This window comes from Gluconobacter albidus, assembly GCF_002723915.1.
Classification (GTDB): Bacteria; Pseudomonadota; Alphaproteobacteria; order Acetobacterales; family Acetobacteraceae; genus Gluconobacter; species Gluconobacter albidus.
Genome location: NZ_BEWL01000008.1, coordinates 1 through 55,862 on the forward strand (window position 1 = coordinate 1; position 55,862 = coordinate 55,862).

The 55,862-nt window shown below is 55.3% G+C and carries 58 protein-coding genes (1 of these 58 running past the window's edge); 44 read left to right on the top strand and 14 right to left on the bottom strand.

The genetic code is table 11. The features are described 5' to 3' along the window. Positions 1-147: 147 nt before the first annotated feature. A complete protein-coding gene (bfr, locus tag GAL01_RS10045; protein ID WP_062028124.1) occupies positions 148-636 on the bottom strand; it encodes a bacterioferritin in 489 nt (162 codons plus the stop codon). 503 nt (positions 637-1,139) lie between these two features. Between bfr and GAL01_RS10050 the strand changes: the two genes are divergently transcribed. Next, positions 1,140-2,225, top strand: a complete 1,086-nt coding sequence (locus GAL01_RS10050; RefSeq protein WP_082790638.1) for a hypothetical protein — start codon at positions 1,140-1,142, stop codon at positions 2,223-2,225. A gap of 307 nt (positions 2,226-2,532) precedes the next feature. After that, positions 2,533-4,104: a TolC family protein gene (locus GAL01_RS10055; RefSeq protein WP_174694481.1), complete on the top strand. Its 1,572-nt coding sequence runs from the start codon at positions 2,533-2,535 to the stop codon at positions 4,102-4,104. A gap of 84 nt (positions 4,105-4,188) precedes the next feature. Here GAL01_RS10055 and GAL01_RS10060 read toward each other — a convergent pair whose 3' ends face one another. The 3 genes from GAL01_RS10060 to GAL01_RS10070 form a co-directional block, all read right to left on the bottom strand. Beyond that, entirely contained in the window at positions 4,189-4,614 is a 426-nt protein-coding gene (locus GAL01_RS10060; RefSeq protein ID WP_174694475.1) for a hypothetical protein, read from the bottom strand. A gap of 174 nt (positions 4,615-4,788) precedes the next feature. Continuing rightward, the gene (locus GAL01_RS10065; protein ID WP_082790640.1) at positions 4,789-6,024 is read right to left on the bottom strand and encodes an MFS transporter; all 1,236 of its coding nucleotides are present in this window, start codon (positions 6,022-6,024) and stop codon (positions 4,789-4,791) included. 13 nt (positions 6,025-6,037) lie between these two features. Then, on the bottom strand, positions 6,038-7,165 hold the full coding sequence (locus tag GAL01_RS10070; protein WP_062028126.1) for an alkene reductase: 1,128 nt from the start codon (positions 7,163-7,165) through the stop codon (positions 6,038-6,040). A gap of 118 nt (positions 7,166-7,283) precedes the next feature. Here GAL01_RS10070 and GAL01_RS10075 point away from each other — a divergent pair, with 118 nt between their 5' ends. From GAL01_RS10075 to GAL01_RS10095, 5 genes are all read left to right on the top strand, one after another. Next, entirely contained in the window at positions 7,284-8,192 is a 909-nt protein-coding gene (locus tag GAL01_RS10075) for a LysR family transcriptional regulator (protein WP_062028128.1), read from the top strand. A 146-nt stretch (positions 8,193-8,338) separates the two neighbouring features. Next, positions 8,339-8,956, top strand: a complete 618-nt coding sequence (locus GAL01_RS10080) for a YceI family protein (RefSeq protein ID WP_082790641.1) — start codon at positions 8,339-8,341, stop codon at positions 8,954-8,956. Positions 8,957-8,961: 5 nt separating this feature from the next. Continuing rightward, on the top strand, positions 8,962-9,573 hold the full coding sequence (locus GAL01_RS10085; RefSeq protein WP_062028130.1) for a cytochrome b: 612 nt from the start codon (positions 8,962-8,964) through the stop codon (positions 9,571-9,573). 4 nt (positions 9,574-9,577) lie between these two features. Next, positions 9,578-10,156 (top strand): YceI family protein, encoded by a 579-nt coding sequence (locus tag GAL01_RS10090; RefSeq protein ID WP_062028176.1) that lies wholly within the window; start codon positions 9,578-9,580, stop codon positions 10,154-10,156. 210 nt (positions 10,157-10,366) lie between these two features. Then, positions 10,367-10,777, top strand: coding sequence for a DoxX family protein (locus GAL01_RS10095; protein WP_086649690.1), 411 nt, complete (start codon positions 10,367-10,369; stop codon positions 10,775-10,777). Positions 10,778-10,807: 30 nt separating this feature from the next. On the opposite strand, the gene GAL01_RS10100 is transcribed toward GAL01_RS10095, so the two are convergent. Next, positions 10,808-11,728: a LysR family transcriptional regulator gene (locus GAL01_RS10100; RefSeq protein ID WP_062028134.1), complete on the bottom strand. Its 921-nt coding sequence runs from the start codon at positions 11,726-11,728 to the stop codon at positions 10,808-10,810. Positions 11,729-11,984: 256 nt separating this feature from the next. Between GAL01_RS10100 and GAL01_RS10105 the strand changes: the two genes are divergently transcribed. The 3 genes from GAL01_RS10105 to aspT all read left to right on the top strand — a co-directional run bounded on the left by GAL01_RS10105 (position 11,985) and on the right by aspT (position 17,608). Next, a complete protein-coding gene (locus GAL01_RS10105) occupies positions 11,985-12,833 on the top strand; it encodes an alpha/beta fold hydrolase (RefSeq protein WP_062028136.1) in 849 nt (282 codons plus the stop codon). Positions 12,834-13,143: 310 nt separating this feature from the next. Continuing rightward, positions 13,144-15,864 carry a decarboxylase gene (locus GAL01_RS10110; RefSeq protein ID WP_082790642.1) on the top strand — a complete coding sequence of 907 codons (2,721 nt, stop codon included), beginning with the start codon at positions 13,144-13,146 and terminating at the stop codon, positions 15,862-15,864. Between the two features lie 55 nt (positions 15,865-15,919). Further along, positions 15,920-17,608, top strand: a complete 1,689-nt coding sequence (gene aspT, locus GAL01_RS10115) for an aspartate-alanine antiporter (RefSeq protein WP_082790643.1) — start codon at positions 15,920-15,922, stop codon at positions 17,606-17,608. A gap of 236 nt (positions 17,609-17,844) precedes the next feature. Here the strand turns inward: aspT and GAL01_RS10120 are convergent, their stop codons facing one another. Then, positions 17,845-18,033, bottom strand: a complete 189-nt coding sequence (locus GAL01_RS10120) for a (2Fe-2S)-binding protein (protein ID WP_062028178.1) — start codon at positions 18,031-18,033, stop codon at positions 17,845-17,847. An 80-nt stretch (positions 18,034-18,113) separates the two neighbouring features. Then, positions 18,114-18,578 (bottom strand): Lrp/AsnC family transcriptional regulator, encoded by a 465-nt coding sequence (locus GAL01_RS10125; protein WP_062028140.1) that lies wholly within the window; start codon positions 18,576-18,578, stop codon positions 18,114-18,116. 93 nt (positions 18,579-18,671) lie between these two features. Between GAL01_RS10125 and alr the strand changes: the two genes are divergently transcribed. From alr to GAL01_RS10150, 5 genes are all read left to right on the top strand, one after another. After that, positions 18,672-19,844 (top strand): alanine racemase, encoded by a 1,173-nt coding sequence (gene alr / locus GAL01_RS10130; protein WP_174694476.1) that lies wholly within the window; start codon positions 18,672-18,674, stop codon positions 19,842-19,844. An 85-nt stretch (positions 19,845-19,929) separates the two neighbouring features. Further along, complete coding sequence (locus tag GAL01_RS10135; RefSeq protein WP_062028143.1) at positions 19,930-20,376, top strand: RrF2 family transcriptional regulator; 447 nt, start codon at positions 19,930-19,932, stop codon at positions 20,374-20,376. A gap of 208 nt (positions 20,377-20,584) precedes the next feature. After that, the gene (locus tag GAL01_RS10140; protein WP_062028149.1) at positions 20,585-20,902 is read left to right on the top strand and encodes a DUF2849 domain-containing protein; all 318 of its coding nucleotides are present in this window, start codon (positions 20,585-20,587) and stop codon (positions 20,900-20,902) included. Next, positions 20,899-22,572: a nitrite/sulfite reductase gene (locus GAL01_RS10145; RefSeq protein WP_062028151.1), complete on the top strand. Its 1,674-nt coding sequence runs from the start codon at positions 20,899-20,901 to the stop codon at positions 22,570-22,572. Before GAL01_RS10140 ends, GAL01_RS10145 begins: the two co-directional genes overlap by 4 nt. Beyond that, positions 22,559-23,005 (top strand): DUF934 domain-containing protein, encoded by a 447-nt coding sequence (locus GAL01_RS10150; RefSeq protein WP_062028153.1) that lies wholly within the window; start codon positions 22,559-22,561, stop codon positions 23,003-23,005. Before GAL01_RS10145 ends, GAL01_RS10150 begins: the two co-directional genes overlap by 14 nt. Here GAL01_RS10150 and GAL01_RS10155 read toward each other — a convergent pair. Beyond that, positions 23,002-23,979 (bottom strand): magnesium transporter CorA family protein, encoded by a 978-nt coding sequence (locus GAL01_RS10155; protein WP_062028155.1) that lies wholly within the window; start codon positions 23,977-23,979, stop codon positions 23,002-23,004. The two genes, GAL01_RS10150 and GAL01_RS10155, sit on opposite strands and share 4 nt — an antisense overlap. A gap of 180 nt (positions 23,980-24,159) precedes the next feature. Here GAL01_RS10155 and trpB point away from each other — a divergent pair, with 180 nt between their 5' ends. Next, positions 24,160-25,398: a tryptophan synthase subunit beta gene (trpB, locus tag GAL01_RS10160; RefSeq protein WP_062028158.1), complete on the top strand. Its 1,239-nt coding sequence runs from the start codon at positions 24,160-24,162 to the stop codon at positions 25,396-25,398. After that, positions 25,395-26,207, top strand: a complete 813-nt coding sequence (gene trpA, locus GAL01_RS10165; protein WP_062028160.1) for a tryptophan synthase subunit alpha — start codon at positions 25,395-25,397, stop codon at positions 26,205-26,207. The genes trpB and trpA overlap by 4 nt, the downstream gene beginning before the upstream one ends. Before the next feature lie 56 nt (positions 26,208-26,263). Here trpA and GAL01_RS10170 read toward each other — a convergent pair whose 3' ends face one another. Continuing rightward, on the bottom strand, positions 26,264-26,827 hold the full coding sequence (locus GAL01_RS10170) for an HdeD family acid-resistance protein (RefSeq protein WP_062028162.1): 564 nt from the start codon (positions 26,825-26,827) through the stop codon (positions 26,264-26,266). Positions 26,828-27,114: 287 nt separating this feature from the next. Between GAL01_RS10170 and accD the strand changes: the two genes are divergently transcribed. Genes accD through GAL01_RS10185 form a run of 3 tightly spaced genes read left to right on the top strand, consistent with a single transcriptional unit; the run spans position 27,115 to position 30,865 of the window. Further along, positions 27,115-27,984, top strand: a complete 870-nt coding sequence (gene accD, locus GAL01_RS10175) for an acetyl-CoA carboxylase, carboxyltransferase subunit beta (protein ID WP_062028164.1) — start codon at positions 27,115-27,117, stop codon at positions 27,982-27,984. Then, the gene (locus GAL01_RS10180; RefSeq protein WP_062028166.1) at positions 27,984-29,306 is read left to right on the top strand and encodes a bifunctional folylpolyglutamate synthase/dihydrofolate synthase; all 1,323 of its coding nucleotides are present in this window, start codon (positions 27,984-27,986) and stop codon (positions 29,304-29,306) included. Before accD ends, GAL01_RS10180 begins: the two co-directional genes overlap by 1 nt. Positions 29,307-29,350: 44 nt before the next feature. After that, complete coding sequence (locus tag GAL01_RS10185) at positions 29,351-30,865, top strand: replicative DNA helicase (RefSeq protein WP_077804001.1); 1,515 nt, start codon at positions 29,351-29,353, stop codon at positions 30,863-30,865. 551 nt (positions 30,866-31,416) lie between these two features. Here the strand turns inward: GAL01_RS10185 and GAL01_RS10190 are convergent. Beyond that, complete coding sequence (locus tag GAL01_RS10190; RefSeq protein WP_231865367.1) at positions 31,417-31,725, bottom strand: helix-turn-helix domain-containing protein; 309 nt, start codon at positions 31,723-31,725, stop codon at positions 31,417-31,419. 196 nt (positions 31,726-31,921) lie between these two features. On the opposite strand from GAL01_RS10190, the gene GAL01_RS10195 reads away from it, so the two are divergent. From GAL01_RS10195 to GAL01_RS10310, 24 genes are all read left to right on the top strand, one after another. Next, the gene (locus GAL01_RS10195; protein ID WP_062030630.1) at positions 31,922-32,227 is read left to right on the top strand and encodes a hypothetical protein; all 306 of its coding nucleotides are present in this window, start codon (positions 31,922-31,924) and stop codon (positions 32,225-32,227) included. Further along, positions 32,227-32,769: a hypothetical protein gene (locus GAL01_RS10200; protein ID WP_062030632.1), complete on the top strand. Its 543-nt coding sequence runs from the start codon at positions 32,227-32,229 to the stop codon at positions 32,767-32,769. The genes GAL01_RS10195 and GAL01_RS10200 overlap by 1 nt, the downstream gene beginning before the upstream one ends. A gap of 217 nt (positions 32,770-32,986) precedes the next feature. After that, positions 32,987-33,334, top strand: coding sequence for a hypothetical protein (locus tag GAL01_RS10205; protein WP_145995619.1), 348 nt, complete (start codon positions 32,987-32,989; stop codon positions 33,332-33,334). Positions 33,335-33,459: 125 nt separating this feature from the next. Further along, positions 33,460-33,828, top strand: a complete 369-nt coding sequence (locus tag GAL01_RS10210) for a hypothetical protein (protein ID WP_231865368.1) — start codon at positions 33,460-33,462, stop codon at positions 33,826-33,828. Continuing rightward, the gene (locus GAL01_RS10215) at positions 33,812-35,125 is read left to right on the top strand and encodes a phage terminase large subunit (RefSeq protein WP_062030636.1); all 1,314 of its coding nucleotides are present in this window, start codon (positions 33,812-33,814) and stop codon (positions 35,123-35,125) included. The genes GAL01_RS10210 and GAL01_RS10215 overlap by 17 nt, the downstream gene beginning before the upstream one ends. A gap of 46 nt (positions 35,126-35,171) precedes the next feature. Continuing rightward, positions 35,172-36,590, top strand: coding sequence for a phage portal protein (locus GAL01_RS10220; RefSeq protein WP_062030638.1), 1,419 nt, complete (start codon positions 35,172-35,174; stop codon positions 36,588-36,590). Further along, the gene (locus tag GAL01_RS10225; protein WP_231865369.1) at positions 36,587-37,102 is read left to right on the top strand and encodes a phage scaffolding protein; all 516 of its coding nucleotides are present in this window, start codon (positions 36,587-36,589) and stop codon (positions 37,100-37,102) included. The genes GAL01_RS10220 and GAL01_RS10225 overlap by 4 nt, the downstream gene beginning before the upstream one ends. A gap of 70 nt (positions 37,103-37,172) precedes the next feature. Then, positions 37,173-38,552 (top strand): hypothetical protein, encoded by a 1,380-nt coding sequence (locus GAL01_RS10230; RefSeq protein WP_062030640.1) that lies wholly within the window; start codon positions 37,173-37,175, stop codon positions 38,550-38,552. Positions 38,553-38,606: 54 nt separating this feature from the next. Next, positions 38,607-39,008, top strand: a complete 402-nt coding sequence (locus GAL01_RS10235; RefSeq protein WP_062030642.1) for a hypothetical protein — start codon at positions 38,607-38,609, stop codon at positions 39,006-39,008. A gap of 10 nt (positions 39,009-39,018) precedes the next feature. Next, positions 39,019-39,618 (top strand): hypothetical protein, encoded by a 600-nt coding sequence (locus GAL01_RS10240; RefSeq protein WP_174694477.1) that lies wholly within the window; start codon positions 39,019-39,021, stop codon positions 39,616-39,618. Positions 39,619-39,629: 11 nt separating this feature from the next. Beyond that, complete coding sequence (locus tag GAL01_RS10245; protein ID WP_062030644.1) at positions 39,630-40,616, top strand: hypothetical protein; 987 nt, start codon at positions 39,630-39,632, stop codon at positions 40,614-40,616. Positions 40,617-40,711: 95 nt separating this feature from the next. Beyond that, positions 40,712-42,199: a phage tail sheath protein gene (locus GAL01_RS10250; protein ID WP_062030770.1), complete on the top strand. Its 1,488-nt coding sequence runs from the start codon at positions 40,712-40,714 to the stop codon at positions 42,197-42,199. Further along, positions 42,200-42,625 carry a hypothetical protein gene (locus tag GAL01_RS10255; protein ID WP_062030646.1) on the top strand — a complete coding sequence of 142 codons (426 nt, stop codon included), beginning with the start codon at positions 42,200-42,202 and terminating at the stop codon, positions 42,623-42,625. Further along, positions 42,622-42,939, top strand: coding sequence for a hypothetical protein (locus GAL01_RS10260; protein ID WP_062030648.1), 318 nt, complete (start codon positions 42,622-42,624; stop codon positions 42,937-42,939). The genes GAL01_RS10255 and GAL01_RS10260 overlap by 4 nt, the downstream gene beginning before the upstream one ends. Before the next feature lie 700 nt (positions 42,940-43,639). After that, positions 43,640-43,948, top strand: a complete 309-nt coding sequence (locus GAL01_RS10265; protein ID WP_145995620.1) for a hypothetical protein — start codon at positions 43,640-43,642, stop codon at positions 43,946-43,948. Positions 43,949-43,966: 18 nt separating this feature from the next. Next, positions 43,967-44,881: a hypothetical protein gene (locus tag GAL01_RS10270; RefSeq protein WP_062030652.1), complete on the top strand. Its 915-nt coding sequence runs from the start codon at positions 43,967-43,969 to the stop codon at positions 44,879-44,881. A 4-nt stretch (positions 44,882-44,885) separates the two neighbouring features. Next, positions 44,886-45,098, top strand: a complete 213-nt coding sequence (locus GAL01_RS10275; RefSeq protein WP_174694478.1) for a hypothetical protein — start codon at positions 44,886-44,888, stop codon at positions 45,096-45,098. Continuing rightward, positions 45,095-46,156, top strand: coding sequence for a hypothetical protein (locus GAL01_RS10280; protein ID WP_062030656.1), 1,062 nt, complete (start codon positions 45,095-45,097; stop codon positions 46,154-46,156). The genes GAL01_RS10275 and GAL01_RS10280 overlap by 4 nt, the downstream gene beginning before the upstream one ends. Further along, positions 46,153-46,776: a baseplate assembly protein gene (locus GAL01_RS10285; RefSeq protein WP_062030658.1), complete on the top strand. Its 624-nt coding sequence runs from the start codon at positions 46,153-46,155 to the stop codon at positions 46,774-46,776. The genes GAL01_RS10280 and GAL01_RS10285 overlap by 4 nt, the downstream gene beginning before the upstream one ends. Next, complete coding sequence (locus GAL01_RS10290) at positions 46,773-47,132, top strand: GPW/gp25 family protein (RefSeq protein ID WP_062030660.1); 360 nt, start codon at positions 46,773-46,775, stop codon at positions 47,130-47,132. The genes GAL01_RS10285 and GAL01_RS10290 overlap by 4 nt, the downstream gene beginning before the upstream one ends. Before the next feature lie 44 nt (positions 47,133-47,176). Continuing rightward, positions 47,177-48,316 carry a baseplate J/gp47 family protein gene (locus GAL01_RS10295; RefSeq protein ID WP_062030662.1) on the top strand — a complete coding sequence of 380 codons (1,140 nt, stop codon included), beginning with the start codon at positions 47,177-47,179 and terminating at the stop codon, positions 48,314-48,316. A gap of 41 nt (positions 48,317-48,357) precedes the next feature. After that, a complete protein-coding gene (locus tag GAL01_RS10300; RefSeq protein WP_062030664.1) occupies positions 48,358-49,596 on the top strand; it encodes a hypothetical protein in 1,239 nt (412 codons plus the stop codon). Positions 49,597-49,600: 4 nt separating this feature from the next. Beyond that, entirely contained in the window at positions 49,601-50,287 is a 687-nt protein-coding gene (locus GAL01_RS10305) for a hypothetical protein (protein WP_062030665.1), read from the top strand. Further along, positions 50,287-51,537: a glycine-rich domain-containing protein gene (locus GAL01_RS10310; RefSeq protein ID WP_062030666.1), complete on the top strand. Its 1,251-nt coding sequence runs from the start codon at positions 50,287-50,289 to the stop codon at positions 51,535-51,537. Before GAL01_RS10305 ends, GAL01_RS10310 begins: the two co-directional genes overlap by 1 nt. Positions 51,538-51,542: 5 nt before the next feature. On the opposite strand, the gene GAL01_RS10315 is transcribed toward GAL01_RS10310, so the two are convergent. The 4 genes from GAL01_RS10315 to GAL01_RS10330 all read right to left on the bottom strand — a co-directional run. Further along, entirely contained in the window at positions 51,543-52,856 is a 1,314-nt protein-coding gene (locus GAL01_RS10315) for a cytochrome c (RefSeq protein ID WP_062030667.1), read from the bottom strand. Continuing rightward, entirely contained in the window at positions 52,853-54,628 is a 1,776-nt protein-coding gene (locus GAL01_RS10320; protein ID WP_062030668.1) for a GMC family oxidoreductase, read from the bottom strand. Before GAL01_RS10320 ends, GAL01_RS10315 begins: the two co-directional genes overlap by 4 nt. Beyond that, complete coding sequence (locus tag GAL01_RS10325) at positions 54,628-55,338, bottom strand: gluconate 2-dehydrogenase subunit 3 family protein (protein WP_062030670.1); 711 nt, start codon at positions 55,336-55,338, stop codon at positions 54,628-54,630. The genes GAL01_RS10320 and GAL01_RS10325 overlap by 1 nt, the downstream gene beginning before the upstream one ends. Before the next feature lie 143 nt (positions 55,339-55,481). Beyond that, positions 55,482-55,862, bottom strand: partial view of a hypothetical protein gene (locus GAL01_RS10330; RefSeq protein WP_062030672.1) — the 3' end only. Its footprint extends 438 nt past the window's final position; 381 of the gene's 819 nt are visible here — the last part of the coding sequence; the start codon falls outside the window, past its right edge — the gene reads right to left on this strand; its stop codon occupies positions 55,482-55,484.

A 55,862-nucleotide genomic window follows, 5' to 3' on the forward strand; every position in this document is an offset into this window, starting at 1 on the left:
ACCGTGGAATAGCAGGTAGGCTCAGAACATATTTATTAGTGGGTAGTTCTTTTCTTCTTTTTAGCCTTGAGGCTGATCATGTCTCTCAACGCCTCGTCGCATAAAGGGCAACCCGGACGATACCGGGTTGCCTGAAAAAATATGTGCTTACTCCTGGTCGGGAGCAGCTGCAGAATTTTTATGAATATAACGTTCAATTCCAATCTGTTTAATTAGATCGAACTGCCGATCAATGAAATCTTCATGCTCTTCTTCGTTAACAAGAATTTTTAAAAGCAAATCGCGTGAAACATAATCGCGTACACTTTCACAGTAAGCGATACCTTCCCTAAGATCCTGAATAGCTTTCTCTTCGAGCTTCAGATCACATTCGAGAACTTCCTGAACTGTTTGACCAATGAGAATTGAATTCAGGCGCTGCACATTTGGCAAACCACCCAAAAATAGGATTCTCTCGATCAGCCAATCTGCATGACGCATTTCCTCAATAGACTCTTCATATTCTTTTTTGCCGAGATGAGTCACTCCCCAGTGTCTCAACATTCGGGCGTGAAGAAAATACTGATTGATTGCTGTCAGTTCATTTGTGAGCTGCGTATTGAGATGCTCGATAACCACCGGATCTTTAATAGCCATTTTCTAGACTCCCTAAAAATAAAATTTTATCGAAAAAAGCTCATAAAAGAAAATTATATCTCTACGAAATCTGAATTCTTGCCGCGGCATTTTGTAGTGGATTTCTTCAAAACGCCTGCCCAGCGAGCATTCAAATTCATCAAACCGTGATAAAGGCGCGTTGTTTCGACCAGTACTCTGTTTTTCTCATAGGCTAATCAGTTCCACATTAGTGGCTATAATTTCAATCAATAGTCATACATCCTGCGGCCGTACACACGGATTGAAATTTGGAGCTGAAAATTTTTGGACTTCTTTCCCTCGTCATGTGAAAGATAGCGCTCGTAATTTATTTTTGCAGACTCCTGCGAAAAATCCAACCGACTAAGAAAAATTTTTGTTTTTTTACCTAAAATACACTTATTGCAATAAATAAACAATATCCTTGACAGGAAAATATTGTTTATTATTATAATTTATTCAATAAAATAAAATCCATTATACAAAAACATAGAGACTGTCGAATGCACAAAATTAAAAAAGCAATTTATATATCTTTCACTTTAATTTTAGGGGGATGTTATAATATTGGCTCTCAAAGGCTTGGTAAGGACCAGGATGAATATTCCATATCTATTATAGAATCCAACAAAAGACAAACACTGCAAAATCTTATCAGGCTGCGATATGCTGATACTCCCGGTCTTCTAGACACGACACAATTAATCTCAGGTTATCAGTTTCAGCAAAGTGCTTTCCTGGGGGTTGCTTCAGATACATTCCCCATTCGTCCAAATGGAGGAATAGCTGCGCAATTGCAGCAGAATCCAACATTTACGTTTCAGCCCGTTACTGGAGATGCTTACGCGCATAGCTTCTTGAGTCCTCTTTCTCCAGCCAGCTTATTACCTCTTGCTATGGGAGGGTTGCCAATTGATGTTCTGTTGCAGCTTTCAGCTCAATCAATCAATTCAATGAGCAATAATAGACCATTTTCAAAAAATGCCGGAGATATGGATAGTAATAGTAATTATAAAATAGAAGAATTTTTTGAATTAATACATAATCTAAGATTACTTCAGGCTGCGGGGTTGTTGGAAATCCAGCTTCAAAAATATCCAAAAATCAAAGATAAATCTTATGAAACAAGCCATGTTTTTCTAAATATATACCCGACACAAAATCCTAATTTAGAAAAAATAACGCAAAATACCAAAAAATTATTGAATTTTTCTCCTAAATACAAACATATGGAGGTTGTATATGGTTCTGGAACTCCAAAGCCAGGAGAGATCAATATTTTATCCCGAAGCATGCTGTCAATATTGGGGCAGATTGCATACCAAATAAATATTCCTGAAGATAAATTATCTTCAGGAGGGACGGAAAAATCAATAGATGATAAAGAAAATTCTATTGTAAATATTAAATATGGAAAAATAAAACCACAAAATCAATTTGTTTCTGTGTATTATGATAGATACTATTACTGGATTGATAGGCAAGATTTTAAAAGCAAGCTTGCTTTCACAATCACTCAAATGCTTTTGGAGCTATCGAAGACTACTCAATCTTCGGGAGCGATTGTAACGATACCTGTAAATAAATAAAAAACCTAATTAATATCTGGCTGCTTTCCGCTTGTTCTCTACTTTGTGGGGTGGTACCGCTCGCGATCGGTTCCCGTTTGACGGGCGGACTACCCATATTGTCGAGCTTTTCCCCAAATGGCTTTCAATTCCTGTAAGTAGATGGAAAATGTGTATGTGCAGGCCTTGGATTGGCAATAGAGCGACAAGCGAATATGATTTATCCAGCTTGCACAGTTATTTGAGAAAATGGGTAAATCTATAATATAAAAAATTTTTTAAAATTGATATTATAAGGATAAAACATAATTCAGGAGAAATTAAATTGATAAATTATAAGAAAAAATTATTTTTCATTACTGTATTTTCAATTATTTTATCGGGGTGTGCATCTTCCGAATTGGATACTGCTCCCTCTGGTCCTGATCATCCTTGGCAGCCTAATGTTACTTCTGCAGGTGTGATTGTTCCAGGAAAAGCAAGAAAAGTATCAAAGTTATCATTTCCAGGAAAATATACTCTTCCTTCAAATCCAGATGCTATCGTTCAGGGGAGTATGCAACTGATCGATGATCGAAAAAAATCAATTTATACCTTGGCAGAATTGATTGATATTTCACAATCTTCTAATCCGCAGACAAGAAAGGCCTGGGATGCTGCGCGGGATGCTGCGCTGGCTGTTGGAATTATTAAAAGTACGTATCTACCCACATTGACAGCAACCGTTGTAGGGGGATGGTCTCGGGCAAGAAGTCAGACTACCGATGCGTCTCTTGATACAGATGAATATGGGTCTATCGGTATTAACGGTACTCCGAGGCGGCGCAGTTCAGGTACTGCGGAAGTGCAGACTGTAGGGTTGCGCTGGTTGCTGTTTGATTTTGGACGTAGAGAAGCATTGATTGGCGCTGCACGTCAGGCGCAATTGGCCACAAACGTTCTTTTTACAGGCGTTCATCAGAAAATAATTTATAGTGTCACAACTGCTTTTTATGCACATGCGGCGGCATTTACTCGCGCCCAACTTTTACAAACATCTCTCGAAAATGCAGAGCATGTTCAAGCAGCAGCAGAAGCAAGGCTGAAGCAGGGGCAGGGAACAATTATGGATGTCACACAGGCACGGCAGGTTACCGCACAGGTTAATCTGCGTCTTGTGCAGGCCCAGGGTGAGGAGCAGAACACCTATCTCGCGTTACTCAACACTATGGGCGTCTCAACGAATTCGCATCTCAATCTTGAAGATGTATCCGGCCGCTCCCTGTCGCTGGAAGACGTGCGTTTGAGCGACGAGGTGGTGAAGGAGGCAGTCGGGCGTCGCCCGGATGTTTTGGCTGCCTATGCGGCAGCGCGTTCTGCTCACAGCCGTATTTCTGCAGCACGGGCAGCATTTCTTCCAAGTGTTTTTATGACGGGTAACGTGGCGTATTCAACAGGGCAAACAAGCCTGACCTCCATACCGAGTGCTAGCGACAGTGTTTCTCCAACGCTCAATCTTTCGGGAAATCGTTTCAGCACCTTGATTCTCGGGGGAATCAGCGTTCCTATTTTTGATGGTGGTTTGCGCTCTGCCATTGTCAAACGTGCGCAGGATCAGGAAGACAGCGCAGAAGCCACGCTTCGGCAGACAGTAAATGGCGCGGTTCAGCAGATCGTTCTGGCAGAGAATGCCCTTCATACAAGCCTTCAGGCCTACGAGGCGGCGTCCAAACTTCGTGTGGCGTCACAAACGAATTTTGATGCAGCTTTGGTGTCCTATCGCGCGGGAACTGGATCAGTGACGCAGGCTGAACTGGCGCAGAATGGGCTTCTGGATGCCAATATCAGTCGATCGGATGCTTATTATGCCGCGCTGATTGCGGCTGCGGGGCTGGCTTTTGGAACGGGTTCGTTGGGCTAGGGTTTGTCAGGCTGGGTCGTTTTCTGAGCGATAAGCTCTCATGTTCATGAGGGCTTATCGCATAAATATTATGCTGACTGGGTTTTACCAGCCCCAACCCGGGCCGAAACCATAGTCCGGGCCGAAGCCGTCTCCCCAGGGGCCCCAGTCTCCCCAATTCCATTGAGCATCCTGATAGTCTTCTGCGGTCGTCTGCTGTTCGTTGGCGATGCTCTGCTGCTGCTGGTACGCAAGGTAGCGACCGTAAGCGGCCTGATTCCCCACATAGAGGCACCCGCAGACTGTTGGATCGGCGTAGACATAGGTGACTGTGTTGCCGTGTATCCGGCGCACGAAGTGATGCGCTGGGAGTTTCTTCAGCATGGCAATCTGCTGTGGCGTTGAGGCGGGTTTCAACAGAAATCCTGCCGCAGCGAGGTGATCGTCTTTTTGGGTAGCAATCTGCTGAGGGGATTCGCAGGCAGAAAGTGCAGCCATACAAACAAGTGAGGCTAAAAAGGTTTTCTTCATTATTAAGTCTCCGTAAATAAATTCATGTATCTGTTGCCGTGCCGATCTTTATATTGCGGCATAGATATTTATGTAAAAGCCGTTCAAAAGTTCCCGGTAGGTAGGGTTTTTTGCAAAACGCCTGGAAACCGACCGGCTAGAGCTCGTTGTCGGAATGGAAATAATATTCGAATGTTATATCTGTTCAGGCTGCTTTTTTGACAGCGTTTGACCGTGCAGCTGAAGCAGGGTGGCTGACAGGGCCAGTGCCATGCCGAGCATGACGGTACCAGTCCAGCCATATGGTTGCCATGTCCAGATCGCCGCAGCCGAGCCGCCTGCCCCTCCCAGAAACATCGTGCCCATAAAGATCGTGTTCAGTCGTGCGCGGGCCTGTGGGCGCAGCGCGTAAACAACATGCTGGTTGGAAATGAGAGCACTCTGGATCGCAAAATCCAGCACGATGACGCCTGCGATCAGGCCGGCCAGTGAGGTCCACAAACCGAAGATAATCCACGCCACAAGTGTCAATGCTGCCCCCAGAATGATGATCCGGTGGGGACCGTGCCGATCTGCGATCTGCCCAGAAAGGGGCGCGGCGAGAATTCCAACTGCTCCGACAATACCGAAGAGGCCCGCGGCATCAGCCCCAAGGCCGAAGCGGGGCTGTTGCAGGCGGAGGGCAAGCGTCGTCCAGAAAACGCTGAAAGCAGCAAACAGAAAGCCCTGCGTGAGAGCGGCGAGGCGCAGGGCGGAGAATTCCTTCCACAATCCGCCGAGGGACACCAGCAGTTGTCCGTAATTGAGGCTGGTATCGGCGGGGCGGTGCGTGGGTAGCCGCCAGGCCATCAGGGCTCCGGCACCCAGAGCAATAGGCACGGCCAGCCAGAACATGTCGCGCCAGTCGGAATATGTCGCAACTACGCCTGCCAGGGTCCGGCTTAGCAGGATACCGCCCAGAAGCCCTGCCATGACAATGCCAATTGTATGGCCACGGCGTTCAGGAGAAGACAGGTGTGCGGCAAACGGGACAATCTGCTGTGCCACGGTTGCCATGGCTCCCACGGCAAGGGAGGCGACAAGCAGGATGGCGGCACTGGGCGCCAAAGCTGCTCCTGCGAGGGCGAGAGACAGCAGCATGAACTGGCAGGCGATCAGCCGCCTGCGTTCCAGAAGGTCGCCTACTGGAACAAGAAGGAAGAGCCCTGCGGCATAACCAAGCTGGGTAACGGTTGGGATAAGGCCTGTGAAGGGGCCGGGTAGGTCGCGCTGCATGACGCCCAGCATGGGCTGGTTGTAATAGATGTTGGCGACCGCAACACCGGCCGCAACAGCCATTCCCAGCGTCAGAAATCCGGAAAGAGGCGCTGCCGGTTCGCGACCTGCTCCGGAAGCGCGTATTGCGGAATTCTGAAGGGATGCGTCGTCCATCACGGGAAATACCTTATCTGATTGTCGGCCGAGATGAGAGGTTTGACGGTTCGTTCTCTTCATCGCTGAATGTCGGATAGTCCGTATAGCCATGAAAATCACCGCCATAGAATGTTGAACGGTCATATCGGTTTAATGGCCAGTGATTCCGTAGCCGCAGGACCAGATCCGGGTTGGCGATGAAGGCGCGTCCAAATGCAATTAGGTCTGCATCGCCAGATTCCAGAAGCTTTTCGGCGCTTTCGCTCGTAAAGCCGCCTGCCGCGATGATGGTTCGGGAAAAGAGCGGACGCAGGACAGACACATCGACCGGGTCGGGTTCCGCATCGGTGCCGATCCTTGGCTGCACGATATGCAGATAGGCGACTCCCATGGTTTGCAGCATCGAGGCGACATAGCTGAATGTGGCGTGTCTGTTGCTGTCGGACATCGCCCCGTAAGACCCGCTGGGGGTGAGGCGTACGCCGACGCGATCGGCCCCCCATACGTCAATGGCGGCCTGAGTGATTTCCTGAAGAAAACGGGCGCGATTTTCGATCGGTCCACCATAGGCGTCGGTCCGGGTATTCGTGCCATCCTGCAGGAACTGATCGGGCAGATAGCCGTTGGCGCCGTGGATTTCCACGCCATCAAATCCTGCCTGCAGGGCTCGTGTTGCGGCTTGACGGTAGGCTTCGATCAGGGAGGAGATTTCATTGAGTTCCAGAGCGCGGGGGGTGTCGTACGGGACCGGGCCGTCGAGCGTCCATGCCGTGCCATCCGCCCTGATGGCGGAGGGGGCCAGAGGTGCCGCGCCACCGGGTTGGAGACTGCGGGCGGACTGACGGCCGACATGCCATAGTTGCAGGAACATGCGTCCCCCTTTGGCGTGGACCGCATCCGTGATGCGTTTCCAGCCGGGGATCTGTGCGTCATCGTAAATTCCGGCGGCACGTTCAAAACCATATCCCGTCAGGGCAACGGGAGAGGCCTCGGAAATGAGCAGACCGCCCGGCGTGGCGCGCTGGGTATAGTATTCGAGCATCAGGTCGTTGGGCAGATTGCCGATGCTTGAGCGCATTCTGGTCAGGGGCGCCATGATGATGCGGTGTTCAAGCCGCATGGGGCCTACGAATTTCGGGGAAAAGAGAAGATCGGCCATGGGAAACAGTCCTGTGTGAAACGCGCCATCGGCGCCGTGTTCCAGAGGATGGATATTTCCGTATTGGATTGGCAGTGGTTATTCCAGTATAAATAGAATTCCATAATGGAATACTAAAATGGATCGTCTGCAGGCCATGACCGTTTTTGTACGGGTCGTTGAGAGTGGCTCTTTCTCCGCTGCGGCGCGGCTGATGCATCTCGGGCAGCCGGCGGTCTCGAAGGCCGTCGCCCAGCTTGAACGGCAGCTGGGTGTGCAGCTTCTTCTGCGCTCCGCACATGGTCTGACACCGACCGATGCAGGACAGCGTTATTTCGAGCGTGTTGTCCGGATCGTGTCCGATGCAGAGGACGCGGATGCTGCTGCACGTGACAGTACGCTCAGTTTGCAGGGAAGGCTCCGGGTGGCGGTTCCGACAACCTTCGGACGCATTCAGATCGTGCCCCGTCTTGGAGAGCTTCTGAAGGAGCATCCCCAACTGAAAATGGATATCGAACTCGATGACCGGCGGGTGGATCTCGTGATGGAAGGGATAGATGTTGCCATTCGCGTGGGGCCTCTGAATGACAGCACGATGATTGCAAAGCGCCTTGCGAGAGGGCGCCGTTCCGTTCTCGCAACGCCGCAGTATCTGGAACAGTCCCTGGCTCTCGAGACGCCGGAAGACCTGGGTCTGCATCAGGCTGTCACTTATGCGCGGGATGATGGGGTCAGATACACGTTCCGCCAGCAGGAAAGGGAGATGACCGCAACCCTGAGACCGCGCCTGAACCTGAGCGCGGCTGAAGGAATCCGGGCCGCCGTACTTGCAGATCTGGGCCTGACCATTGCGGCGGACTGGATGTTCCGGCCGGAACTGGAGTGCGGAACGGTGGTGCGCTGCCTGACAGACTGGTCCCTGCCGCCTGTTGATCTGTGGGTGGTTTATCCTTCGGGCAGGCTGACGAGCGCCAAGGCTCGGGCTTTCTCGGATTTTGTAGCGGGAGTGATTGGAGACCTGGAAATGGTGCCGCGTTCCATGCACTAAAATCAGGAAACAATGAGTTTCCGTTGTTTTTATTTATTGCTTAATTCGTCTCGCGTAATTCTCGGGTCAACAAGGATGCACGACAGGCTCTTCCGGGGGCCTGGTTCTCTGTCCCTGCTTCTTCATTCTGACCAGAGATTCCCGACATGAAATCCTCTTTTTTCCTGCTTTCCCTAGCCGCTCTGACTTTTGCATCCGGCATTCCCCATCCGGCATCGGCTCAGGTCGTAACGGACCCGGGGCAGGTTCAGTCCGGCACCTATGACGTCGAATCCAGCCATACACAGGTTGGTTTTTCCGTCCTGCATTTTGGTTTCACGAACTACCAGGGCGTTTTTTCGGATGTTTCCGGGACGCTGGATCTTAATGATAAAAATCCTGCGGCGTCCCATCTTTCCGTGACTATCCCGGTTGGATCGGTTCAGACGACCAGCGCCAAGCTGACCGAAGAACTCAAGGGCGACCAATGGTTCAATGCCGCGCAGTATTCGAATGCGACGTTTGAATCCACCTCCGTCCGACGTACGGGCAAGGCCGATGCCATTGTGACGGGCAATCTGACGCTACATGGTGTCACAAAACCCGAGACGCTGAAGGTTCATTTCATCGGTGCAGGCGTGAACGCGCTCGACAAGAAATATACGACCGGTTTTGAAGCCACGGGCACCATCAAGCGCAGCGATTTCGGTGTGAAGATGTATGTCCCGTATGTCAGCGATGCCGTGCAGCTGCGGATCGCCGGCGCTTTTGAAAAGCAGGGCTGAGTTCTATGGCCGTGCCCGCAAACCAGAGCCGCGGGATCAAGCGATATACCGGTGTGGCGATCATCCTTCACTGGCTGATCGCTGCGGGGATCCTGACCCTGATCATTATGGGACTGGTCATGGATCATCTGTCTCTCGACCCGATGCGGGTTTTCCAGTTGTACCAGCTTCACAAGTCGATTGGCATTACTGGCATGATGCTGATTGCCCTGCGCATCGTCTGGCGCCTGACGCACAGGGCGCCGGGACTTCCCGCTGACATGAAGGGTTTCGAGCGTGTGGCGGCCCATCTGACGCATGCCGCCCTGTATGGCCTGCAGACGCTCATGCCGCTGAGTGGGTGGGCGATGGTGTCGGTGTCCGTTCTGGGGATTCCCACCGTTCTGTATGGCACCATTCCCTGGCCCGATCTGCCCGTGCTTTCAACGTTGCAGGACAAGCCGCCCGTCGAAGCCACACTGAAAGTCGTTCATCATTGGGGTGGCTGGTTTCTGCTGGCGCTGATTGGTCTGCACGTTGCCGCGGCCCTTCGTCATCATTTCTTTCTGAACGATCACGTTCTGCGACAGATGCTTCCTGCCATAGGCAGAAAATCTGGTTCCAGACATGGAGACTGACATCATGGCTTTTTTTAAAAAAGCAGCCTTTTCAGCGCTTGCCATGAGCTTTTTGGCCGCGACACCTGTTTTCGCCGCAGACTGGACGATTGATCCTGCTCACAGCATCATTGGTTTTTCAGGAACGCAGACTGGCAATACCTTTACAGGACATTTCGGAAAATTCGACGGAACCGTTTCTCTCGATCCTGCTCATCCCGAAGACGGGCATGCGACAATCACGATCAATATTGCAAGTGCTACGACAGCGGACAGGCAGCGTGATAGTGCCATGCCCAGGAGTGACTGGTTCAATGTCGCCAGTTTCCCAACCGCGACGTTTGAAGCCCGCAGCTTCCGGGCCAAAGGGGGCAATGCGTACGAAGCTGTTGGGACGCTCACGATCCGTGGTGTCAGCAGGCCCGAAACTCTGCCTTTCACACTCGATATCAACGGTCCGACAGCGCACGCCAAAGGCCATCTTGACCTGATCCGCTCCGCTTTTGGTATTGGTCAGGGACCGTGGGCTACCGGACAGTGGGTCGCCCTTCAGGTCGGGGTGACCATTGATATCACAGCAAGCCAGACGTCAGGGAATCCATGACGTCGTTATCCGCTCTGTCAGCATCATGCGATTGTTTCCGGAGCGGGTCTTCAGAGGCTCAATAAATAAAAAATAGGAAACAGATAGTTTCTTTCATTTCCATTTATTGATGTCCGAGGCGAGGATAAAACTGACATCAGCGGTTTAGGAGAACAATGCATCAAATCTCCGACCGAATGTCAGATACTTTCAAACATGAAAGACAAACCGATGAACACGTCCTTTCCGCGCGATCAGGTTCTTTTTGCCTCACGTCTTCTTCTGGCCCTTCTGTTCGTGCTGATGGGATGGAGCAAACTGACGGGCTTTGAGGGCACCGTAGGGTATATGGCTAGCACGGGCGCCCCGGTTCCGACTGTGTCCGCCATTATTGCCATCGTCACCGAACTGGGGATTGGTCTGGCGCTCGTCGTTGGTTTCCTGACAAGACCGCTCTCTCTTCTACTGGCGATTTATACCATCGTTACGGCTTTCATCGGGCATCATTACTGGACGTTCGACGGGGTAGCCCGTTACGATATGTGGATCCATTTCTACAAGAATTTCAGTATCGCAGGTGGTCTTCTCGCTCTTGCGGCTTCAGGATCCGGTCGTTTCTCTGTGGACGCCCTGCGTCGATGAGAGCGTAATTTTGACCGGGTTTGCTGGAACCTATGCGGTTGTTCTGGCCCAGGGCGGATGCTCGAATGCCGAGACCAGATGTTCCATCAAGGCATTGACCCGGAAGGGGCGGAGCGTGCTGCTGGATGTCACGAGATAAAGCGCAATGCTCGCGGCATCCCAGTCTGGCAGGATCTGTTCAAACCGCCCTTCCTGCAGGCCATCCCAGACCATGAATTCCGGAAATAGCCCGAAACCCAGATGCGCTTTCAGTGCTGGCAAAAAAGCCTCAGCATTATCGGCTCTAAAGCGTGAAGCCTGGGAGAGAACATAGTCCTCACCGGTTTTTCGGGATGTGAGGCGCAGCGTACCTGGAGCGGAGGTATTCGTATAAACGAAGCTTTTCTGCCCTTCGAGTTCACGGGGATGTGTCGGACGTCCGATACGATCCAGATAATGCGGAGTTGCGACCAGAAGCAGGCGTACTCCACAGAGATGCCGAGCTCGCAGGGATGAATCCGCCAGAGATGCGATCCTTAAGGCCAGATCATAGCCTTCAGCCACGAGATCGACGAGGGAATCGCTGAAATCCACGGTGATGTCGATATCCGGATATCGCTCAAGAAAGGCCGGAAGTGCGGGCGAGAGATGTCTGATTCCGAAAGTCATGGGAGCGGCGACCCGGATCAGGCCTGAGGGGCGATGGGTACCTCCGCGCGCCTCGCTTTCAGCAGCTTCCGCTTCAGCGAGTATCCGGTTGGCGTGTCCAAGCAGCATACGGCCCGTTTCCGTCACGGACATCTGACGGGAATTACGGCTGAACAGCGCAACGCCCAGAGACTGCTCCAGACGGCTGATGGCTTTCGAGATCGTTGGTTTGGAAAGCTGAAGCTCTTCCGCAGCGCGCACGAAGGAACCACGTTCGGCAACTTTGGCGAAAATGGCCCAGGCCTCGAAATCCGGCAGTCTCATAACAGCAATCCTCAGAACTGAACGTCAGGCAGTATTTCCATATTTTTGATCGAACGTCATGCCGGGACAGGGATTGCTACATAGGGATAGACGTTTCGTAATCAGGACAAATGACAAATAGAAAAAACGGAAACGATTTATTTCTATTATTTCTGTATAAGTCTCTCATTCCGTAGCCTAAGTTTCATGTCGGACACAAAACATGGTGTCGTTACCGACTTCCTGAAAATACAGGTCATTAATAAGGAATTCTCTGATGTCATTCATCAGCACATCCGATGGCGTACAGATTTTTTACAAAGACTGGGGGGCGAAAGAGGCTCAGCCGATTGTTTTCCATCATGGCTGGCCCCTCAGTTCTGATGACTGGGACGCCCAGATGCTCTTTTTCCTACACAAAGGATTTCGCGTGATCGCTCATGACCGTCGCGGACATGGACGTTCGGCTCAGGTCAGTGATGGTCACGACATGGATCATTATGCCGCTGATGTAGCGGCACTTGTCGAGCAGCTTGATCTGAAAAACGCCATTCATATCGGGCACTCCACAGGAGGCGGTGAGGTGGCACGCTATGTCGCAAGATATGGGCAGCCCCGAGATCGCGTTGCCAAAGCCGTTCTCATTAGCGCTGTACCGCCCCTCATGCTCAAAACGGAACGGAGTGTTGAAGGAACGCTTATAGAAGCTCTGAATGGCCTGCGTGACGCACTTGCTGCCAATCGTGCGCAGTTCTTTCTTGATGTCCCAACCGGCCCGTTTTACGGGTTTAATCGGCCAGAGGCGCAGATTTCAGAAGGCACGATCCGGAATTGGTGGCGTCAGGGAAGCATGGGAAGTGCGAAAGCTCATTATGACGGGATAAAGGCATTTTCAGAAACGGATCAGACTGAGGATCTGAAGGCCATAACCGTACCGACGCTTGTTCTTCAGGGTGACGACGATCAGGTTGTCCCTTACCAAAATGCGGCCATTCTCCAGAATCAGCTTCTTCAGAACAGTACATTGAAAATCTATTCAGGCTACTCGCATGGCATGCATACGACACATGCGGCCAACATCAATGCGGATATTCTGACGTTTGTTGGCGGGCAGTCCGTATTTTGAGGCTTCGGATTATGACGGTGATTGGTACTGGAGTGGTGTAGAGCAAACGGGGATCGGGTTCTGCATTTCCGTACAAAAAATACACAGGAAATTTTTTACAGACGACAACTGGAAAGACGCACGTCGAGACGGCATTTGATCGTTTTTAGCCTGCTCAGGCCTGAGCATGTATCGCGAAGTGGTCGGATAAATATCCGGACGTTGTTTCGGGTTGTTGTCTCGTCAAAATTATCAGTTTTTTGTGCATTCTGAGTCTAAATGAAACTTTCAGAGGTTGTTCAACGTTAAATGGGAAAAAGGAAATATTTTAATGATTGTTAATATCTCTGAAAATCATAATTCTCATTCAATGATTAGTGGTGTTTTGGCTACCCCTGAATTACGCGCAGACCGATGGATATCTGTACTTTATCTTGCGAGGAAATGGGAAAAAACAAAAGAAGAATCAATAAAAGAGCAGATATTATCTGTTTTGAAAAATCTGGAAGAAATAGAATTATATTTTTCGTACCCAGGATCTGTTTGTTTTAATCGTTTGAATGATTATTTAAAAGAAGATGACTCAAAAGGCTTTTTGCGTCTTTCACAACGAATTTCAACAACTATCATTTCAAAAAAATTTCATCGTGATGTTTCGGTCTGGGACGTCGAAAACTATGAGGATGATCCTTTTAATAGACTGCCTCAGGCGATATCGCACGTAAAAGCAAAACCATATTTTGAAGTCTTGAGTGTAGTGCCTCATGCTCGTTCGCGTTGGCAGCATATAAAAGAAGAAACACGCGGTGTACGCCGACCTGAAGATGAGTTTATTTATGAAACGGTTGTTATTGGTAATGCTGCCGATGCTCTTAAGGGAATTTTATTAAATTCAGATATTGGGTCAGTGGTTTTATATGAAGGGTTTGAAAAAGGATCTAACGGAAAAGATTCTTTTTTGGAGGTATTCAAAGAAGTAATTGATTTTTCATCTTTAGATGAGGGCGATTTTTTATCACTGCGCCTGGCTCAGGCGATAAAGAAAATTCGACCAGAATTGGATATTTTTCTTTTAAGCGATCAAAGTATTGAATATTTTTCGGGGAAACCAGAAAGCCGTATTTTTAATCGTATTTTCTATCAGATGGAAGAACCTTTAGAGATCCATCTTTCAATTTTAGAAGCGATACACGTTCGTTATAGAACGCCTTTTTTTGATAATTTGAAACGCTATGCAGAACGGCCAATAGCAACATTCCATGCATTGCCGATCGCGCGAGGGAAGTCTGTTTTCACGTCCAATTGGATCAGTGATATGGGCGAGTTTTATGGCCCCAACCTGTTTCTTGCAGAGAGTTCTGCCACGACCGGCGGTCTGGATAGTCTGTTAGAGCCTACGGGTAACATCAAAGATGCACAGGAGATGGCTGCGAAAGCTTTTGGGGCTGATCGCGCGTTTTTTGTCACTAATGGGACATCCACAAGCAATAAAATGGTTTTACAAGCCCTTTTGGTGCCTGGAGACATCGTTATACTGGACCGGAACTGTCATAAGTCCCATCATTATGGTTGTGTTTTATCAGGGGCTCAGCCCTATTACGTTGAAGCTTTCCCTCTTGTTGAATACTCCATGTATGGGGGGGTTCCTCTCAAAACAATCAAACAAAGCCTGTTAAAATTGAAATCCCAAGGGGAACTCGATCGCGTCAAAATGGTCGACCTGACCAACTGTACATTTGATGGTCATGTGTATGATACGCGTCGGGTCATGGAAGAATGTCTGGCAATTAAGCCAGATCTGATTTTTCTGTGGGATGAAGCGTGGTTTGGTTTTGCTCATTGGTCACCGCTACTGCGTCAACGAACGGCCATGGGAGCCGCTTCAGCTATTAGTGAGGCTCTAACGCGGCCTGAGACGTTGGCGGCTTGGGAAGAACAACAGAAGACACTTGGTGAAAATCCCAGTGATGACATGTTGCTGGAAACTCGTCTCGTTCCTGACCCTCGGCGAGTAAATGTTCGCGTTTATCAGACTAATTCCATCCATAAATCCATGTCAGCCTTGCGTCAGGGGTCGATTGTACTGGTTAAGGATGTTAAATTCGAGCATGTTGAATCGCAGTTTCATGAAGCTATTTTCACGCATGCATCAACAAGTCCCAATTTGCAGATTATAGCGTCTCTGGATGTCGCACGGCGGCAGATGCAGCTAGAAGGGTACGGTCTTGTCGCCAATGCGATGAGGATTTCTTTAGAAATTCGCAAGCAGATTAATAACCACCCAGTAATTTCAAAATATTTTAAAGTTCTTAGTAATTCTGAAATGATTCCCGAGGTATTTAGAAAATCCGGTCTTTCTGAGTATAATGATAAAAATATAAGCTGGTCAAAAGCTGTTGAGGCGATCAAAAATGATGAATTTATTATTGATCCAAGTCGAATGACGTTATCTTGTGGCCATGCAGGCTTCGACGGCACCACATTTAAAAATATACTTGCCGATAAATTCAATATTCAGCTCAATAAAACATCAAGAAACAGTGTTCTTCTGCAGTCAAATATAAATAATAATAGAAGCGATATTGCTTTGCTTATTGGGGTATTGAATGATATTTCCATAGATATTGAAAATAAATTTCAAAAAAATGGGAATGAGTATAAAAATAATTTCCAGTCTTCTGTTGATGAGTTGATATACAACTTACCAGATCTGCCAAATTTCAGTAGATTTGATGATCGTTATCGTGATGATCCGGAATCTCATACACTGCATGGGGATATTCGTAGTGCATTTTATGACGCCTATGATGAGTCTGGATGTGAGTATATTCTCCTAAATAGTTCTGAAATCGAGAAAAGATTAGAATCAGGCCCGACATTGGTCTCGGCTAATTTTGTTATTCCATATCCTCCAGGGTTTCCAATCATGGTTCCTGGTCAAGTCATAACCGAAGAAATTATTACGTTTATGAGGAAATTGGACGTAAAAGAAATTCACGGATTTAATAAAGACTTAGGTTTGAAGCTTTTAAAGAAAAAAATTGCTGAATGAAATTCATAGTCTGAAAGGCGGCTCTCGCATTTCGTGAAATAAGGAATATTTTAGAATGATTTTTCATTGGATTGCGGAGACGCTACGCTCATCTCCAGAGCTGGCAATTTTTCTGGCGCTGGCTATTGGTTTCTGGATTGGCTCCCGAAAATTTGGGAGTTTCAGTCTTGGAGCGGTAACAGGGACATTACTGGTTGGTGTATTGATTGGACAGTTGGGAATTGTCATTTCTCCTCAGGTAAAATCAGTCTTCTTTATTATGTTTCTGTTCGGTGTCGGGTTTGGGGTTGGGCCGCAGTTTGTCCGCGGAATTGCAAATAACGGCCTATCTCAAGCGCTCTTCGCGGTTGTTATTTCATCTTTGTGTCTGGCCTGCGTTTATATTGCTGCAATTTTTTCTGGATACGGACCAGGTATGGCAGAAGGTCTGCTGGCAGGGTCTCAAACGATTTCGGCCTCAATAGGTCTTGCAACGGATGCGATTAATCGTAGCGGCCTGTCGCCTGATCACATTCAAGAGCAGTTAAATGCCATACCTGTTGCATATGCTGTAACGTATTTATTCGGAACTGTAGGTACGGGTTGGATACTTGCGTTTTTGGGGCCAAAGCTTCTCAGAGTTAATCTGGAAGAAGAGTGCCAGCGATATGAACGGGAAATGAATATTAATCCTGTTAACGGTAATTCCGAGACAGGCTGGCACCAATATATCATGCGTGCATACCGGTTAAAAACTTTAGGAAAATTTGCGGGGAAAAGCGTTTCTTCTGCCGAAAAATTAGCGCAGGATAGAATTTTTGTAGAAAATATTCGACGCAATGGAAAAATAATCCCTTTTGACGGAGATACAATCTTATCTGTAGGGGATTGTGTTGCGGTATCTGGACCGCATGATGCGTTGGTCTATTGGTCCAACAATGCTGAAGAAGTTTCAGATCATGATTTGATAAATATTCCAATTGAAACGGTTAATGTTGTCATTACAAACAAAAATATGAATGGCCAACGTCTGGGACTTTTAGCTGAGGCAGAGTATGCACGTGGAATTTATATTAATAATATTCACAGAGGCTCTATGAATGTTGAAATTCCATTGTTGTCAGAAACTGATATTTTTCGAGGTGATATTATAAGTATTACTGGAAGCCGTAGAAATATAGATAAATTGATTGATGAAATTGGATACGCAGACCGGCCAACAGATGTGACCAGTATGGTTTTGGTTGGGGGCGGAATTTTTGTTGGTGGCTTGGTAGGTTCAATTGTTCTACCTATAGCAGGTATTCCTATTACGCTTTCAGCTTCTGGTGGAGCTTTGATTGCGGGCCTTGTTTTAGGATGGCTTCGCGGCGTTACACCTAAGATTGGAAACGTACCGAACGCTACGGTGTGGTTTATGAACACGGTAGGGCTCAATATATTTATTGCTGTAGTTGGAATTTCTGCAGGTCCAACCTTCATTAAAGGACTTCAGGTCGCCGGGGTGAGTGTATTTCTGTGGGGACTTTTTGCCAGTGCAGTACCCATGATTCTTGCGCCTTTGATCGGGAAATACATTTTCCGATTTGATCCAGCTATAAATCTCGGATGCTGCGGAGGGGCAAGAACGAGCACGGCTTCTGTCGCTATGGTGGCAGATGTTGCAAAAAGCAATGTTCCTATGTTGGGCTATACTGTCCCCTATGCTGTCAGCAATACCCTGTTAACTATGTGGGGTTTGGTTATCGTTATTTTATTGTCGTGATAGATGGTGTTTTTGTGAAATTTGTCATGAATCAATTGGACTTATCTTATACCGATGCAAGGGTTCCTCGCCGGAATGGTCTCGGCGGCCCGATTTAGAGAAAAATTAGCCTATTCAGCAGAGAGCAGGGGAGGGCGCCCTCCTTTTGCTCTCTAGCTCCAGTTTGATGCTGAAACAGCCTGACGTTTGGGTGAATGTCTGCCGCAGTGTGGTGTGGTTGCGGCGCTGCTTTCCACCTAATGCGTTTGTTCAGACTGAGCTTTTTGAATGGCGGATCGTAGCAGGCAGATGATTCCGGGGACGCAGTTGCCGCATTTTGCCGTGCATTTTCGGGCGGAATAGATTTCTGCTGGACGGGAAGCTCCGTTGTGGATTGCGATTTCGATGTCGTGATGGGACAGCGCATTGCATGAGCAGACGATCATGAAAAAGCAGGCTTTCATTCGCGGGATCCGATCTAGAAAGCTTACCTTAAATGCAAATGGTTCGCAAACTCATTTTTCTTTTAAGGTGTGTCCTGACTGATCCAGCGTTGAACGACAGGACGGATGGCAAAATTGCTCTGGATGCGGACGACCCCTGGAAGCCGTGAGAGTTCTTCCTTGTGGATGCGTTCGTAGTCGGCAAGGTCACGGGCGGCGACGTGGAGAAGATAATCGGCTTCACCTGTCATGAGGTAACACTCCCGGACATCCGGGCACTCCCGGATGCGGGCTTCGAAACGGCGGAGCGTTTCGTCCGTGAGGCGCTCGAGCGTGATCTGTACGATGACGGTGGTCAGTTTCTGGGCGGAGCGTTCGTCAATGACTGCGCGGTAGCCGCGGATGATGCCGCGTTCTTCCAACAGGCGCACGCGCCGCAGGCACGCGGATGGAGAAAGTCCGACACGCTGTGCCAGGTCGGCGTTGCTAAGGCGTCCATCATGCTGAAGGATTCGCAGGATGGATTCGGTGATGCGGTCGAAGATCATGGTGGAACTATCGGTCTATTTTCGCAGTTTCGATCATATATTTTTCGCTTATCGGCAGATTATGCGATTATCCGGCAGGATATTCTAGAGTGTATGGCTGTAGTCTCATCTTTCATGATGAACGTATGTTCCGATCCTCTGTGGCCTTCCTCTCGTGCTGGAGCCCGCCTGACGGTGGATCTGGACGCGATTGCTTTCAATTATCGTTATCTTCAGACACTCGTTGCGGGCGCTTCGTGTGCGGCTGTCGTCAAGGCGGATGCTTATGGGCTGGGTATCGAGCGCGTTGCACCGGTTCTTGAACGCTCCGGTGCCAAAGAATTTTTCGTTGCGCATGTTGATGAGGGGATCAGGCTGCGTTCCGTGGTTTCGGCAAAGGTCCGGATTACGGTGTTGCATGGCCCGAGGCCGGATGCGGCGGCAGAATGCGTACAGTATGGTCTGAGGCCGGTTCTGAACAGTCTCGATCAGATTGCGGTATGGCGCTCGCAATCGGTCAGGGCAGGGAAACCGTTGGAAGCGGTGCTTCAGGTCGATAGCGGGATGTCACGGTTCGGACTTTCCGACGGCGACCTTGATGTACTGCATGAGGACGAGATGCTCATGGATGGGCTGAAGGTCAGTCTGGCCATGAGTCATCTGGCCTGTGCGGATGCGCCGGAGCACCCTGCCAATGGCGCCCAGAGGCAGCAGATGCTGAAGATGTCGGCGCGGTTACCGTCTGCGCCGTTGAGTCTTTCTGCGTCGTCGGGGATTTTTCTGGGGCCGGACTATCATCTGGATGTCGTTCGTCCGGGTGCGGCACTTTATGGAATCGCGCCCAATCAGACTGGCCCTAACCCCTTGTCTGCGGTTGTCAGGCTTCAGGCTCATGTCCTGCAGATCCGTGAGATTTTGCCGGGTGAGGGTGTGGGCTATGGCATGACATATCGTCCCGATCGACCGCGGAAGATTGCCACCGTGGCTGTCGGATATGCGGATGGTTTCTCCCGACATGGGAGCGGGCAGGGCTGTGCGTGGTTTGAGGATATCTCTCTGCCCATTCTGGGGCGTGTTTCGATGGATTCCCTGATCGTGGACATTTCGGATGTGCCGGAGGGAAGGCTGAAGGCCGATATGATGGTGGATCTGATCGGCCCGCGGCGCAGTGTGGATGATGTGGCGGAGGCTGCAGGGACAATCGGGTACGAGGTCCTGACGTCTCTGGGGCACCGTTTTTGCCGGGAATATGTTGGAAATGCAGAAACGTCCCAAAAGGGCGATTGACATTCCAGCATGGAAAACAAGATAGACGAACTGAAATCGGACTATGTCATGATGACATCGTCTGTCGTAGCAAATCGGAATTCTCATGTATCTCCGTCGTGACAGAGCTTTGACCGCTGTATCCATCATGCTTGATGTCGCTTTCCATGCGGGGCGATCCGGGGTGGTGAGCGGCGCGGATATTGCCCGTCGTGGCGACATGCTGCGGCGGGGGATTGAGCCTGTGTTACAGGGGCTGTCGCGGGCCGGGCTGCTTGCCAGCGTGCGCGGGCCGAAGGGGGGCTATCGTCTTGGACGGCCACCACGGACCATCACACTGAACGAAATTGTCCGGACTGTGACTGAAGATCCGGATATGCCCGAGGAGGGTGTCAACCTTCTGCGGGCCAAGGTTCTTGAGCCGTTCTGGCAGCAGATGGATCAGGAGGTGTCGGAAAAGATGGCGTCCGTCACTCTGGAGCATCTGCTTCAGAATGCGGAGGAAGCCGGAATGCAGCGTCCCAACCGGGCGCCCATTTCTTTTTCCATATAACATTATAAAAAAGTATTTTGAAAAAACCACAAAATAGGTTTTAGAGGACTGGATATCTTACCATAAGAGATCAATCATTGATCTGGTGTGGTGAGTTCCATGTCCTTGCTGTTTCCTCTGCTTGCCGTTTGGAAGTGAGGATGAGGACGCATTCATGACGGGGCCAGCCGCAGGGCAAGGTCCGCATTCGTCAGGAAGGTGAGCGCTGATGAAACGTCCTGTAAGACTCGAACCCGGTCAGAAGCTGGTTTTGACGGCCAACCGGCTTCTGGACGGTCGTACCGTGTGGTGGCGGGAGGACGGGGCCTGGGATCTTCGGATCGGGTATGCGGTTTTGCTGGATGCGGACGGGGCTGAGGCAGAGCTGTCCCGGGCGGTGGAAGAGGCCCAGCGTGAAGGGGTTGTCGGGGTCTATGATACGGCAGTTTTACCTGTTGTTCCTCCGGAGCCCGTGACTGTTCGTGAAAAAATCCGGGCGCATGGCCCGACCGTTCATCCGGAATTTGCAGTGGAGACCGCACAGTGAGCGTTCCTGTCGGCCATTATCAGTATGACCGGATTGACCGGGATTTTCTTCAGGCGCGGATTGCCGAGTTTGAAGGGCAAGTGAAGCGCCGTCTGGACGGAACGCTGAGCGAGGACGAGTTCAAGCCTTTGCGGCTGATGAACGGGCTGTATCTGCAGCTTCATGCCTATATGCTGCGGGTTGCCATTCCTTATGGAATTCTGGACAGTCGGCAGGTGCGCAAGCTGGGCAAGATCGCCCGGCGTTATGACCGCGACTATGGGCATTTCACGACGCGGCAGAACATCCAGTTCAACTGGATCCGGCTGGAAGATACGCCGGATATTCTGCGCGAGCTGGCTGAAGTGGACATGCATGCCATCCAGACCAGCGGGAACTGCATCCGCAATGTGACGGCGGATGAGTATGCGGGCGCGGCGGCGGATGAGCTGGTTGACCCGCGGGTTCATGCGGAAATCCTGCGGCAGTGGTCCACGCTGCATCCCGAGTTCACGTTCCTGCCGCGCAAGTTCAAGATTGCGATTTCGGGCAGTCCGAATGACCGGGTGGCCGCGCGCTTTCATGATATCGGGATTCTGGCGCGTCCGGGTGAGGATGGTGCCCCGCTGTTCCGGATTTTCGTGGGCGGAGGACTGGGGCGAACGCCGGTTATTGGCGAAGAGTTGTTTGACAGCGTGCGCGAGGAGCACCTGCTGGCGACGCTTGAGGCCATTCTGCGCGTCTATAATGCGCATGGGCGCCGCGATAATATCTACAAGGCGCGGATCAAGATTCTGGTTCAGGCGATCGGGGTTGAGGCCTATCGCGAGGCTGTCGAGGCGGAGCTCGCCCAGATGGATCTGGAGCGGTATCGGCTGACACCCGAGGCGGTTGCGGCGATCCGGTCGCGGTTTGCCGTCCCGTTGCTGGAGGCTCCGGCAGATGCGGATGCTGTTCTGACGGAGCAGCGGCGCGCGGATCCGCTCTTTGATCGCTGGGTGCGGAGCAATACGCATGTTCACCGCGATCCGGGGCATATCATTGCGACTATTTCTCTGAAGCCGGCGGGCGGGATTCCGGGGGATGCGACTTCTGCGCAGATCGGGCGTCTGGCGGATCTGGCGGATGCGTATTCGTTTGGGGAAATCCGGATCACGCATTTGCAGAATGTGGTTCTGGGGCATGTCCGCAAGGACCGGCTGCGGGAGCTGTGGCTTGGACTGTCGGAAGTCGGGCTTGCGGAAGCGAATATCGGGCTGATCGGCGATATCGTGGCGTGCCCGGGGTTGGATTACTGTGCGCTGGCGAATGCGCGGTCCATTCCGATTGCCCAGAAGCTGGGGGCGCGTTTTGCGGATACGGCGCTTCAGGCGGAAATTGGGGCGTTGCGGATCAATATTTCGGGCTGCATCAATGCCTGTGGACACCATCACGCCGGGCATATCGGACTTTTGGGCGTGGACAAGCGTGGAGAAGAATTCTTCCAGCTGACGGTTGGTGGCCAGGCTGAGAATGGTGCGGCGATCGGGACGATTCTGGGGGCTGCACTTCCGGAAGACGAGACTGTGGATGCGATCGCACGGCTGGTGGACTGTTATCTCGGGCGTCGGGAGAGTGGAGAGACGTTTCTGGAGACTCTGACGCGTCTGGGGCATGAGCCTTTCAGGGAGGCGGCATATGAAGCTGTTTGAACTCGGTGAGCGGACCGCGCAGGTCCATGACGTACTGGTGACGGTTGGGGAACTGGCGGATCGGGATGATGCGCGGGCTGTTCTGCTGGAGAGTGCGGACGATCCGGCGCTTCTGCGGCCTTATCTGAACCGGCTGGATCTTGTGGTGCTGCGGTTCCCGATTTTCAGGGATGGGCGTGGGTTCACGCAGGCCCGGGAGTTGCGGGAATATCTGCGGTTCTCCGGCGAGATCCGCGCGGAAGGGCATATTCTTCCGGATCAGGCGGCATTTCTGCGCCGGTGTGGGGTCGACAGTGTCGTTCTGCCGAAGAACGGCAATGGGGATCCGGGGCTTTGGGAGAAGCAGCTTCGGCAGTTTCCGGTTGCATATCAGCGGTCAGTTCTGCCGGAGCGCTCCGCAGGGCCGGGGCTGCGGGTTGAGGAAGCCTCTTAACGGGCGCCGAACCAGCCGCGTCTCCAGAACCAGAGCAGAGGCAGGATAACCGACAGCCCCATCAGAATCAGGCTGTAGGGGTAGCCGTATTTCCATGACAGTTCGGGCATGTCGTGGAAATTCATGCCGTAGATACCTGCGATCAGGGTTGGCAGGATGCCGATGGCGCTGACGACGGTCAGGACCTTCATACCGTCATTTTGTTCGATGCTGATGAAGCCGAGTGTGGCGTCCAGAAGGAACTGGACCTTGTTGACGGTCTGGGCATCGAAATCGTTGAGGGACGCAATGTCCCGCCCTGCGACCTTGATGCGGGTTTTCAGGGCCTGCGGCTCACTCTCGGTTCTGTCACCGAGATAGATGAGGACGCGGTCGAGGCCGAGCAGGCTGTCGCGGATCATGGAGGCGAGGTCGCCGCTGTGACCGAGGCGGCGGAGGGTCTCGCGCAGCATTTCGGCGGCCCTGGCCGGATCGCGGGGGCTGCCGGTACTGAAAACGCGTTTGGAGATGGCGTCGAGGTCCCGGCCGAGACCTTCCAAGATGTCGGCGAGGCGATTGATGACTTCCTCGATGATTTCAACGAGGATTTCGTTGGCGGAAGGATTGCCCTTGGCGGGATCACGTTCGGCCTGACGGCGACCAACGATGTCGAAGCCATAATAGTCGGTATAGCGGACCGTGATGAGGTGTCTGTCTGTCAGGACGAAGCCGATGGGCAGGGAAAAGGCCGTATTTTCCTCTCGCCGGACGAGAGGGGTCGAAAGATAGAGGGTGCCATCCTGTTCGTGGTGGCGGGAGGAGCTTTCGATTTCCTCAAGCTCGTTCCGGCGGGGAATATGGGTGTTGAGGGCTTTTTCTGCGCGGGCGACCTCGTCGAGAGTCGGGTTGATGAGGTCGAGCCAGACCGCGTTGGAGATATCGACGTCCGGTCCGGTTTCCCGGGCCGGAGCGCCTGCGGGGCGCACGAGGAACATCAGGCGGATCCTTGGGGGCAATGGAAAGGCTGTGAGGCTTCCTCATGTCTTGCCTGAGGCGGGATCGCAAGGTCCTGGTCGGGAATTGTTGCGGAACATGCCTGAAAGCGGCGAGACGGATGGACGGCAGGGGCTGCTCTTGGTATCGCATTGGAGCCCTGAAGTGGAACCGAGTGCGGTATGACGAACACATCTTCCCCCCTATCTTCCTCTCTGGCCAATTCGCTTCGTTCCGGCCCTGACGAACGGGGACGGTTCGGAATTTTTGGTGGTCGCTTCGTTGCGGAAACGCTGATGCCGCTGCTGTTCGAACTGGACGAGGCCTATCGCGCGGCGCAGGCCGACCCGGCGTTCCGTGAGGAGCTGGACTATTACCTGAAAGATTATGTCGGTCGTCCGAGCCCGTTGTGGTTTGCCCGGCACCTGACGGAAGAGCTTGGCGGGGCCAAGGTCTATTTCAAGCGTGAAGAGCTGAACCATACGGGCTCACACAAGCTCAACAACGTCATGGGGCAGATCCTCGTAGCCCGGCGGATGGGCAAGACCCGGATTGTTGCGGAGACGGGTGCGGGGCAGCATGGTGTGGCGACGGCGACGGTCTGTGCGCTGTTCGGTCTGAAATGCACCATTTACATGGGCGCGACGGACGTTGAGCGGCAGAAGCCTAATGTGTTCCGGATGCATCTGCTGGGTGCGGAAGTGAAGCCGGTGACCGCCGGTGCGGGCACGCTCAAGGACGCCATGAACGAAGCCATGCGCGACTGGGTGGCCAATGTCGCGGATACGTATTTCCTCGTGGGCACGGTGGCCGGGCCGCATCCGTATCCGGAGATGGTTCGTGATTTCCAGTCCGTGATCGGGGTTGAGACCAAGGAGCAGATCACTCAGGCCGAGGGGCGTCTTCCCGATGTGATTGTCGCGGCCATTGGTGGCGGTTCGAACGCGATGGGGATTTTCCATCCGTTTCTGGATGATGCGGATGTAAAGCTGATCGGTGTTGAGGCGGCGGGGCACGGGCTGGATTCCGGGAAGACGGCTGCGTCCATTTCCCGTGGGCGGCCGGGCGTGCTGCATGGCAACCGGACCTATCTGCTCCAGGACAAGCACGGGCAGATCGAGGAAGCGCACTCGATCAGCGCGGGGCTTGATTATCCGGGGATCGGGCCGGAGCATTCCTGGCTGAACGATATTGGTCGCGCCGAGTATGTCGGTGTGACGGATGACGAGGCTCTTGAGGCGTTTCAGGTCTGTACGCGGACGGAAGGCATTATCCCGGCACTCGAATGTGCGCATGGACTGGCGCATGTCATGAAGATCGCGCCGGCGATGGCGAAGGATCAGATCATCGTCCTGAATGTCTCGGGTCGTGGAGACAAGGATATCTTTACTGTGGCGCATCATCTGGGAGTGAAGCTGTGAGCCGGATCCAGACACGTTTTGCAGCTCTGAAAAAGGAAGGGCGCGGGGCGCTGATTCCGTATCTTCAGGCCTGTGACCCGGATTATGACACCTCGCTGGAGCTGCTACGGGCGATGCCGGCGGCGGGGGCTGATCTGATCGAGATCGGTGTGCCGTTCTCCGATCCGTCCGCAGACGGACCGACGATTCAGGCGGCGGCGCTTCGTGGGCTGAAGGCTGGGGCGACGCTGGGGCTGGTGCTTCAGATGGTCCGGGCGTTCCGTGAGACGGACAGTGAGACGCCGATTGTCTTGATGGGGTATCTGAACCCGATCGACAGTTACGGTCCGGCGGAGTTCTGTTTCGATGCGGCGCAGGCGGGTGTGGACGGGATTATTGTTGTCGATATGCCGACCGAGGAGGCAGACCTGCTGGATGCGCATGCGCGGGAAGCCGGGCTGGACATCATTTCTCTGGTGGCGCCGACGACGTCAAATTCCCGTCTGTTTCATGTGCTGCGGGATGCGACCGGGTTTGTCTATTATGTGAGCATTACCGGGGTTACCGGTACGAACAGCGCGAGTGCCGCGGATCTGGAGAAAGCGCTGCCGCGCATTCGGGAAGCGACCAGTCTGCCTGTGGCCGTGGGTTTCGGGATTTCCACGCCGGAACAGGCGCGGACGGCGTCGCAGATCGGGGATGCGGCTGTTGTGGCCTCTGCGCTGATCAAGACCATGGCGGGTACGCTTGAAGACGGGCAAGCGACGGAGCGGACCGTTCCGGCTGTTCTGGAGCAGCTTGAGGGGCTGGCTGCGGCTGTCAGAGCTTGATCTTCGGGTCTGAAAGATGTGGTTCCGGCAGGCAGGGCCTGCCGGCAAAGGTCTGATCAGGTGTTGTTACGCAGGGACAGTCCGAACAGGGCGGTTGAGAAGCCTGCCATCAGCAGTTCCACAGCGATGAACATGCCGATCAGCCAGAGGCCGGACCAGGGCAGCGTCATGTAGAGCAGGATGCCGACGAGCAGTGTAATGAGGCCGCTGAAGGCGAGCATGATCCAGCTTCTGTTGTTGCGATGGCCTCCTGCCCAGAAGGTCCGGGCGAGGCCTGCAAAGATCAGGCAGCCTGCGAGAATGGCTGTGATGAAGATCGAGCCGGTTGCGGGTTCCTCGATCAGGAGGATACCGCCGAGGATGTAAAGGCCGCCGATCAGCCCGGACAGCCACTGGTTCGGGACGGGAAGGCCGCGATGCGCGAAGCTCTGCATGATCTGTGCGACGCCGCCGACGATCATCAGGGCACCAAGGATCACCATGCTGGCGAGGGTTGTGGCGATGGTATCGAGGGCGGCCAGAATGCCTAGGACGATCAGGAAAGCGCCGAAGCCAATGAACCAGCCGGGCTTGAGGCCCTGGGGATTGGTAAACCGAAGGGTTTTGAAACTGTCGGACATGGGTTTCTCCGTTTGGAAGCGTGGTCTGTTAACAGGGTCTGTAGTGGCTGGTCGGTGTTGGAGGGCCTGCCGGTTTTGGGACACAACGCGTCATATCGTGGTTCGTATCAGGGAGGATGACATGTTTTGTATGGTCGGCGGGAGAGATAAGGTGCGGCAGCTGATGGATGGGCTGGCATAATCGATGGCCTGGCGTTAAAACGCGCCCAGAGAATGTGGCCCTTCGCCGGGCTTTACCCCCTACTCCGTCCTTTGTTCTGAAGGCGGGCAGAAAGTAATGAGACGACATGAGCTGGATGACCGACTACGTCCGACCCAAGCTGCGTGGCCTGCTTCAGCGGGATGTGCCGGACAATCTGTGGACCAACTGTGAATCCTGCGGGCAGATGATGCTCACCAAGGAGCTGGAGCGTTCCGAGAAGGTCTGTCCGCATTGCGGCCATCATATGCGTGCGACGGCGAAGGAGCGTCTGGGCTGGACGTTTGACGGCGGAGAATACACCACCATCGAGTTGCCGAAGATGCCGGTCGATCCGCTGGGGTTCAAGGATTCCAAGCGTTATACGGACCGTCTGAAGGATGCGCGGAACAAATCCCATCTCGATGAAGCGCTTGTGGTTGCGCATGGTCTGATCAAGGGGCAGAAGGCCGTGGTTGCGGTCATGGCGCCGGAGTTCCTGCTTGGGACCATGGGGGCTGCGCTGGGTGAGGCATTTGTGGCGGCCTGTCGTCTGGCTGTTCTGCAGAAAGCGCCTCTGGTGGTCTACACGGCTTCGGGTGGGGCGCGGATGCAGGAAGGCGTTGTCAGTCTGATGCAGATGCCCCGGACGACGATCGGTGTGCAGATGCTTCAGGAAGCGGGTCTGCCCTATGTTGTCGTCTTTACGAATCCGACGACGGGCGGTGTCTCGGCATCCTTTGCGATGCTGGGGGATGTGCATATTGCCGAGCCTAACGCGCTGATCGCGTTTGCGGGGCCGCGCGTCATTCAGGATACCGTCCGTGAGAAACTGCCGGAAGGCTTTCAGAGGTCGGAGTATCTGCGCGAGCATGGGATGGTCGATATCGTAGCCAAGCGGTCCGAGCTTCCGGAACTGCTGGGGCGGATTCTGGGCATTATGACGCGCCAGAAAACCGTTTCTGACTCGGCGATCTGATGACTGCGGAGCGTGGGGCGCCTGTTCGGCTGTCCGGCGAATATCAGGGGCGGTCGGGTGCCGTGCTTGCGCGCTTGCAGGAGCTTTATCCGGCGCTGATTGACCTCTCGCTGGGACGGCTTGAGGTGCTTCTGGCGAAGCTGGGCCATCCCGAGCGTCATCTGCCGCCTGTCATTCATGTGGCGGGTACGAATGGCAAGGGCAGTACATGCGCCAATCTGCGGGCGATTGCCGAAGCAGCCGGGTTGCGGGTGCATGTCATGAGCAGTCCACATCTGGTGAGCCTGACCGAGCGGTTCCGGCTGGCCGGACGGTTGGTGGATGAGGATGTGCTGGTTGCCGCGCTCGAGGAAGTCGAGCAGGTCAATGCAGGCGCTTCGATTACGGTTTTCGAGGTTCTGACGGCCGCGGGGTTTCTGCTGTTTTCGCAGGTGCCTGCGGATCTGGTGGTTCTGGAAGTCGGGCTTGGGGGGCGGTTGGATGCGACCAATGTCGTGCCGAAGCCTGCTGTCTGTGTGATTACGCCGGTCAGTCTGGATCATGAAGCGTTTCTGGGTGGCACTGTCGCGGCGATTGCCGGGGAAAAGGCTGGAATCATCAAGGCCGGAGTTCCGGTTGTTTCGGCCGCTCAGGCGCCGGATGCTCTGGACGTCATTCGGCACCGTGCTGAGGAACTGGATGCGCCGCTTCGGGTGGTGGGACAGGATATTTTCGTCACTGAGCGAATGGATGGTCTGGATTACCGGGATGCGGACGGGACGCTTTCGCTGCCTTTGCCGGCATTGAAAGGCCAGCATCAGGACGGGAATGCGGCGCTGGCCGTAGCGGCTTTGCGTGTGTCTGGACTGAAGCTGCCGCCTTCCGCCTATCAGGGTATTGCCCGGACATTCTGGCCTGCACGCTTGCAGCGGCTGGACGGCTTGCTGGCCCAAATGCTGCCTGAGGGGTGGGAGCTGTACCTGGATGGCGGGCATAACCCCGATGCCGGGCAGGTGCTGGGGACGGTTCTCGACGGCTGGAAAGATCGGCCTGTCCACGTGATCGCGGGGGTGAAACAGACCAAGGATGCGTCGGGTTTTCTGAGGCCGATTGTTGAAAGGGCGACGTCGGTTCAGGCTGTTTCAGAGCCGGGGCAGCATCTGGCGATGTCAGTTGAGGAAATCGTTGCAGCTTCTGGCGGACGTGCGATTGCCGGGCCGACGGTCAGAAAGGCGCTGGAGCGTCTGGTTGCCGAAGGGGGTGCTCCGGCCCGGGTGCTGATCTGTGGTAGCCTTTATCTGGCGGGTGTGGTTCTGGCAGAGGATGGCTGGATCGCCAGTTAATCCGTTTCTGGTGACAGCGCGGGATGTTAGAAGGGCGCGTGAACATGATCGAATTGCATTCCTCTCCGTCCGCTTCTGATGTTTCCTCGAACGATGGAGATCTGGGTCTCCTGCTGAGGCGCAGTCCTCCGTCCAGCGTGGCTGCCGAACAGGCGTTGCTGGGCGCCATCCTGACGAACAACAAGGCGTATGAGCGGGTTTCGGACTTTCTGGAGCCAGCTCATTTTTCTGATCCGCTGAATGGTCGGATCTATGAAGCGATTGCTCGTCGGATCGAGCGGGGGCAGTTGGCTGATCCCGTGACCATGCGGGCGGAATTCGAACATACGGGCGTTCTGGATGCGGCGGGTGGGCCTGCGTATCTCGCCAAGCTGCTGACGGCGATGGTCGGAATCGTTAATGCGGGTGATTATGGGCGGGTGATCCATGATGCCTGGGTGCGGCGGCAGCTGATCGATATCGGTGAGACGGTCGTGAACAATGCTTTTGGAGCGCGGCCGGATCTGGACGGATCGGATCAGATCGCGGCATCCGAAGAAGCGCTGTTCAAACTGGCGACAGAGCGGGGCCAGGAAGGCGGTTTTGTTTCGTTCACCAATGCGCTGACGGAAGCAGTCAAAGTTGCGACCAAGGCCTATCAGCGGACAGGCGATGTGGTGGGGCTCACGTCGGGTTTGCGGGACTTCGACAAGCGGACAGGCGGTTTGCATCCTTCCGATCTGATTATTCTTGCAGGGCGTCCTGCGATGGGCAAGACGGCGCTTGCGACCAAGATTGCGTTCTCGGCGGCTCGGTCGATTCTGCGGGATGCTGAGGATAGTGGGGAAAAGCCCAAGGGGTCGGTCGCTATTTTCTCGTTGGAAATGTCGTCCGAGCAGTTGGCGACCCGTATTCTGTCGGGCGAGGCTGAGGTCTCGGGTGAGAAAATCCGACGTGGCGATATCGGGCAGAAGGAATTCGACCGGTTTGTCCGTGTGGCGCGGGAGCTTCAGAGGCTGCCGCTTTATATTGACGATACGCCGGCGATTTCCCTGTCCGCCATGCGAACGCGTTGCCGACGTCTGGCTAGGACGCAGGGACTGAGCCTTGTTGTTGTGGATTATCTTCAGTTGATGCGGCCTGCGATCGGAACCAAGCCTGACAGCCGTGTTCTGGAAATTTCGATGATTACGCAGGGGCTCAAGGCGATTGCGAAAGAGCTTTCTGTTCCGGTGATTGCGCTGTCCCAGCTGTCTCGTCAGGTCGAATCGCGTGAAGACAAACGACCGATGCTGTCGGATCTGCGCGAATCGGGCTCCATCGAGCAGGATGCGGATGCGGTCATGTTCGTTTATCGCGACGAGTATTATCTGCAGCAGCGTCAGCCCAAAGACAGTGCCTATGACAGCAACGACAAGTTTCAGGTCGCCACAGAAGAATGGCAGCGCAAGATGGCGTTGGTGCATAACAAGGCTGAGCTGATTCTTGAGAAGCAGCGGCACGGGCCTACTGGAATGATCCAGTTATATTTCGAAGGCGAATATACCCGATTTGGGGATCTGGACGTTATTCACGAGTAGCGCTCCGCAGAGGGTGAGTACTGTGAAAAACATCGCGATTTAGGAAAGGTGTCCCGTTAATGGGGCGCGCTTTAGAGGCGGTAAAATCGTTACGGCCTTTTCGAGAATTCCGCGATTAAAGAGCGGACACAGAACGTCGCAATCGGTTAATTAATACAAAACCGGTACGATTTTCACGAAAATCCCGCGCTTGAAAAAAGCTGAAATATGAAACTCTTCCCATCAGTTTTGCGAGAAAATCGCGAAAGGGAGAAGGTGTTTTCTGTCCTGGATCATGGCTGCAATGCGAGAAAGTGGTAGCAGCTAAAACCTGTCATAATGGCTCAAAGCCACATTTGTTTCTTGACCCAGTGGCAAAGTGCCATTAATTTATCGTTAATCGGCAGTCGCCATGGGGGTGGCTGACGAGGAAGGAAGGGAGCCGGTCATGAGTTTGGAATATCTGATGACCGGAAATGTTTCTGATTTGTTCATTCCATCGATGAAGCGAATTGATCGTGTTGTATCGAATGGGGGCACTTAGATGCGTACGGAAACCAGTGAAACGGCCACTAATGGATCTCCTCATCTGGTCTCTTGGGCGGATCAGGTGTGTCGGAAGACGTGTTTCTGTCCGTGTTCGGAGCCATGTCTTGCCGCTGGAGCACCAGTCCTGGGTGCAGGGCAGCCAGCCGCAGGGCCAGTTCTTCGTCGGTACGACCGTTCAGGACGCCTTTCAGAAGAAAATCGGTCGATACGCGCAGCCGGTTCGAGAGCGCCGCGATGAGAAAGACGCTGGGCGCACGGTCGCCGCGTTCGATCTTGTTCAGCGTGGAAGCATCCACGCCCAGCAGGCGGGCGCATTCGCTCTGGTTGGGCATGACGAGCTCACGGGCCCAGGAAATGCGAGTTCCGATGGCTCGTTGGAGTGTGGTCAGAGAGTCAGGGCGCTTGTGTTTGGCCATGAGGCCTTTTTAGCAATGGCTTTATGCCAAATCCAGAAGAAGTTTTTTTTATCACATGCTGTGGCATTTTGCCAAAATTAATCAAAGTTTCGTACTGAGGAAGGCTATTGAAATGAGGCAGGTCAAATCAGGTTCCGTACCGCGTCGTGTATCCGCAAGCTCCCTTGCTGCCATGCTTGCATCTGATGGTTGGCTACCCGAGCGTGGAAGTGCGCGCAAGGGGCGTCGTCGTTCCGCTCAGAAAACATCCGGGGCATCGCCGCTGCGGACGCGAGCGATCACGGACAGGGAGACGATCGACGCTCTTCCTGCGGGGCATCCTGTAACCTGGAATGCGTTGTGGGGAACCGATCTGGTGCCAGTTTTTCCGGGATTGCAGCCGATGGGTGGGCGTGACACCGGCATGGAGATCAACTGATGTTCGGCATGGTGCAGGAAGTGCCTTTGGCAGGTGGTCATGGGGGATCTGAAGTCATGGTGAAGCCGACTGCGGAACGGTATCAGCATTCCGAGATCCGTGAGGAAGACAAGATATTCCGGGTCGTGAATGCGGTGCAGTCTATGTATGATGCGGGCGATATCGGAGATGAGGAACTGGCGGCTGCGGATCGCTGGTATCGCGAATATGTTTTTGCCTCTCTTGGGGTGATGGAAAATCCATCGTCTGACGGTCGTGTCCGGGAGCGGGGTGACATCCACACATGGATGATCGGGCGCGGGCAGTGTTCTGCGCGGATGACCCAGATCCGCGAGATGCTTGGTCTTTGTGCGCATGTTCGTCTTGAGATGCTTCTGGCGCGCGAGATGTCGTTTTCGGCCATGGCGCGTCACCTTTATCCTGCTTTGTCAGAGGGGCGTGCGCGGATGAAGGTTTCGGCCCAGTGCGCGCTGCTTCTGGAGCAGCTTGCACATGTTTATGATGTGATTTCCAAAAAGAAGAACAGGAAAAAATCCTGTTAACGATAAATTATCGCTTGCTATCTGAGCGCAGTTTTGATATAAAGAATGCATACTGAAGAATTATACATAAATATTCAAAGCCGATCTTCTTAAAAGGAGATCGGCTTTTATTTTGGAAGTTTCCTGATCGATGGAAAAATGTGACATTTCTTCTGGTAGTGTTGTGTTGTCTGGTCGCCAGACATTTATTGTCCTTCGAAAAAAATCAGACTTAATCGTGGGGTGTCCTCTTGTTTATGAGGGGGAGCCGCTTCATCGGGCTGATGTCGCTCTGGAGTGGCATGAGCTGGTGGATGCCGGTCTTTCACGTCTGGATGTGAGGTGCAGATCCATTCCCTGTCAGCGCCCGGTTCTTTCCGTCCGGATGATTGGGCAGGTTGCGCCGGAGACCCTTGCGCGTGTGGCAGTGCGGGCCGAGCGGGAGCAGGCGCAGCGCAATGTGGAGACCCAGGCACGGAAAGGAACGTGTCAGAGCGGACGTTCGCGGCCCAAGCCGGTCCGGACTTTCTGGCTGGAGGGGGGCATGATGATGAGCCGCAGGGAGGCTGCGCTGAGAGCGGGCTGATGGTCGGCTCTCGGGTCGATCTGGGGAAAAGGTTGAAGCAGATGGGTGAAGAAATATCCGGTAAGTGTTCCTTGCGGCGGGAACAGTCAGAAGAACGGAAAAAGAGATTTCTCGAGCATCTGTCTGTGAGTGGAAATATTTCGGAAGCCGGACGTGTTGCGGAGGTCCGGCGGAGTACGCTGTATCTCTGGAAAGAGGCGGATAAGGATTTTTCATCCCGCTGGGAGGATGCTCTTGAGGAGGCTGCGGACGCTCTGGAAGCGGAAGCGCGGCGCAGGGCGGTAGAGGGATATGATGAACCCATTACGTATGCGGGACGTGTTGTCTGTGATCCGGATACGGGAAATCCCATTGTCCGCAAACGCTACAGCGACGGCTTGATGGCGTTTCTGCTTCGGGCGCATCGTCCGTCTCGTTTCAGGACTGGCATGGAGGCTGATGGGCGTTCGGGGACGATCTCGATCAATATCAGCAGTGATGACAGCGCCCTTTAGGCTCAATGACTCGCAGCGTGAGGCGGTGCGGCTGCTTGGTGGGCCAGCAAGGCATATTCTTCTGAGAGGTGGGTCGCGGTCGGGAAAGACCTTTGTTCTGGTTCGGGCCGTTGTGATACGGGCGCTGAAGGCCTCGCAAAGTCGACATGGCATTTTTCGTCATCGTTTGACGGCGCTGAAGGCGTCGGTTTTGCGGGATACGTTTCCGAAGGTCATGCGGATGTGTTTTCCGCAGGTCGGGTGGAAGCTGGACCGGCAGAATTGTGTTGTGACGTTCCCGAATGGATCGACGATCTTTTTCGGGGGGCTGGATGACGAGCAGCGGACCGAGAAGATTCTGGGTCTGGAATTTGCGACGGTTTATCTGAATGAGGCCAGTCAGATCAGTTATGGCGCGCGGAATATGCTTCTGACGCGTCTGGCACAGAAGACGGATCTTGCGGTCAAGGAATATATCGATGCCAACCCACCGAGCATGGGGCACTGGCTTTATGCGCTTTTCGAAAGCGGGATCGAGCCCAAGTCGGGGGAGCCGCTGGAGGATTGGTCGCTGTATGCGACGATGATCCTGAATCCGCAGGCGAACCGGGACAATCTGAGTGAGGATTATCTCGTCAGTCTTGAAGCGCTTCCCGAGCGGGAAAAGCGGCGGTTTCTGTATGGTGAATATCAATCCGTTGTCGAGGGTGCGCTGTGGCGGCTGGAGATGTTCCGCCGTGAGACAGCGATTACGGCGCAGAGCCGGGCGGATGTCGCGGCCCAGATGCGGCGTATTCTGGTGTCTGTTGATCCTTCGGGGGCTGCGGGACCGGAAGATTACAGGTCCGACGAGATCGGGATTGTGGTCTGCGGCGTTGATGCGGCTGGTGTGGGGCATGTTTTGGAAGATCTGTCTGCCAGGGATAGCCCGGCGGGCTGGGCTGCCAGGGCCCTGCGGGCATTTGATGAATGGGGTGCTGAACGCATTGTTGCGGAGCGGAACTTCGGCGGGGCTCTGGTAGAGGGCACGATCCGGAGTGTGCGGGCGCATGCCTCGGTCAAGCTGGTGACGGCGGCGCGGGGGAAGGCGGCACGCGCAGAGCCGGTTGCAGCGCTCTATGAGGTTGGCAGGGTTGTTCACCATGGCCGGTTTACGGCTCTGGAGGATCAGCTCTGTCACTTCTCGGTCAGCGGATATCGCGGGCCACGATCTCCGGATCGGGCGGATGCGATGGTCTGGGGGCTGAGTGAACTGATGCTTGCCGGAAGCGGCGGCATGACGGGCTGGAGTCCGTCTGGATTTTCGCTGGCGCGCTGAGCCGACCTTTTCAGGTCGGTAAGCGGCCTGAAACAATGGAGAACACATGGACTGGTTGTCCCTGCAACAGCGTTATGCTGTTCCTGCGGGTGCGTCCGCGCGGACGGCGCGGCTGCTGGCGCTCAAGCGTGTTCTGGACGGCACGCAGTATGATGCGCTGCCGCATCCGTTCTCGATGGAGAAGTCGGGAGCGGGCGAATATATTCCGTTATCCAGTCGTCGTCCTTCGGTCCGGACCAATCTGTGCCGGACGGTTGTGGATGAGTCGGTTTCGCTGCTGTTTGGCGATACGCACTGGCCCGGGCTGGTGACGGATGATGCGCGTGTAACGCATGCCATGAGCACATTCGCGTCGCAGACCAGACTGGCGTCGCTTCTGATGGAGGCGGCGCGGCTGGGTTCTGTCGGATCGGTTGCGATCCTGTTCGAAGTGTCGGCTGGGGTTCCGAAGCTGTCTGTTCTGGAGACGGCGTATCTGACGCCGTTCTGGGATGATGCGACGGGGGAACTGTTGCGGGTCGAGGAAAGGTTTCTGGTTCGGGGACGGGATCTGGCGGCGCAGGGCTATCCGATTGCGGGTGAGCTTCTGGGCGCTCAGTTCTGGTGGCAGCGGGTCTGGACGCCGGTCGACTGTGCGGTGTCCGTGCCCTGGCTGGTGGGAATGGATGGCGGCGTTCGGGATGAGAGCCGCTCCGTTCGGCATGGGCTGGGGTTTGTGCCGATTGTGTGGACGCGCAATCTGGGTGGTCCCTGTGGGCGCGATCCTGAAGGCGAGTGCACGTTCGAGCGGGCCATCGATACGGTGATCGAAGCGGATTATCTGCTGTCTCAGGCGGGGCGGGGGTTGAAATATGGCTCCGATCCGACGCTGGTCCTGAAAACGGGTGGTTTTTCCGACGGGGTGGCGCATCAGGGCGGTGCAGCTTCGGCGCTGACGCTTCCGCCGGAGGGGGATGCGAAACTTCTGGAGATCAATGGAAATGCTGCGGGTGCGGTGCTCGATCATTATCGGGAACTGCGGCTGGTGGTGTTGGAACAGCTTCACGGAAACCGTGCGCACGGTGATCGGGTTGGCGGGGCGCAGTCCGGCAAGGCCATGGAGATGATGTGTCAGCCGCTGATCTGGCTGGTGGATCGTCTGCGGCATTCCTATGGGGAAGGTGCGCTGCTGTCGATTTACAGGATGGCCTGTCGCTTTTCCTGTGTGCTGGAAAACGGGCTGCGGCTTGGGGGCGAACTGGTCAAGGATCTGCCGTATTGCCGCATGAGTTTGCGGTGGCCGGCGTGGTTTCCGTCCACGGACCCGGAGTTGCTGTCTCTGGTGCAGGGACTGGTGGTGGCGGTCTCCAATGGAATTCTGAGCCGCGAGACTGCGGTTCGGATGTTTGCAATGGCATCGGGAAATTCTGATCCGAATACGGAATGGAAAATGCTGGAGCAGTGGTGTGCTTCTGAACAAGCATGAGTGTTGACGGGGGAATGATGTCCGGAACTGATGACACCATTGAGGATGTGGATGCTCTGCGTCAGGCGCTGAATGAAGCGCGGAGCGAAGTTGAGGCGGTCCGTCAGGAAATGACGGATGTTGTGACGCGGCAGGAGACGCTTCAGCGTAATCATGAAGAAGCGCTGGCCCGGATGCGGGAGGACAGTAACCGGGAGGTTATTGTGGCGGCGCTCAGGGCAGAAGCGATCCGCAATGGTGCACATAATCCTGATGATGTTGTACGGCTGATTGATCTCAACGGGATCGAGCGGGGCGAAGACGGCTCGGTGGTCGGTGTGTCCGAAGCTTTGCAGCAGGCCCGTCAGGAACGGGCCTATCTGTTTGGTGAGGTATTGAGGCCTGGATATTCGAGCGGGACGACGGTCGGGCAGGCTGCGCCTCGTCCGGGTGGGATGGAACCGTTCAATGCGCGGGCCGTCAGCGAGGCGGATTACGAAACGCGCAAATGGCAGTTTCTGGCTCAGAAGTGAGCTTCGGGACGATATTTGACCGGGTCTGATGGCAGGCCGGGTTCAGACAACACATTTACGGAAAAAATACATGAGCATTGATAATTTTCCTGTTCAGCTTCAGGCCGCCATCCAGCAGGGTTTTCTGGCCCGCGAGTTTGAGAATGGCCTGAAATCCCGTCTGGGTTTCCGCCAGGTTGCCGATCGCGAAGTGTTCCCGAACGCCATTGGTGAGACGCTGACGAAAACCCGCAAGAGCCTCAAGGCGCCTGTGACGACGCCGCTTAATCCGACGGGAAATACCAATTTTGATAATGGTCTGAGCCCTTCTGGCTGGGCCGTTGAGCAGTATACGCTGTCGATCAACCAGTATGGCGATACGATTGACCTGAACATGGTAACCAGTGGTGTGGGGATTGCGTCGCAGTTTCTGGCCAATGCCAACACCAACGGTGTGCAGGCGATGCAGTCTCTCGACCGGCTGGCGCGCAATACGCTGTTTGGTGGCGCGCAGAATGGTGTGGGCGGCTATCTGGGCGGCAATACACGTGTGACGGCGACGCTCGGGAGCGCTGGAAATACCATTTCGGTTGATGACATCCGTGGTTTCCAGTCCGTGATCGTCAATGGTCAGGTCACGGCGCTCAGTGCGACCTACGGCATGACAGTGACGGTCGGCAGCGATGTCTATACGCTAGTCAATGTTGTGGCCGATGGAACGAACGTATCTACGGCGCCGGGCGGTATTTCGGGGCAGATGACGTTCTCGGCTTCAGTGTCGGTTGCGGATGGTACGGAAGGTCAGGCCGTTGTGGCGTCCACTGCGCCGATGGTGATCCGTCCGAATGGTCGTCTGACGACTGCGGCGTTGCAGACGGCGAGTGCGAACGGTCTGGCAGATACGCTGGGCATTCAGCAGGTTCTGGCCGGTGTGGCGACACTGCGGCGTAACAACGTGCCGATGATCAATGGTGCGTATCACTGTTATCTGGATGATCTGCAGCTTCTGTCACTCTTCCGTGATCCGGACTTCAAGCATCTGTATCGTGGTGCCTACGGTTCGGAAGAGTATCGTTCCGGACAAGTGATTGAGCTTCTGGGTGTGCGGTTCATTCCGACGACGGAAGCGCCGCAGCAGGCGTCGCTTGGAGCGGGTTCCATTCATCGTGCGCTTCTTCTCGGTCAGGGCGCACTGATCGAGGGCGACTGTGCGCTGACGGGTCATTCCGACATTCCGGATGCCGAGCGGGCGCTGATCGAGATGGTGGACAGCGTGGCGATGGTGACGCGTGAGCCGCTGGATCGACTGCGTCAGATCATTGCGCAGTCCTGGTACTGGATTGGCGGTTTTGCTCTGCCGACCGACGTGACGGCGGACATGACTGTCATTCCGACGGCGACGAACAGCTATCTCAAGCGGGGTGTTGTGATCGAGAGCCTTGGTACGGATGCGCTTGGTCTGACGTTCTGATCTTTTTTCGGCCCCTGTCTTTGAGGCGGGGGCCTTTCTTGCGGGGGGAATGACATGTCCGGAACGGTTGGTTTATCGACGGATATTCTCTCGGAAGGAGAGAAAATGGATGTCCGTCGGTTCTGTGGATATCCCGCGATCGGATCGCGGGAGGGAAACCAGGAATCCTGGCGTTTCTTTCAGGTGGAAGGCGCGCTGGAATGGCGGATGAATTATCTGTCTGCAGCGGAATTACAGCAGATCCGGCTTTATCTGTCGCAGCTTTATCCGCTGGAGACGGCGATTACGGCGTCGTCGGACAATCTGGATACGGCGCGGGCAGCAAGCTGGTATCATAATGGTCGCGAAGTGCAGGATCGGATGATGCTGTTTACGCTGTGGCGTCGTCGTCTGTGTGCGTTTCTGGGTGTGACGGGTGGACTGGAACTGCAGGACGGCCGAGCGATCGTGGTTTGAGGAGAGCGGTGTGCAGCAGGCAATGATCGCAGCCCGGCTCTCCAGGGGATATGCCAAGGCGGCCCAAGTTCTCGGGGCTTCGGGCGAGCAGTATCGTCCTTCGGGCGGTCTGACGCCGATGGATGTGCTTTATGCGCAGCCCATGCTGGCTTTCGATGTGGATGCCGGATTTTCGTTCGAGCGTCCGATCGGATGGGGGATTCCGACGGAATATGTTCTGACGGATCGCCGGGATGATACGCAGGTGGGCGATATTCTTGCTGCGAGTGGCCGGACGTATTTCGTGGCGTCTGTGGAGCCTCTGCGGCCGCCGCTGTGTGTGGTGTGCAGCCGCACGGTCTCGGTCAGTGGTGTTACGGGATTGGTGCAGACGCTCGTCTCGGAGTGTCCGGCGGCCATCATCATGCGCGCGAAGGGAGAATCTTCGGGAAGTGGTGTTCCGGGGGCGACACGGCCGGGTCAGTCCGTGATGTATCTTCCGCTTCTGCCGGGAGTTGTGCTGACGCCGTATATGACGGTCACGACCGATCTGGGGACGACTTATACGGTCAATGCGGTGGAAATATCCGGGTTCGGTATCCGGTGCACCATGTCGTTTCAGCAGGTCTGAGGGGGAGAAGAATGACGGATGCCTCCAAAGTCGGGCTGGCGCTCGCCTATAACTGTGCGCAGGTTCTTTATCCGCAGGTGCCGTCAGGTGTTTCGGTAACGGGGCGGCAGGTGGTGTTGCGGCGGGGATGGCTTTTGCCGAGCGATCTTTTCGCAGCCCAGAATATTCGCAACGACACCGATTTCGTAACCGTTACGATGGCGCCCCGGAAAATGCCGGAATGGGCGGAGCCACTAGGGCGGCCCTGGCGTGTCCAGCAGAAGGTTGAGCCTACGGTCGGGGTTGTCGTGACGGGAGCGACGGTTGAGATCGTCTTTTCCGGGACTGCGACGCCTGTGGGAGTTGTGGCGGTCTGGCTGGATGATATGCCGCGGGGAGGAGAGCCGTCTGCGGCCTATGCGGTGACGGCACAGGATACGCCTGAAACGGTTGCTGCGGCTTTGGCGGCGGCGTTGACTGGCGGTGTGGCGAATGGTGCGGTTGTCAGTGTGCCGGGGCGGGTTCTGAATGGTTATGCCGGTGGGTACGGTCAGTCGGTGCGGGTGACGCGGCGGCAGGCGCAGCTCTATCGGGTTTCGATCTGGACGGCGGATACGACGGCGCGGGAAACGCTGGCATCTGTTCTGGATACCGCGCTGGCGGAGCAGAGTTGGATCACTACTCTGGACGGGTGTGAGGCTCAGCTCCGGTTCCAGAGCGTGGAAGATGTCGACACGATGCAGAATGAAGCACTGTATCGGCGGGATTATTTCTATGAGCTGGTATTCGACACCCTGCAGGTGCAGTGGGCGTCCGAAATGCTGTGCGGGATTGGCACCTTGTCCGCGGGGGAGGGGCTGTCGGCACCGTTCGGAGTTCTGGCGCCCGGGGCGGCGAACCAGACGGTGACGGCAGCGCTGGATGCCATGCAGGCTGTGGTTGCGGCGCAGGCTGCAGCTTCGGCCTATCCGGGTTTGGGCGTCGACCATTTTGGGACGGTGGTTGCGCTCGGCAGCTGACGCAGAAGCTGAGTCACAAGGCTGAAATTTCATCAGGAAAGCGGGTGACCTTCATGGAGGTGCCCGCTTTCTGCATTTTGGAGAGCGATCCAGGGATGTCTCTGGTCTATCAGGCGGGAACGCTGAATACCACGGCACTGACCGTGCCAAATCTTTATGTGCAGATTGCCCAGCCGCAGACGCTGGCCCTGGCCGGCGCGTCATCTTCGGTGCTGGGGATTGTGGGAACCGCTGGCTGGGGACCGGTGGGGATGCCTCTGCCGATCGGGGGCATGAGTGATTATGTCGCGGCGTTCGGCGCCAAGCAGAACAAGACGACGGATGCGGGTCTGGCGGTCAATATCGCCGTGATGCAGGGAGCGTCGACATTCGTGGTTGTCCGTGTGACGGATGGGACGGATGTGGCGGCTTCCGGTGCGCTTGACGGGGTGACGGTTCAGGCTGTCTGCACCGGAAGTGCGGGAAATGGCATTGTTGCTGCAGTGACGGCTACGGGGTCCGGCTATGCGTTTGCGGTGATTCATGCCGAGCTGGGTTCAAGGACCTATGCCGGTGCGGACTGGTCCGGGATTGCCGCTGCTGTGGCGCAGGATCTGAGTGCGCTCGTGAAGGTTGTGCTGCCAGACACGGTGCCGGCCGTTGCGGCTGCGAGCGTGACGCTCTCAGGCGGCACGGACGGCGGCGTTCCCACGACAGCACAGTTCCTGGGGCAGGACAGCACGGTCCGGACAGGCATGTATGCGCTGCGGGGGCAGGAATGTGCCGTCGGGCTGCTGCATGGTGTGTCGGACAGTACATCCTATACAGCGCAGGCGGCGTTCGGAACGTCCGAGGGGGTCTATATGATCGCCGTGGGTCCCGCCGCGGATACGGTGACGAACGCGATTGCCGTCAAGGCATCGAGTGGTCTGGATGCGGCGTCGGTCAAGCTCATGTTCGGGGACTGGCTGTGGTGGAATGATGACAGCAATGGCGTGATTCTCGTGAGCCCGCAGGCGTTTGCCGGGGGCAGGCTGGCCGCGCTTTCACCTGAACAGTCCAGTCTGAACAAGGCGCTGTCGGGGGTTGTGGGAAGCCAGAAGGCCGGTCTGACGGGAAGCAGTGCGACGTATTCCATGGCGGAACTGTCGGTGCTGTTTACGGCTGGAATTGACGTGATCTGCAATCCGGCGCCGGGCGGAAGTTACTGGGCGGTGCGGTGTGGGCATAATTCGTCCAGCAAGAGCACCATGAATGGCGACAACTACACACGTTTGACAAACTATATTGCGTCTTCGCTTGCGGGGGGTATGGGTGGTTATGTCGGCGAAGTCATTAATGACACGCTGTTCAGCGATATCCGCTCGACACTTCTGGGTTTTCTGTCGTCACTGCTGTCTCAGGGTATTCTGGGCGTTCAGAATGGTGAGCTGCCCTACAGTGTGGTCTGTGATTCGAGCAACAATCCGCAGTCCCGCACGGCGCTTGGATATGTGCAGGCGGATGTGGCTGTTCGATATCAGGGCATCAACGAGAAATTCATCGTCAATCTGCAGGGCGGCGCGTCTGTCACTGTATCGTCTGCGTCGGGGAGTGTCGGCTAAATGGCAAATCCATACAGCATTGGCCGGGATTGCCGGATTACGGTTCTGTGGAATGGTCAGCGGGTTGATCTGAGGGATGTGACGTCTTTCAGTGCGGCTCAGGAAACGCATGCTCTGCGTGCCAATCCGCTGAATGGTGTTCCGCTGGAATTCAATGTTCCGAATGGCTGGCGGGGAGCGTTTCAGATCGCCCGTGCCAATGCGGCGCTGGATAATCTGGTGGCAGCTGTGGAAGCTGCCTACTGGAATGCGGGAACGGTCGGAAGCGGGACGATTTACCAGTACGTTACGGATCCGGATGGTTCGACGGGCACATGGGAGTTCAGCAATGTTTCCATGCAGCTGAAAAGTGATCCCTGGCAGGCGGATCACATGATCCATCAGACGGTTCAGTTCTTTGCTTCTACAAGGACGAAGATTTCGTGAGTGATTTTCCGCAGGAAATTGTTCTGTCAGATAAGCGCCGTCTGACGTTGCGAGAGATTGATCCGGCGGACATGCTGGATCTGATCGAAGCGGCGGGAAGTGCCATCAATGGGGCTTCGGCATCTGCTTGGCTGGGCTACGCGGAAATGATCTGTTCCGTGACGGCCATTGATGGTGTGCCGGTCCAGATGCCACAGAGCAAGGACGAAATCCGCGACCTTGCGCGGCGCGTGGGAAAGTCTGGGATTGCTGCGCTGACGCCGCTGTTTGAACGTGATGCGGATGACGATATCCGGGACGTCGCAAAAAACTGAGTCGGCACTCCGGGTTTCAGGAGATGCTTTATCTTCTGGATCACGGGGTGCCGTGGGATGTTTTGCGAGGGTGGTCAGGGGCGCGGCGTCTGGCTGCGTGTGTCATTACCGGTGAACGGGAAGGGCATTGTTTTGATTGGGAAATTATGCGGTATCAGGGAGAAATATGATGCGGGAGGACATCTGGCGGAATATTCTCTTAGTCAGGACATTTTTCGATCAGTCTGCCAGAGGGTTGCTGCGGAGGGGAGAGTGGGTTTCAGTTGTACCCCGTCTGCGGAAACAGGGTGGTGTTAAAACGCTTCGCGCCAGAAGCCATCTGGGCTCTGTCATCAGGATCACGCGTTCCGAAACGCAGGCAGTGTCCAATAACCGGGAAGCGCCAGGCACGTGGAAACCTACAGGATTGCGGTATGGAGCGCTTTCCTTAAGGCGGAAAGAAATTCAGCTTTCGATGCCCCGCTCTTCTTCTGTCAGACCTGTTGTTGCTTCAGTGGGGAACAAGGGAAGGGCTAAGCGGGTATCAGCTCTTTCGGTTTCCGCGCGGCAGGTGTTTCAGTCTCGTGTCAAACAGGGTCAATATGTTTCGATTAAAAAACTTTTTGGCCTTGATGCCGGGGGAGGATCCTCGTCGGCAAGACCGACGGGAGTGTTCGAGAAAATCTCCCGTCCGAAGCCTGTCAGGCGGACGGGGACTGATATGCAGTCTGTTATTCGTGGGGCAACGAGAGGAGCTGGAAACTCGCTGTTTGTGCCGCCCAAGGCTCTGTTTGCGAAAGACCGAGTGTACGAAACGACCGGGCAGGAGCAGCATCCACAGCATGTTTTTTCAGGATCCCGAACATATCACGACACTGAGGTTGTGAATGATCGTCTGGAACATGAAGTGAGGGGCGGGAATTTTCTGCTGGGTCATCGTGAGGCCCGTCTGGCGGCGCGTCGTTCCGGCGGGGGGGTGGATGAGATCATGCAGCCTCAGTATCCCGGTCGAAGTATCGGGTTTTTCTGACAGAGGAGATATTCCCTGATGGGTGTTGGCCTTTCTGACATAGAAAATGCCATTGGCGCTGTAGGGCGTTTGGGCGCGTCGTCGCCTGTCATACTGGGAAACTTGGTTCTGACGGGAATTGAGGTTCCGGATACGCTTCAGGTTGGTGGCCGTCAGATGCTGGTTGTGCACCGTCTGCCTGGTGGTGGACGGGTTGTGGATGCGCTGGGTAATGATCCGGGACGGCTGGAACTCAGAGGACGTTTTCTGGGCCCTGATGCGCAGATGCGGGCGCAGGCAGTCGAGCGCATGCGTATGGCAGGCGCGCAGGTTGCTTTCTCGGCGGCGGGCCTCTCCGTACAGGTATGGATTGCGCAGTTTACCTATGCCTATCAGGCGAAGGGGGCTGTCTGTTCCTATAAGCTGGTCCTTGAGAGGCCTCAGGAAACGGCGTCCGTTCAGAGTCTGTCGACCTTGTCCGGTTTGCTGGGAGATGACGTCGGAAGTGCTCTCGACAGTTTTTCCGGGACCGTTTCGGGTATCTCCGAAGGCGTCTTTACGGCGGCGGGGCAGGTGTCTTCGGTCGTCGGGCAGGTGATGCCGCTGGCCAGTCTGGTTGGTGCGGGCGGTTTTGCTTCGAAAGTCACTGATGCGCTGGGGACGGTCAATGGCGTGGCGCAGAGCGGAATGAATCTCGCGACCGTTCCCTCCGCGCTGGCGTCTGTTGCGGGAGGGTTGCAAAATGCGGGAAGCGGTTTGCAGTCCATTATTGCCGGGGCGGGACAGAATGTTGAGGCCATCCAGCCGGTCAACAGTGTTTCGCTGAATACTCTGGGTCAGAATGCAGCGCTTCTGAGTGCTGCGGCGGATGCGGGGGGGCTGGTGAACCGGTCTGCGGCGAATATTGCGGTGGCACAAGGGCTGGAGACGGCTTTGCCGTCGGTTTTCGCATGAGGGAATGATGCAGGATATTATTGTCAGTGCTGCGGATATTTCCCTGTTTCATGTGGCGGCGCGTGAACTTGGGGATGCGTCGCAGTGGTGGAGAATTGCGCAGGTCAACGGGATGACTGACCCGGATCTGGGAAGAATTTCTGAAACGGTTGTTCTGAAGGTTCCGTCGGTTGAGCCTGATCTGGTGTCTGGTCTGCCTGATGGAGCACTGGAATGAGTGTCAGAAACCTGGAGGTTCAGGTTCTTTTTGACGGTCAGGTCGACCCTGTTCTGGCGCTTGTGCAGTTTGAAATCGATGCCAGCCGGTATGAGGCATGCGATGTCGCCACTCTCCGTCTGGCTGTCAGAAAACAAGGAGCGGAAACGCCCTGGTTTGAGGGGGAGCAGCCCACGCGGAAATGGGTCACGCTTCAGATGCGGGATACCCAGAATATTGCGGCCGCTTGGACGACCCTGTTTCAGGGGCGCCTTGATCATATCGACTATGTGGCGGAGCACGCCATTCTGGAGATGGAATGTCGTGATGCGCTGGCGGCGTTGATGGATCTGCGTGTTCAGAATGCGTGGCTCAACCATACCCAGCAGGAACTGCTGGAAATCATGGCGCAGGCGGCGGGGCTTGAGGCGCAGATTACCTTGCCTTCGGATCAGGCCACATTGATGGCGGGTCAGTTCTGGCAGATTGAACACAAACGGGGCGCTCTTATGGGGCAGCACCGTTTTCAGACTGCGGCGGATCTCGCGTTTACGATTGCAAGGGACGCTTTTTGCGATCTTTATGCCGATGGAACCTCTCTTGTCTGTCAGCCGCTGGGAGCTGCTTCGGATGCGGGTGCGCAGGTGACGGATATGCGTCATGCGGTTCTTGAAACCGGTATTGCGCGCGATTTGCAGTTGCTGGCTGGCGTGGTCGTTCATATGGCGTCTTGGGATTCCCGGCAAAGAAGTACGACACATGTTTATTACGATGGTGTTTCTTTTTCTCAGGACGCGCCATCGGGCAATTTCAGTATCCACACATTTCGTGTTCCTGGACGTCGGCTGGAAGACTTGCAGAGGCTGGCACGGGGCAAACATGCTCGCATTGCGGCTCATGCGTTGTCTGTCCGAATTAAAATTCCTGGAATTATTGGAATTGCACCGCGGAATTTCATGACTGTAGCGATGGGAAGCAGCGAAAAAACTCTGGGGGTTGATCAGGTTCTTTCCCACTTTTCTGTGGAGAAGGGGTTTGTGCAGCATGTCGTTTTAAGGGATCGCGGAGGTGAGACATGAATGACGCCCGTTTTGATGCGGCCGCTCTGCAAGGCAGAACGGCGCATACAATGTTTGGGATCGTGTCTGCTGCTGATCCGGTCAATCATGCCGTAAAAGTCCGGATCCAGCCTGAAAACATAGAAACAGGCTGGATCCCGGATGCGTGCGGCGTGCATGCGGGAGATCTGCGGGTTGCATGTCCGTCTTCTCCGGGAACGCATGTTGTGTTGCAGCCGGTTGAAGGGGATGGGGAGCATCTGGTGGTGACGGGAAGCGTGTATGACACGGTGGTCATGGCGCCCGTGTCTCCGCTGACGGGTAAGGTTGCACAACCTGGCGAACTGCTTGTCAAAGGCGGGTGCGGTCTGCCGCCGCTGTCTTCGTCGGGAAGTGTGGGGGCGTCATCTTCGAGTGCGGGCTGGCTGCATATTGGTCTGGATGGTGTTGCGGCGGGTGCAGGAAATGCGTCTCTCCTTATCAAGGACGGGACGATAAGCCTTTCTGTTGGTGGAACGGATATGACGCTGACATCTGCCGGACTGACTCTTTCCGGAGGTGATATTCGCACCAACCAGCATTCTCTTAATGAGCATATTCATCTGGCAGGAAGTCAGAAAACGGGAGGGCCGCTTGGATGATCGCTCTTTCGCATGTTTTCGGGAATGATCTGGTTCTGTCCGAAGGGGGGCTTCAGACTGTTTCCAGTACGGAACTCACGAGGCAGGGTCTGTTGAGAAGGCTTCTGACGGTTGCGGGAAATTATGTCTGGCAGCCCGACTATGGGGTGGGGCTTCCGCTCATGGTGGGGCAGGTCATTGCTCCGGAAGCCATGGAATCCGTCATCCGGGCGCAGGTTCAGGAAGATGCCAACGTAGACCCTTCACAGGTCGTGACTGTGACCGTGACGGATGAAGGGCTGGGCATTTGCAGATGTGATGTTTCGTATGTGGATGCCGGGTCCGGCCAGCAGCAGAGCCTGTCTTTTTCCTACTGAAATGATGAGAGCGGCACAATATTAAACCGCTCCAAGAGGATGCGATGTCTCTCTCCCTACGTTCTTTTTCCACGACCGTTTCCACTGCGGTGACAACGGCTCAGGCATCCTGCTCCCAGTTGCTGGACGTTTCCATCGGCTCTCCTGCTCGGGCTCTGATGGAAAGTGTGGGCGGTGTTGGTCTGTGGTTGCAGTATCTGGTGTTGCAGTCGCTGTTGCGGACCCGTCTGTCGACGTCTACGGGGTCCGACTGCGACAGTTTTGTCTATGATTTCGGTATGAGCCGACTGCCCGGTACGGCAGCGACAGGTATTGTGACGTTTGCCTCTTTTCTGGCCAGCGACCAGTCGGCGGTTGTTCCTCCAGGAGTGATCGTGAGGACGGTCGGGGGAATCTCCTTTGCGGTGACGCAGGATCAGACTTTGCCGACATGGTCCGCCTCTGCGGGAGGATATGTGCGGGAAGCTGGCGTTTCAACCTTGTCGGTTCCTGTCGCATGTCAGGTGGTGGGGGAGTCCGGAAACGTTTCGGTCGGTGCGATCTGCCTGATGGGGACGGCTGTGGCGGGGCTGGATACGGTGACGAATAATGCGCCGTTCCTTAATGGTTCCGATCAGGAAACGGATAGTCAGCTGAGGGCACGTTTTCCGCTGTGGCTGGCGGCAAAGGCCTCTGCCAGCAGGGCTGCGGTTGGGAATGCTATTGCCAATGTCCAGACAGATCTGAGCTATTCGCTTCGGGATGGTCTGGATACAGCAGGGAATGCGCGGAGCGGGTATTTTACGGCTGTGGTGAATGACGGAAGCGGCGTTCCTTCGGACCAGCTGTTATCGAGCGTCTATGATGCCGTTGATTCGGTGCGGGCCCTCGGGGTCGGTTTTGCCGTGCAGGCGCCTCAGGATCTGACGGTGAATGTGTCCATGGATGTCGTGGTGCCTTCGTCTGTTCCGGTTCAGCAGGCTGTGAGCGCCATCCAGTCGGCTGTCTCCAAGGATATTGCGTCTATGACGGTGGGTGATGGTTATCCGTACAGCCGCCTGTCCTATCTGGCTTATGCTGGTGCGGGCATTACCGTGACGTCTGTTCTGAATGTCCGGTTAAACGGTGGGCAGGCTGATATTCCCGCAAACGGAAACCAGGCTCTCATGGTTGGAAGTATTCAGATCAATGTCACTCAGGGTTGAGGGGGTGAATTCTGAAATATTTGGGCGGATGAGGACTTCTTATGGCTGTATTTAATACATATCCTAAACTCGACTCCCTGACGGGGGAAGAAGTTATTGTTCTGGCTGATTCCAGCGGCACGCGAACCGTTACGGCGACCGTCTCCCAGATTATCGAGGCGCCTGTCAGTGTCACGGCCAGCGGTCAGTTCTATTCCGACAAGGGAGCACAGGTAAAACGGTTTGCGGACCGGCTTCTGGTTGGCGTGGCGGCGGATAATCCAACTCTGAGCAACAGGGCCAGTTCGTCGCAGGATGACTGGCTTTCAGAGACCATGGGGGCAACGTCGATTGGGCCCTGGGCGTTGCAGGATGCCCAGTGTGCGTCGCTTGCCCAGTTTGGCAACAGTGCGTTTGTCGCAGGGTCTCGTACCTCCGATGCCGTAAATGGCAAGTCATTGCTGGGCTTTCAGCCGAGCTCCATCGGGGTAGCGTCATGGGGAATTTCCGATGACACGTCCAATCCGACAACCACCACGGCTTATGCCTATTATGGCGAAGCCTGGCGTCTGGCCGGAGTGGATTACCAGCCGACTTTCGGAATGGAGCTTGAGGCTGTCAATTTTGGTGGCCTCGCGGTGGGACAGTCGACGCCTTATGCGCCGAATGTTGGCGGTGGTGTGTACGGTATCCAGCTTGGTGCGGGTGGTGGCCAGACGTCGGGTACTTACGATGCTGCAGCGGGTATGGTGTTCGTTTCCAATCCGAATTCATGGCAGGCGGGCATCGTCTTTGGTGCCCAGTCCCTGACCGGAACGGACGGCAAGGATTCCGGATACGCCTCGGCCGTTTCCCTTGCGCGCAACCAGGCTGTGGAATGGCATACGCCTGAAACCGTTTCCGGCGTGGCCGGGGCCAATGTCGGTGCGTTTGTCCGCTCTACAGTGACGGAACGTACCAACGGCATGCGTCAGGAATTTACGGATAACGGGATCCTGTTTGGCAATATTGAAGGTGAAACGCTGTTCTCGGTTGCCAGCATGCCCAGCCCGACCAATGCGCTTCAGGTTCAGGCAGGCGCCGGGACACAGGCCGCGGGTCTGTATGTGCAGAAAGGAACGGGAGGATCCGGAAATCTGGGGCTGTTCCCTGCAAGTGGCGGGGAGTTGCAGATTACGTCTCCGGTGACGGGGACAGGGGGGACGGTGCCGACGGTTGCCAATGGGGGATTCCTGCATATCAACATCAATGGCGCAGATTATCGTATTCCGCTGATGTCTCCAGACCAGGTCGGGGGATGATGGGATGGCGGTTCTCTACGATGAAGACCAGGATATCCTTCGGGCTTCTGATGGCAGCGTCCTGCTGGATACGGGGCCAGTCCCTGGGTCGGTAGAGGATTTTGCGGGGCGGTTCCGGCGTCTCTTGCCGACAGGGTGGTTTCCGCCGGCGCCTCAAGGTCTGGAAGTAGAATCCGCGCCGGTACTGGCGGCGATTCTGCGCGGTTTTGGCGCGGTTCTGTCCGGTATCTGGCAGTTGATGCAGGAATGTTCCCTGCAGATGCGTCTTGCGACGATGAGTGGCGCCTTTCTGGATATGGCGGCCGAGGATTATTTCGGTTACGGCGGACTGGTCCGTCAGTCTTCCGAGCCAGATGTCATGTATCGCAAACGCATCCGGGCCTCTCTGTTTGCCGAACGCAACACCCGTCAGGCCGTAACGGACGCACTTGTCGCGGCGACAGGCGTGCAGCCGGTTATTATCGAAACCCTGAATGCGTCCGACTGCCATGCACTCGCCTGCGCTTCAGCTCCTGCCATGGGTGGAGGATACGGTTATGGTGCGGAGGCCCTGCGTTATGGCAGCCTTCAGGGCGGCCAGTTTTTTGTGGAAACACAGTTGGGAAAAGCCGCAGATCTGGCAACAGTCTGCCATGTCGTCGATCAGACGGCAGCTATGGGCGTTACCGGCTGGATCAAGGTGAAAAATTAATGGATCGGGCAATCGTTTATGCGGGATCAATCCCGCTCGATACGGATCTTCTGCTGGCCGGGCGGTATACCAAAGCAGCGTTCGGCAATCTGGCTTCGATGCTTTATGGACCCAATGTCATGGCGGCGTCCGGTCTGGGGTATTCGGTATCTTCCAGCAGTCTGAACCTGACGATTGATGCGGGTTCGGTTCTGGCTCCCGGCGTCATGGATGCTTCTGCCATTGGTGGCAATGGTGGCGGTCTGGCAGCGGATGCGACGGCTCTTACATGCCAGTATATCAGCGCGGCGTCGCAGACCATCACGCTTCCCGGTTCGGGCAATACCTATACGATTTATGCCCTCTGCTCCGAGCAGGATGCTGATCCGACGGTGCTTCCGTTCTTCAATGCCAGTAATCCTTCCCAGACACAGGCCGGTCTCCAGAATGATGGTGGTACGCTACCTGTGCGCCGTACGGGTGCCATGACCCTGGTCGCTGCGACCAACCCTCCCGTTCCACCGGCAGGCGGGTGTGTCGTGGCACTTTATACAATTACTGTACCGCAGGGAGCGTCCACGCTGGCGGGTGTGACGGTTCAGCCGGGTCAGGTTTTCTGGCCGACCATTCCGGAGCTGGCGACGCAGGCCCTGCTGAAAGCCTCTACCGAACCCATGACACTTGTGACCGGAAATGGCTCGGTTTCCATTCCGGCCTGGGCGTCCAGAGTGGAACTGCGCGCTATCGGTGCCGGCGGCGGCGGGGCGGCCTCGCAGGCGACGACGACCGCCAGTTCTTTTTCTGGCGGCGGCGGCGGCGGTGATGCCTGGGGTATTTATACCGTTAGTCCGACGCAGGGCAACGGACTGGCGATTACGGTCGGAAGCGGCGGTGGATCCGAACAGACAGGTGGCACGTCTCTTGTCAGCTATCTGGGGCAGACACTGCTGCAGGCTGAAGGCGGACAGGGCGGCACGTTCTATTCCACCACGGGCTCTGCGGGTGGAGTTGGCGGAAACGCATCGGGCGGCACCGTTTGGAACCAGAGCGGAACGTCGGGTGGTGACGGGCAGTGCAATGCCTACACGTTCTCCGGCTATGGAGGAGATGGTCCATGGGGCGGCGCAGGGCGGTGCGGAAATCAGGGAGGCCGCAACGCCACCCGGTATGGTGCGGGTGGCGGAGGCTCCTATTCAGCGACGACCGACGGTGCATCGTCCAGTGGTGGCACGGGATATCAGGGCTGTGTCCTGTATCGTTTCCTGCCCTGACAGGTTCAGTTCAGCGCAGGTGTGTCATCCGCCATATCGGAGGGTGGCATGCTTTTGCTGAACTGTTTCACGTCGTCCGCCGAAACAGGAGAAGCGTTGTTTCCCCATGCCTTGCGGATGAATGTCACGACATCGGCGATCTGCTGATCGGTCAGCTTGTGGTTGAACGCAGGCATCGCGATGGAGGATGGAGCGGCCATCATGGCGGGGAGGGTCGCGCCCGCCTGAACGATATGAACGAGCGACACCGGGTCGCTCTGCATCACGACAGGATTGCCCGCCAGTGGGGGGAAAACCGCAGGATATCCCTTGCCGTCCGTACGATGGCAGGCTGCGCAACGGTCAATATAGACCCGTGCCCCCCGTGATGACAGATTCGCTTTGTGAAGCTGGTCCGTAATGGTGGGGTCATAGGTCCAGGGTGTCTGGGAGTGGTCGGCAGCCTGAAGGCTTTTGAGGTAATGTGCGATAGCCCGCAGATCCTCATCTGTCAGTTTCTGTGTGCCATGCAGCACGGCAGACGTCATGGAACCGAAGACGCTTCCGGTCTCGGCGCGGCCGGTCTTGAGAAACGCCACGATGTCCTCTTCGCGCCAGCGGCCCAGTCCGGTCCGGTTTTCCTGCCGCAGGGAGGGCGGAGTCCAGCCATCCACTACGGCCCCACCAGACAGATAAAGACTGCCACCATCGGCCGTCAGGGCTTTTTCCTGCATCGTGATGGCGCGTGGAGAATGACAGGCTCCGCAATGGGCAGGCCCTTCCACGAGATAGGCGCCCCGCGCAAGCTGGGGATCGGTGAATTCTCCGGCGGTCCGGGGTATGGCCGTGTGAGGCGTGGGGGCAAAAACCCAGCGCCAGACCGTCAGCGGCCAGCGCATGGAGAGCGGCCATGGAATCTCGTTGTCCGGCGTAGGAACGGAAGCTGCTGGAACGCCTTTTCTGAAATAGACAAACAGTGCGTGGATATCGCTGTCTGTCATCCGGGCATAAGAGGGAAAAGGCATGGCGGGATAAAGGGTTGAGCCATCACGTCGGATGCCTTCCCGTACGGCGCGGCCAAACTGTGCTTCCGTATAGCGTCCGATCCCGTGTTCGGGATCCGGGGTGATGTTGGTGGAGTAGATTTTCCCCATAGGAAGGGAAAAAGATACTCCTCCGGAATATTCCGGTTTTCCGTGAACGGAATGGCAGGCTGCACAATCAGAGGCTGCCGCCAGATAGCGTCCTTTTTCCAGAGTGGCTTTGTCAGCATCCTGCGCGGTGGCAGATCCCGTAAGCCCGGCTCCGAGAAGGCAGGCGACAAACAGGCGCCACTTCATGCTTTCACCATCGGACCAGGGGATTTGAGATAGGTCGCACGAATGTGGTGTGCGGCCCAGTATGCGAGCGCAGCTACCATTCCTGTCGGGTTGTATCCCATGCCCTGCGGAAACGCATTCGATCCGATGACAAAGACGTTGGACACATCCCAGCTCTGAAGGTAGCGGTTGATCGCGCTGGTCTGGGGGTTATCTCCCATGATGGCACCGCCTCCCAGATGTGTGGTCTGATAGGTGCGTGTGTCGAAGGGCTGACCCGCGTTGAGATGAACCAGATTCATTTTCGTCGCCCCCATGGCGCGGGCAATGGGTTCGATCTTGCTCACGACATACTGGTTCATGCGGATGTCGTTGTCCTTCCATGTGAAGGTCATGCGGAGCAGCGGCTGTCCGTAAGCGTCTTTCCATGTTGGATCGAGATCCAGATAGACATCCCGATACGCCATGTTGCTGCCATGGGCGTCGATACCGAGCGAATGTTTGTAAGTATTGACGAGGGAGTCCTTGTAGGCGGAGCCCCAGCGTGGCGTGCCTCCCCCTCCGGCGCCGAGTGCGGCGGCAATCGGTTTCACACCCGCCTGATTGACCCAGACAGGCGATCCCCCCACAAAACCGAGCGGCCCGTGATCGAAATTCATGCTGTTGAAATCATCAATGGCAACCCCGGCGCCCCCCGCCCCTACGAACTGGTTGGTATAGGTCGAAGGTGGTAGCCACACGCGTGAGGACGTGATCGTCTGGTAGACGAAATTGCGTCCGACCGTTCCGGTATTGCTGACCGGATCGTAGGGTTTTCCGATGCCCGAGACCAGCATCAGATGCACATTGTTGAACTGGAACGCTCCCAGAATAACCAGATCCGCCGAGAGCGAGATTTCTTTCCGGGTTTTCGTGTCCAGATAAGTGACGCCGGTCGCTTTTGTTTTCGTACTGTCGAGATCGACGCGCAGAACATGGGCATCCGCTATAAGGGAAAATCCTGGATCCTGCCGCAGGACAGGAAGGATGTTCACGTTGGGTGAGGCTTTTGAATACAGGTAGCAGTCATACCCGCTGCAATAACCGCAGAAATTGCACGGCCCCATCTGGCAGCCGTAAGTATTGGTATACTGACGCGACGCATTGGCCGCAGGAAGCGCGTAAGGATGATATCCGGCATTTTTCGCGGCATCCCGGAAAACCGATGCTGAGAAAGTATCCTTCATCGCAGGGAGTGGAAAATTATCAGAACGATCCGGAGAAAAAACATTCCCGTCTCCAACGATTTTTCCCTGGACCCTGTAAGCTTCTCCCGAAGTGCCGAAGACCTTTTCCGCTTTATCGAAAAAAGGTTCCAGCTCGTCATAGGTGACGCCATAATCCTGAAGATTCATGCCTTCGGGAATGAATTTTTCTCCATACCGTTCGATCACGGCACTTCGGAGCCTCAGGTCTTCCGGGGCAACGCGGAAATGAACACCAGACCAGTGCAGACCCGCACCGCCGACGCCTTCGCCCGGCAGGAAGGCTGCGAGCTGCCGGTACGGCAGGGCCGTCTGGTCCATGGTGTTGCGGATCGTCACGGTCGACTGGGACAGGTTCTGGAAAAGCCGCTTGCGGATGGCTCCGCGCAGTTCATCAATGGAGTCCGGATAGGCCCCTTCAACGGGAGTCGTTCTTTCCGGCCCCCGCTCAAGCATGACGACCGACAGACCGGCTTCGGTCAGCTCCTTGGCCATGATTGAGCCGGCCCAGCCTGCTCCTACAATGATCGCATCGACATGTTTGACCATCAGGCAGTCTCCCCGGAAATAGAGACCGGACCAATGGGATAGGACGCCCCTTCCTGATTGACCCAGTCCATGAAGTCCGCCCGTGCGCCGGGAAAGCCCAGCATGACCCAGCCCCCAAGGCCGCGATTGCCACCGTAAAGCGGATCGGCAAAAGCCCCTTCAAGCGTGTTGGTCCGGAGCTGTTCGAAAAAGACTCGTCCCGGAATGTCGCCAAGCTGTACGGAGCCACCTTCCAGGGCTGTCAGGATTTCGTCCTGCTGCATGGCGGACAGAGCGACAAATCCCTTCCCATATTGCTGGCGGGCGTAATGCTCCACGCCTGCAATCCCCTTGCGATACAGGTCCTTGGGTATAAAAGGAAGCTGGTAGCCCAGATTGGCTGGGCCCTGTTCGAACGGGCCGGACATGTACCAGTTCTCACCCCGTGCGTATGGGGTCTGCATCTGCCGGTCCAGGAATTCCGCAACACCGAGAGCCCTTGCGCCCGGGCCGTTATGGTCAGCGGGAAACAGACGTTCGCAGGCGGATTCGAGAAACTGGTATTCCGCAGCATCGAAAAAAACCGGACGATAGGGCTGGGCCGCTTCAGCAGCCAGAGCTTCGGCCCACCGGGCGTTTCCTGAAGCCATCCAGAATGACGTGGTTCCCAGAAGTCCTTTCACGACACTGCGGCGGAATGGATTGTTCAGTGTCGGTTCCATGGGGGGCACAGCTTTCTCCGGGGATAGAACCAGGGGCACAGAAGATCTGGAAACGGGTGATTTACAAACCCGTTTTCTAACGAAAACAGACTAAAGCCGCCAGACAATCCCTCATCACAACATGACGAGAGATCTGAATCCTCTGGATGATTTTAGTGGGTTGCTGAACTGCCTGTTGAGGGAAGTTGCAGGGTTCCGGGCTGGGGCGAGCGCTGAACGGTGGTGGGTGTGGCTGCCGTGTCGGTCTCGGTCCCTGTCGGAAAAATGGCGTCCGGCGCATTTGAAGTCGCAACAGGGGGTGCGGTTTTTGGGGGAGCAGGAGAGACGGTGTCCGGTGCAGCCAGCGCGGGCGTGGGGGGTGCAGCCGCTGGCTCAGCGCCCGGAACTCCGAGTGTCTGCTGCTGTACGCCCCCGTTGACGATTGGCGTTCCCGCAGCATCCGTCATCCAGGACAGGAGCTTCTTGCGGATCTGGAATTCCAGTTCCACATTCATGTCCTGCATCATCTGGTTTGTGAGGGTATAGAGTTCCCT

What these genes read in the sequence shown, in the direction of transcription:
- GAL01_RS10295 (WP_062030662.1), top strand. Translation starts at nt 47,177, where the DNA reads ATGTCTCTCTCCCTACGTTCTTTTTCCACGACCGTTTCCACTGCGGTG.
- GAL01_RS10270 (WP_062030652.1), top strand. Translation starts at nt 43,967, where the DNA reads ATGGGTGTTGGCCTTTCTGACATAGAAAATGCCATTGGCGCTGTAGGG.
- GAL01_RS10275 (WP_174694478.1), top strand. Translation starts at nt 44,886, where the DNA reads ATGATGCAGGATATTATTGTCAGTGCTGCGGATATTTCCCTGTTTCAT.
- GAL01_RS10095 (WP_086649690.1), top strand. Translation starts at nt 10,367, where the DNA reads ATGAACACGTCCTTTCCGCGCGATCAGGTTCTTTTTGCCTCACGTCTT.
- GAL01_RS10125 (WP_062028140.1), bottom strand. Translation starts at nt 18,578, where the DNA reads ATGATCTTCGACCGCATCACCGAATCCATCCTGCGAATCCTTCAGCAT.
- GAL01_RS10085 (WP_062028130.1), top strand. Translation starts at nt 8,962, where the DNA reads ATGGCCGTGCCCGCAAACCAGAGCCGCGGGATCAAGCGATATACCGGT.
- GAL01_RS10075 (WP_062028128.1), top strand. Translation starts at nt 7,284, where the DNA reads ATGGATCGTCTGCAGGCCATGACCGTTTTTGTACGGGTCGTTGAGAGT.
- GAL01_RS10180 (WP_062028166.1), top strand. Translation starts at nt 27,984, where the DNA reads ATGACTGCGGAGCGTGGGGCGCCTGTTCGGCTGTCCGGCGAATATCAG.
- GAL01_RS10230 (WP_062030640.1), top strand. Translation starts at nt 37,173, where the DNA reads ATGAGCATTGATAATTTTCCTGTTCAGCTTCAGGCCGCCATCCAGCAG.
- GAL01_RS10140 (WP_062028149.1), top strand. Translation starts at nt 20,585, where the DNA reads ATGAAACGTCCTGTAAGACTCGAACCCGGTCAGAAGCTGGTTTTGACG.
- GAL01_RS10170 (WP_062028162.1), bottom strand. Translation starts at nt 26,827, where the DNA reads ATGTCCGACAGTTTCAAAACCCTTCGGTTTACCAATCCCCAGGGCCTC.
- GAL01_RS10190 (WP_231865367.1), bottom strand. Translation starts at nt 31,725, where the DNA reads ATGCCCAACCAGAGCGAATGCGCCCGCCTGCTGGGCGTGGATGCTTCC.
- GAL01_RS10080 (WP_082790641.1), top strand. Translation starts at nt 8,339, where the DNA reads ATGAAATCCTCTTTTTTCCTGCTTTCCCTAGCCGCTCTGACTTTTGCA.
- aspT (WP_082790643.1), top strand. Translation starts at nt 15,920, where the DNA reads ATGATTTTTCATTGGATTGCGGAGACGCTACGCTCATCTCCAGAGCTG.
- alr (WP_174694476.1), top strand. Translation starts at nt 18,672, where the DNA reads ATGGCTGTAGTCTCATCTTTCATGATGAACGTATGTTCCGATCCTCTG.
- GAL01_RS10090 (WP_062028176.1), top strand. Translation starts at nt 9,578, where the DNA reads ATGGCTTTTTTTAAAAAAGCAGCCTTTTCAGCGCTTGCCATGAGCTTT.
- GAL01_RS10245 (WP_062030644.1), top strand. Translation starts at nt 39,630, where the DNA reads ATGACGGATGCCTCCAAAGTCGGGCTGGCGCTCGCCTATAACTGTGCG.
- accD (WP_062028164.1), top strand. Translation starts at nt 27,115, where the DNA reads ATGAGCTGGATGACCGACTACGTCCGACCCAAGCTGCGTGGCCTGCTT.
- GAL01_RS10050 (WP_082790638.1), top strand. Translation starts at nt 1,140, where the DNA reads ATGCACAAAATTAAAAAAGCAATTTATATATCTTTCACTTTAATTTTA.
- GAL01_RS10290 (WP_062030660.1), top strand. Translation starts at nt 46,773, where the DNA reads ATGATCGCTCTTTCGCATGTTTTCGGGAATGATCTGGTTCTGTCCGAA.
- GAL01_RS10285 (WP_062030658.1), top strand. Translation starts at nt 46,153, where the DNA reads ATGAATGACGCCCGTTTTGATGCGGCCGCTCTGCAAGGCAGAACGGCG.
- GAL01_RS10100 (WP_062028134.1), bottom strand. Translation starts at nt 11,728, where the DNA reads ATGAGACTGCCGGATTTCGAGGCCTGGGCCATTTTCGCCAAAGTTGCC.
- GAL01_RS10265 (WP_145995620.1), top strand. Translation starts at nt 43,640, where the DNA reads ATGCAGTCTGTTATTCGTGGGGCAACGAGAGGAGCTGGAAACTCGCTG.
- bfr (WP_062028124.1), bottom strand. Translation starts at nt 636, where the DNA reads ATGGCTATTAAAGATCCGGTGGTTATCGAGCATCTCAATACGCAGCTC.
- GAL01_RS10225 (WP_231865369.1), top strand. Translation starts at nt 36,587, where the DNA reads ATGAGTGTTGACGGGGGAATGATGTCCGGAACTGATGACACCATTGAG.
- GAL01_RS10235 (WP_062030642.1), top strand. Translation starts at nt 38,607, where the DNA reads ATGTCCGGAACGGTTGGTTTATCGACGGATATTCTCTCGGAAGGAGAG.
- GAL01_RS10120 (WP_062028178.1), bottom strand. Translation starts at nt 18,033, where the DNA reads ATGATCGTCTGCTCATGCAATGCGCTGTCCCATCACGACATCGAAATC.
- GAL01_RS10070 (WP_062028126.1), bottom strand. Translation starts at nt 7,165, where the DNA reads ATGGCCGATCTTCTCTTTTCCCCGAAATTCGTAGGCCCCATGCGGCTT.
- GAL01_RS10155 (WP_062028155.1), bottom strand. Translation starts at nt 23,979, where the DNA reads ATGTTCCTCGTGCGCCCCGCAGGCGCTCCGGCCCGGGAAACCGGACCG.
- GAL01_RS10315 (WP_062030667.1), bottom strand. Translation starts at nt 52,856, where the DNA reads ATGAAGTGGCGCCTGTTTGTCGCCTGCCTTCTCGGAGCCGGGCTTACG.
- GAL01_RS10105 (WP_062028136.1), top strand. Translation starts at nt 11,985, where the DNA reads ATGTCATTCATCAGCACATCCGATGGCGTACAGATTTTTTACAAAGAC.
- GAL01_RS10310 (WP_062030666.1), top strand. Translation starts at nt 50,287, where the DNA reads ATGGATCGGGCAATCGTTTATGCGGGATCAATCCCGCTCGATACGGAT.
- GAL01_RS10250 (WP_062030770.1), top strand. Translation starts at nt 40,712, where the DNA reads ATGTCTCTGGTCTATCAGGCGGGAACGCTGAATACCACGGCACTGACC.
- GAL01_RS10150 (WP_062028153.1), top strand. Translation starts at nt 22,559, where the DNA reads ATGAAGCTGTTTGAACTCGGTGAGCGGACCGCGCAGGTCCATGACGTA.
- GAL01_RS10060 (WP_174694475.1), bottom strand. Translation starts at nt 4,614, where the DNA reads ATGAAGAAAACCTTTTTAGCCTCACTTGTTTGTATGGCTGCACTTTCT.
- GAL01_RS10255 (WP_062030646.1), top strand. Translation starts at nt 42,200, where the DNA reads ATGGCAAATCCATACAGCATTGGCCGGGATTGCCGGATTACGGTTCTG.
- GAL01_RS10220 (WP_062030638.1), top strand. Translation starts at nt 35,172, where the DNA reads ATGGACTGGTTGTCCCTGCAACAGCGTTATGCTGTTCCTGCGGGTGCG.
- GAL01_RS10280 (WP_062030656.1), top strand. Translation starts at nt 45,095, where the DNA reads ATGAGTGTCAGAAACCTGGAGGTTCAGGTTCTTTTTGACGGTCAGGTC.
- GAL01_RS10215 (WP_062030636.1), top strand. Translation starts at nt 33,812, where the DNA reads ATGACAGCGCCCTTTAGGCTCAATGACTCGCAGCGTGAGGCGGTGCGG.
- GAL01_RS10195 (WP_062030630.1), top strand. Translation starts at nt 31,922, where the DNA reads ATGAGGCAGGTCAAATCAGGTTCCGTACCGCGTCGTGTATCCGCAAGC.
- GAL01_RS10305 (WP_062030665.1), top strand. Translation starts at nt 49,601, where the DNA reads ATGGCGGTTCTCTACGATGAAGACCAGGATATCCTTCGGGCTTCTGAT.
- GAL01_RS10065 (WP_082790640.1), bottom strand. Translation starts at nt 6,024, where the DNA reads ATGGACGACGCATCCCTTCAGAATTCCGCAATACGCGCTTCCGGAGCA.
- GAL01_RS10300 (WP_062030664.1), top strand. Translation starts at nt 48,358, where the DNA reads ATGGCTGTATTTAATACATATCCTAAACTCGACTCCCTGACGGGGGAA.
- GAL01_RS10185 (WP_077804001.1), top strand. Translation starts at nt 29,351, where the DNA reads ATGATCGAATTGCATTCCTCTCCGTCCGCTTCTGATGTTTCCTCGAAC.
- GAL01_RS10110 (WP_082790642.1), top strand. Translation starts at nt 13,144, where the DNA reads ATGATTGTTAATATCTCTGAAAATCATAATTCTCATTCAATGATTAGT.
- trpB (WP_062028158.1), top strand. Translation starts at nt 24,160, where the DNA reads ATGACGAACACATCTTCCCCCCTATCTTCCTCTCTGGCCAATTCGCTT.
- GAL01_RS10135 (WP_062028143.1), top strand. Translation starts at nt 19,930, where the DNA reads ATGTATCTCCGTCGTGACAGAGCTTTGACCGCTGTATCCATCATGCTT.
- GAL01_RS10200 (WP_062030632.1), top strand. Translation starts at nt 32,227, where the DNA reads ATGTTCGGCATGGTGCAGGAAGTGCCTTTGGCAGGTGGTCATGGGGGA.
- GAL01_RS10320 (WP_062030668.1), bottom strand. Translation starts at nt 54,628, where the DNA reads ATGGTCAAACATGTCGATGCGATCATTGTAGGAGCAGGCTGGGCCGGC.